Below are 55,073 nucleotides of genomic sequence, written 5' to 3'. Positions count from 1 at the left end.
CACCATCGTCAGGCTCTTGCCGGAGCCTTGGGTGTGCCAGATGATGCCGCCCTCCCTGCGCCTCACATGGTCCTGTGCAGCCTTGACCCCGAAGTACTGGTTCTGCCGGCAGAGCTTCTTGATACCTGCGTCGTACACGATGAAATCGTGGATCAGTTCGAGGAAGCGAGCCTTGTTGCAGACCTGTGTGAGATGGCGATCAAGCAGGTTATCGATCGGACTGCCTTCTTTCCAAGTGAGGTAGTACTTCTCGGGGGTCTCGATGGATCCGTAGCGCAGGCCTTCGGTGTCATTGCCCGCCATGACGAGCTGCATCGTCGAGAAGAAGTGCTGGATGAAGACTTTCTTCTGATTGTCGAGGTTTTGTCGGATGCCCTCCGAGACGGAGACGGTGGAACGCTTCAACTCCAGCACGCCGAGAGCGATGCCGTTCACGTACAGCACGATGTCCGGGCGCTTCGTGTTGGCCTTCGCGTCGGCACCGCTGACGGTGACTTCCTCGGCAATGGCGAAGTCGTTGTTGAGGGGCTGCTTCCAGTCGATCAGCCAGACGGTCTGCACCTGCTCGCCAACTTCAGGCTTGACGTGGACCCCGTAGCGGAGCAGCTCATATACCGCCTTGTTACGGTCGTAGATGCTCTTGCTTTGGTCACCAGCGGCCTTGTCGAGAAGGTGAATGGCACGAACGATGAGGGCCTCGTCATAGCCCTGTCGTTTGAGAAAGCCTTCAAGCAGGCCGTGGTCGACGTTTCGATTGCCGACGCGGTCGATCCAGTTGCCGAGGTACTCGTAACCAAGCGTGTTACGGAACAGCTTGACGACACGCTCCTGCGTCTTCTTCTCGATCTGGCCGACGGTGCTCATACGAGGCGAATCCTCCCGGTCAACAGCTCTTGCATCATGCCTTGCTTGAGGGCACTCGTCTTGTCACGTTTGTGTTCCAGGGCTGCGATTTCGGTGTCCATGTCGGAAAGCACAGAAGCGATGGCGGATTGTTCTTCCACGCAGGGGCAAGAGAATGAAAACTTCTGCATGTCTGAAGCATACAAATGATAGACGGTGATTCCACGCACCAGTTGCAATACCTGATCACGGAGATACCTGATGAGATAGCTCATAAAGATACCGTTCATGGCGGAGCTTCGAACTATCAGGATGTCACCACCTATCACGACCCCATCTTCCATCACGCAACTAGCCTTCGCCAGTCCCGCTGGAGTCACATCCGAAGTCGGCATTAAGACGTCGTTCTTTTGAGACACGACATATTCTTCCAGCGAGTTGGTTGAGCTATAAATAAATCGAATCTCTTCTCTATATTTTGTAAATAACTCACCATAGTGGATACATTTTTTATTTCCACCCGAAATAAGGGAGCTTTTTGGCAAACCCTTCCCTTTGAGAAATCGAGCGATGTCCCCCAGTTTTTTGGGCTGCCACTCCCCACTAAACCCCGGCAAACGTTGCTTACCCGTGAGCAACTGCTGCATCGTGGCCTGCTTGATGTCATGCTTCTTGAGGATGAGTTGGTCTAGCGATGACATCAGGGCGTCGACGTCAGAGAGGGCGGTGGCAATGGCACACTGCTCGTCGAGGGACGGCAAAGCAATTTTGAATTGCTTCAGATTGGCCATTGAAATAGCTGGTTGAGCACCAACAGTCCTCAAAGCCTCCATTCCATCGTTCGAATATAGGCTCCACAAAACTTGCCACACATAATAGGTTGAGTGACGTGTGTTGTCGACCTTGATTCTCAGAGCGTTCCCGGAAAGAATTCCCGTTTGATGGAGCGCCGGCATAATTGCACTGGCACCGCAACGAGCGCCGATCTTCGCCATCACTATGTCACCGGCATTGACCTCGCTGCGTCGCTCTTGCCGAAATTTCTCCGCATCCACATATAGATATTCGCCGGCCATAAAGCGGCCGTTCGTTACATATCCGCTAGTAATAATCGGAACCCCGGATCTCCGATAATGTATCGTCTTTAAATTTGAACCAAATGGGCCGTCGACAATCCCATTTTTCGTGGAGGGAGGGGTAACAGAAAGGACTGAATCAACCGACCATTCCTTTGGAATCACTCCCACCTCGGTCTGTTTGTATCCTGGCTTCAGTTCCACGCGAACCCCATCTTCTTCAGGTGTTCGTCAACACGAGCAGCAAGGGCTTCAACCTCAGTCGTGAGCTTCGGTAAAGGCGTGGCGTAACGGTCGGCCAGTTCCTTGATGCGCCCCGTGAGTGCCTGTGACACACGATCAAGCTCGGTCTGAACATCGGCGGCGAGTGTGGTAAGCCATTTGTCGTCGACAACCAACGTCTTGATCTCGGCCTCGGTCAACTTCCCGTACTGAGCTGAGACCTTTGCGTCCAAAGCCTTCTGGGCGTCTTTCACCTTCTTGTTGGCCGCAGTTTCCTGTTCGATCAGGTCGAGATACTCGTTGAGAACCTTGCGCTCATCGGCCGCGTCGGAGTCTTTCTTGATGTCAGCGAGCCGGGCCTTCACGCTGACCTTTGTCAACTTACCCTTGTCAGTCTTGGCTTCAGCTAGCAAGCCGTCTTCGCCGCCGTGCTCTTCATCCAGCTCTTCCATCTGGCGGGAGACTGCATCACGCTCGGCTTCGAGTTGCTCGATCGCCTTCGCGTCTTCAGCAAAATATCGGGCCACGACAAGCGATGACGGAATAAGATCGATGTTCGGCTTCCCATCGGCCATCGCAATCCAGCCGTCATGTACGAGCATGTACACGTCATCCTGCATGGACTCAGCCCAGTAAGTCATCAGATGCTGGTAGACGTCATAGGCATCGAGAAGCGGCACTGCCTTGAAGATGTCAAGCAGGCTCTCCGAGATGGTCTCGATCAGTGCCTTCGGATGGCCGCCGATACCGATCCCGATCAGTTGTGGTCGATTCTCCGTCTTCCATTTGTCGAAGGTGCCATCAATGGCCTCGTGGAAGACCTTGAATTCGGCATGATCGAAGATCGTTGCCTTGACTTCGCTGGCAGCCGCTTTGAGCTGGCCGTAACCGGGTCGGTCTGCTGGGGCGAACAGCGCCGTGCGCACGCTAGGTAGTACCTGCCAGTATTTGCCTAGATCCTCGATGTCCCGGTTGGGGATGCCCCCTCGCAGATGAGCGTCGATGTCCTGCAGGTCTTCAGGCTCTGTGCTGTCGATGTAGCGGGGAATGTTCAGGTTGAAGTCGTTTTCGGAAATCTCCGAGACAGGCACCAGCCGGGAGAATTTCGGGATTTCGGTCTGCTTGTTGAACGCGTCGACGATCTTGTGAATGTCCTGAGCACGCAGACGGTTCTTGTTGCCATCCTTCACGAAGCCCTTTCTGGCATCGATCATGAAGATTCCCTTCCGAGCAGCGGCGTGTTCCTTGTCGAGCACGATGATGCATGCGGGAATGCCGGTTCCGTAGAACAAGTTGGCCGGAAGGCCGATGATGCCCTTGATGTAGCCTTGCTGGATCACTCGCTTGCGGATCGCCCCTTCGGCACCGCCACGGAACAAGACACCGTGCGGGAGAATGACGGCGCCCTTGCCTGTGCTCTTCAGGGACGTCAGGATGTGCAGCAAGAACGCGTAGTCGCCGTTCTTCTCAGGGGGAGTGCCATACTCGAATCGGCTGAACTCGTCGTTCGCCGGGTCGAAGCCGTTGCTCCACGCCTTTGTTGAGAAAGGAGGATTGGCGACGACGAAGTCAAAGGTCTTCAGGGCACCGCTCGCCTGTTTGAAGTGAGGCGCAGACAGCGAGTTGTCCTTCCAAATCTCGGCCGTTGGGCAGTCGTGCAGGATCATGTTCATCTTCGCCAGTGCTGAAGTGGCGTTGTCCATTTCCTGCCCGTAGATCGTCAGGTCAACCTTGGCTACGCCCTTTGCTTCATCGTGCGCCTTGATCAGCAGCGATCCTGAACCGCACGTCGGATCATAGATCGTCTGATCGGCGCTCTTCGCACTGCCAAGACCGATCACCTTCGCCATGATGCGAGACACTTCAGCCGGCGTGTAGAACTGGCCCTTCGATTTGCCCGACTCGGTAGCAAAGTGCCGCATCAGGTATTCGTATGCGTCACCAAGGATGTCATCGCCCTCGGCCCGGTTGGATCTGAAGTCGAGAGCCTCGTTGTCGAAGATGGAAACGAGGTTGGAGAGGCGGTCGACCATCTCCTTACCTTTGCCGAGCTTCTCAGGGTCGTTGAAGTCGGCAACGTCGATCACGCCTTTGAGGTCGTTCGCTTCGGCAAGCCGGCTGATGATCTTGTTCAGCTTGTCGCCGATTTCCTTGTCGCCTTTGAGGGCAACCATGTCGGAGAAGCTACCGCCAGCCGGGACGTCGAGCAGAGCATCCCGCTGACCAGCATATTTGTCCGAGACGTACTTGACGAACAGCAGGACGAGTACATAGTCCTTGTACTGGGATGCGTCCATGCCGCCCCTGAGTTCGTCGCAGCCTTTCCACAACGAGCTGTAGAGTTCGGATTTCTTGATTGCCATTTACTTGCATTCCACGTAGGAGATGAGGCCGGGGTTCCCACCAGCGGCGGAAACGTGCCTTCTGGAACCCAACCGGTAATGCGCAGAATTCTACAGACTGGCAAGCTGGCTGCGGCCGAGGTTCGGTTGGCTCGACCTGCTGTCCGGCTGGTAGCGACAAGGTGTCGGGAAAGAGACCGGATGAGGAACGAACTTCGCCCACGAAATTTCAAAACTCGTGGGCGACTGAGCGCAAGAAAGCTATGCCGTTGCTGAGGTTCTTGCTGCGAGCATTTCCTAATATATATATAGAGAGAGATGAGATGACGAAGCTGCGGCCGGAGACCGATACAATGCCCAGCCGACCACCCATCCCGTCTCTATGCTGAAGCCCGCTGCAACCCTGCGCATCGAATTGCTCGATGTAAAGCCTCTCGTCTGGCGGCGCTTCGTTGTCCCCGTCGACATCCAACTGCCCAAGCTGCACAAGGTCATCCAGGCGGTGATGGGCTGGGAGGACGAGCATCTGCACCAGTTCGGCTTTGGCGGTACTGCCTACGGTACGCCCAGCGATGAGTTTCCAGACGACCGCACGGTTTCCGAGAAAGGCATACGACTGAGCAAGGCGCTCGGCTCAGGCTCCGACTTTGAGTATGAGTACGACTTCGGAGACAGTTGGCGGCATCGCATCGTCGTGGAGGCGATGGGCAACCCAGACTTGGCTTGGACATTACCTGTCTGCCTTGCAGGCGAGAACGCTTGTCCGCCTGAAGATGTAGGCGGTGTACCAGGCTATGCCGGGTTTCTCGAAGCGTTGGCCGATCCGAAGCACGAACAGCACAACGACTATCGGACCTGGGTTGGCGGAATCTTCGACCCAGCCGGCTTCGACGTGAACGCAGTAAATGCTAGGTTGTGGGCGGTTCGCTGACCAGAGGAATCCAGATGAATTTGGGAGAGAAGCTAGAAGCGGCGATCAGCCAACTGACACAGCCGGTAGGCGGGCAGTACCCTCGTCCCTGGATGACGGATCTTCAAGATCCCATGAAGGCCAAGGTCTTTATAGTCGGCAAGAACCAAGCCAAAGAGTATCTGGTTGCCCGAGTTGGATCACACACCAGACACGTAGATGCACTCTACAACAGGAACGGCCAAAGCTGCCGAGCACTGTATGACGAGATTGCCGATGGCCAACCATCAAAGACTCGCCCCAACATTGACGATTTGACACGGCGTCTCACACTAGCTGGCGTGGAAGGTGTCCTGGAAACGAATGTGATCTGCTATTCGACGTCCATGAGTCGAGATCTTGCTCACCGGGAGCATGCCGCAGGTGCAGTGAAAGGCGATCTGATTTTTCGTACGGTGCTCGCCCATATTCGACCGACCGTTCTTATTGTCCATGGCGTCGGCGCAACTAAGCGGCTCAGCAAGTGCCTGGGAAGCGAACTGCCAATCCCTCCGGAGCGAGCGAACGACATACGGTCGATCAATGTTGATTACAACAGTCACACAACGACGGTTTTCGTCGTTCCTAGCCTAGCCCTTCCAGAATGGAACAAGTGGAAATGGTGGGCTGCCGATCATCTAGATCGTGTGGCCAAGGCTGCGGCAACATGCGTTGCTTGAGAGTCGGAACCTCGGTGCCAAATACCTGGCGGTGACAACCGGTTCGCTGACGGCGTTGCTAGAATCACCCAGACAAGAATAGAACAAGCAGGGGTCACATAATGCAGCCACTGTTGCTGGTGGATTTTGAGAACGTCCAGGCGATCGACGTTGAACTGGTTCCGTCAGACTATCGGATCGCAATTTTCTGTGGCGCAAACCAGAAGAGCGCATCACTCGATCTGACAAGCCGATTGCAGCCCTTGGGGTCACGGGTCCAATGGCATCGGGTCTCGGGTAGCGGCAAGAACGCGTTGGATTTCCACCTGGCATTTCATATGGGCAGGGTTCTTGAGCGACAGGAGGCCGACGAGTTCGTCATCCTGGCTAAGGACACCGGCTACGACCCTTTGGTACACCACATCAGTTCGCTGGGCGTGCCTTGTCGACGCATTGCAGCAGTCGGGGAGCTTCATGGGTTACCGGTGGCTCCGGCCGCACAGGTGCCAAAACCCTCGCCCAAAGCATCGTCTCCGGCCAGCCCCGAGCTCGAACGTGTAAAGATCATCCTCGCCAAAACTCAGAAGAATAAGAGGCCACGGAAACGCTCAACGCTGACCAAACACGTGAGCGCAATGTTGGGGAACAAGTTGCCGGAGGCCAAGTTGACTGCGCTGATCGATAGCATGTTCAAGCGGAAGCTGGTTTCCGAAGCGAACAAAGTGCTGTCTTACCACTTTTGAGACATCCGCATTCCGCCGGAACATCATGATCCACGCAAGCGACATGGAGACCTGTTCCGTCCTCGACCTACTGAAGCTGCACAGCGCTGTATTGGACGAGCTCAAGCGCAGGCAGATAGTACGAACGGGAAATAATCCGACAGGTGACTACACCGAGTGGCTTGTTGCACAGAGACTCGGGCTGGTTCTGAACGGGAACTCTGGGAAGGGCTACGACGCGACGGATACGGCAGGCATGCGGTACCAGATCAAAGGGCGTCGACTCTCGTCAGACACTGCACCAAGCCAACTGGGCACCATCAGGGACTTGGAGCACAAGGAGTTCGACTTCCTGATCGCCGTTGTCTTTCGATCCGACTGGCAGATCAAGTGCGCAGTCAAAGTCCCACATCAGACAGTCGCCGAGCTTGCAGACTATCGGAAGCATGTGAACGGCCATGTTCTGTATGTCCGGCCTTCGCTCCTGGCGCACCCCACAGTTCTGGACGTGACCGAGATGCTCCGTGATGCCGACCTCGCTCAGCATGCGCAAAGCACCACGGATTTAGCCAGTGCCAGCTGACTCGACGATAAAGCTGCTGCGTTCGTAAAGCTCATCGAACGTCAAGATCTCAATGTCGGCGATGCTGTTCCGATAGAGCTCGAATGAGCGTAGCTGTTCTCTGTTGACACCATGCTCCGTCATGAACTCACCGAGTGAGCCGATGACAATGAAGGAGCGGGGTTTGAAATTGTAGACCTCTTCTCCTGTGGGAGAGCCATCCTCGCTTGTCGGGCGAACTAGCTCCGAGAGACTCTTGATTGCAGAGGCCACAGTGCCCTGCACCTGCGCAACGGCGCCAGACAACTCCTTCGATGGTGCCCAGCAGCCGGCTCGGTAGGCCGAGGACTCAAGGAGTTTTGTTTGATGGGTCTTGATCTCCACAAAGCACAGGGAGCTGATGATGCCTCTCGTCTTCATAAGGCTATCGACCCGCTTGCCATGGTGGAGCATGTCGTGACCTGCAACGACTTGCTCCAGCCTCCGATTGTCGAAGCCAGTCACGAAGAAGTAACTGAGGCCGTAGCCAAAGATCCACTGATTGCGCTCAAAAAAGGCCTGCCACAACGCTTCGTCGCCCTTGATCTTCTTGGCGGCCTTCACTTGTTCGAAGTAGTCGGGCTCATTGAGGAGCTTGCCAAACGCGGTGAGCTGGCGCTTCCGATACCCGAGGGCGACGACGTCCTCCTTTGTTATCTCTTGGCGCACCACTTCAGAGAACACGTCTTGGTTGTCCTGAACCAGGCTGGTAGCCTGCTCCTTTGACAAGACAAGCTTTCGGAGCTCTGAGTCCGTGATATTCATTCGCCCGCTGTTCGAGAACTCCACCGAGGAGATGTTCTCAAAGAAGGTGAGCAGCTTCGGGATCTCTTCTCCGACGAACGAGAAATGCGTCTTCTGCGGAGTCCCTTTTTCACCGTTGAACGCCTGAAGAGTTACCACGCTCAGGCCTCTCGTGGACTCAAGGAATTTTGCAATGATCTCGGTTCGCCCCTTCTCCGTTCGCCGAAGGACGATCTCTTTCTTCACCGTTGCATAGTGCAAACCTTCGGAGTCGATTACCTTCGATGCGATACGCAGGGATTCTCCTTCACCCACGTCCACGCGGGAGCTGATATAGGTCTTGCCAGGAAGTTTGTTCCTGTGGATTTTTCCCTCGTCGTCCATCCTCAGTCCTCATCTCAACACGAACGCAACAGCGGCAGTAGCTTCAGGTCTTCCAAGCACGCCTGAACTCGAACAACCAAGCCGATGATCGTGTCAGCCAGTCGCCCATCCGCAAGCTGTTGCCAAGGTTCGACCGAGACATTCCAGTCATACAACGGGGCGTCAAGATTGCGCCACCAAGCCCAATGGTCGGATACCCTGCACCGGCAGTTGAATTCTCGATCAAGGGCCTGACACACATCTGGAAGCAGCGGGGCTTTCGGCTCTTTCTTGATGCCAAAGAAGAACCCCCTAAGCAGGGACTGTTCGAACTGGAAGCGAATTCCATAGCTATCTTGCGGGTTTAGGCGGATCGTGAACCCTTGGTATTGGTCCCACCAGCGTTCGCTTTCAGGTGTTAGCGTCCAGGAAGGAACTTGTTTTGGGATGCGGTCCTGAACCTGTCCCGGTAGCTTGCGAAGCAGCGCTTCTTTGATGGCTGAGCCAGCCATGATGAGCTCCATGGCAGCCTCGATGGAATCGGCATTGCGAGTCGCCTCTTCGATGATGATCTCTTGTTCTGCCATATCTTGAACCCCCAAGAATTTCGCTCGGATGTAGTCTTCGAATTCCTTCAGAAACGCAGCGACTGTTGACGCTTCGCAGACGTGCCGACACGCTGCCAACCACGGGATAAGTTGGCTGAACCCCATGACACGCAAGCGCTGGCCATCAATAGCCTGATCTCGCTCGGCCTTGTCGATGCTTCCCTCGGTTGGGCCTTCGCCTGAACCAGATAGATAGATCAAAACATGCCCACAGGGGTAGCGAACTTGCAGATGTGCCAAGTAGTCAGCGACCTGGCGATCCTGGTCGGCGGCCCACGGCTTGTTTTCAATGGCGATTGCGTACTTACCGTCAATCTCAACCAGCAGGTCTACGCGCCGATCCGCTCGCTCCACACCGTCAGTTAGAACCTCAGTTTCGACTCGTACCCGGCAGGCGTAGTTGGTCCATGCCGGTAAGCTGAAGTGGTTGGCGAAGAGGTTCCAGAACTTGCGTCCTTGGGCGTGTCGTCCCTGCGGATCGAGCAATTCCGCTAGCACCGCAGACAGACGTAGCTCATCGGGAGCCAGAACAGAGAGCGTATTGAATTCCGGGGCTAGGCGACTGGCGTAGGCCTGTCGTGCCCTACGTAAGCCGGCAATCCGGCCCTGAATGGACAGTAGGAAGTCGCGTATTTCCATCGTACTCGTCGGAATCAGTGCCCGCTTGGAAACGATGGCCAGCGGATTGTTATCGTCGATGACTCGGCAAAACATTGTAGGCGAGGCAGCCATGCCTCGGTTCAACATCCGGTCCCATCCTTGGTACAAGAACAGTAGAAAGGCACATCGCCTTGCCACTACTCACTATCAAGGAACCCCTATGTACAAACCACTTTTCAGCCTGCTCCTCGTCGTCCTCGTCGAGGCTATCACCGCAGTCGTCGCCTGCCTGAAAGCCCATCTCATGCGTCATTTGCACCCCGATGGCCGTGACGGGTTCGACGACCACGCTTTCGCCTAACTGCACCCCTTCATAGCCGGGTTCTGTTCCGGCAACGCCTGGCCGTCCTGGCCAGGTTCATTCCCACATCACTCGACGCATCACCGGACACGTCCCGGGGAAGGCGTTCGTCCATCTACAGGAGTTCTCATGCATCTCGTTCGAACCATGGCCTACACTGGCGAAACACCTTGGCACGGTCTCGGCAATCGTCTGGCCCGCAAGCAACCCATTGAAGTCTGGGCACGTCAGGCGGGCATGGACTGGCAGATCGAGGAGACACCGGTCTGCTTCATGTCTGGCCAGGCTGGCGCCCTTGGAACGATCCACTCCTTCCCAGAGCAAAAAGTGCTGTACCGCTCAGACACCAAGGCTCCGCTGTCTGTCGTCAGCAATCGATATCAGGTCGTCCAGCCAGCCGAAATCTTGGAGTTCTACCGGGACCTGACCGAGGCAGGCGGCTTCGAGCTGGAAACGGCCGGCGTCCTGAAGGACGGCAAGAAGCTGTGGGCACTGGCGAAGACCGGGCAACAAACGGTCCTCAAGGGTGGTGACACCGTGAACGGCTACCTGCTTCTGGCAACGGCCTGCGATGGCACGTTGGCAACGACGGCCCAGTTCACATCAGTTCGGGTTGTGTGCAACAACACGCTCGCCATTGCACTCGCTGATGGCACTGGCGCAGTCAAGGTTCCGCACCGGACGCAGTTCAACCCTCAGGCGGTCAAGCAGCAGCTTGGCATTGCCGTGGCGAGCTGGGACAGCTTCATGGTCCGGATGCGAGCGTTGTCTGAGCGGAAGGTCAGGCCAGCAACTGCGCATGACTTCTTCCGCCGACTGTTGGACATGCCAAGCCTCGCCACCATCGAATCGAAGCCTCAGCCTAATGACCGTGCCCTGCGAGCCATCCAAGCCCTGTACGACGGCAAGGGCATGGGGGCGGACTTGCCTTCGGCTGCGGGGACTGCCTGGGGCTTGGTCAATGCGGTCACTCAGTACGCCGACCACGAGCGCAGAGCCCGCAGTGCTGACCACCGCTTGGATTCCGCCTGGTTCGGGGTCGGTGCCAACCTGAAACAGCGAGCGTGGGATGAAGCCTTGAAGCTCGTCGCTTGAAGTCTGTTGTCGTTCTATCTGCCGCCCGGTTGAGGTCCTGCCTCTCCGGGCGTTTTCCATTCTAGGAGGTCCCATGCAACCCGCAATACATCAAGTAGGAAGGCGAGGTCGGCCAGCACTGCGCCTAGTCGAGACTCGCCAGTTGAGCCGAGGTGACTGGCTGGAGGTTCGCAAGCAAGGCATCGGCGGTTCTGATGCTGCCGCAGCAGTCGGCCTGAATCCGTACAAAAGCCAGTTGGAGCTTTGGCTAGAGAAGACCGGCCGAGATGCCGACCTGCCGAAACCCGACCCCACAGACACCACGGAGCCAGTCTATTGGGGAACGCTGCTAGAGCCCATCGTGGCCGCCGCCTACACCCAGAAAACCGGCAATCGGGTCCGCAAGGTCAATGCCGTGCTCCAGCATCCGACCGTGCCGTTCATGCTCGCAAACCTCGACCGAGAGGTCATTGGTGTTCTGGGTGTGCAAATCCTGGAATGCAAGACGGCCGGCGAGTTCGGTGCAAGGCTGTGGCGTGATGGTGTGCCCGAGTACGTTCAGTTGCAGGTGCAGCACCAGTTGGCAGTGACCGGTAAGCATGCCGCCGACGTTGCGGTCTTGCTCTGTGGTCAGCAGTTGGCGGTGCATCGGATCGAACGTGACGACGATCTGATTGCTCGGCTGATCGAGCTGGAAGCACGGTTTTGGCGATACGTCGAGACAGACACGCCGCCACCGGCAGACGGTTCGGACTCGGCTGCGACTGCCTTGCAGTGTCTGTATCCCCGTGACTCCGGGCAGACGGTCGACTTCAGTGAAGACTGCAACCTGTCAGCAGCCTTTGCTGATCTTGTCTCTGTTCGTGCCGAAATCGCTGACCGGGCCAAACTCGAAGTCCAGCTCAAGCAACGCCTGCAGCAAGCAATGGGCGAAGCCACCAAGGCGAAGTTTGAGACGGGTCAGGTCTCGTGGAAGCGCAGCAAAGACGGCCGGGGCCTGGACACCGAGAAGCTCCTGCAAGACCAGCCTGACCTGCTTCAACGCTACCCCCTCACCAAGCCCGGCAGCCGCCGATTCCTGATCCTGTAACCAATCGCCCTAATCCGCTGGGGCTGTGCTGTGCCTGCTCTGGCGGAAATATGGGGCGGGCCTGCGCAATTTTCATGGAGGTACATCTATGCTGAAAAATTTGGCGATAACACCGCCTGTGCTTGGCCGCATCTCGATAGGCCGGGTCGTGGAGAAGAATGGCAAGCGCTTGCCCGAGAAGGATGACCAGTTCACGATCACGACCCAGGTGCAAGGCAAAGATGGCTGGCTCTTGCATCCATACGACGAGGGCCTACGCAAAGCCTGCAACGGAAAGCTCCGGTCGATCCCCGTCACCGTGATGTTCGATGACCCAAATCTGAGCTTGAGGGCGGAGTACAGCCTGTTTGACCGTCAAACGGGTAGGCCAGTCTGCGTTGGCGATGGTGAAACCTGCCGTCGCCACACCGCCAGCGGGCTTCAATCGCTGCCGTGCCCGTCACCGAACGGCTGTGACTTTGCCAACGGTGGATGCAAGCCGTACGGTCGGCTCAACGTGCGCATTGGCGATGAGGACGAATTGGGGTCGTTCATCTTCCGCACAACCGGCTACAACAGCATTCGAGTGCTGACCGCCAGGCTCCGCTATTTCCATGCTGTGTCCGGTGGACTGTTGGCAGCGTTGCCATTGGAGCTACGGTTGCGGGCGAAGTCCACCATGCAAAGCCATCGTGCGCCCATCTACTACGTTGACCTGACGGTTCGGGGCAGCATGACGTTGGAAGAGGCCATTGGCGAGGCACGGGAGGTCGACGCCAAGCGTAAGGCTTCAGGCTTCGATCAAGCTGCGCTGGATGCAGTGGCGAAGGCTGGCTTTGGCGATGGGGCCTTTGAGGATTCAGAGGAGGAGATTCCAGCCATCGTCGAGGAGTTCTACAGCGACGGCGAGGCGGGCGGCTTGGACCCAGCCAACGCTGCAACTAGGCTGAAGGACAAGCTGGACCGCAAGGCTGCTGCCAGTGCCGGGGACGCGTCATGATCTTCCTACGGGCGATTCTGTGGCTCGTCGTCGTTCCGGTTGTCGTGATCGTCGTCGGATTGGTTTGGCTGTGTCTTGGGCACAAGCTGCTAACCCACATGCTCGGGGGCTGATGCTCTCGTTGGCTCTCGCTTGGCGGGGGCTTTTTTTGGTTGTCGGGGGATGGCATGATCGCTTGGTGCAACATGGGCCGGTCGCAGACGTTGGCGAGCGGCTTCGGAAACATCCAATGTCGCCTTCGGCCGATTCTGTTGAAAAGCTAGGCGTCCACGGGTATCGGCAATTGCGTCACCACATACGGATGCCAACAATGATTCCTCTCATGAACAACACGAAATGGAACGAGCTCCGAATCGGCATGTATGAGCTTGGTGCATTGGCACCTCAGTTTCGCGTTTGTAACGTCGACAGTGGATATATTGGCAACTGGGATAGCGAGTGGTTCTATCATTTCCACGGACGCCACGAAGAAGACGAGTGGGTTGAGATAGCCGTGACTTCAGATGCGCAGCGTGAAGCTGTGCTGCGGGTCCTTCGCTCAGTTCACGTACCAGGTGAGATCACGGAAGCCGGCTTCAGGATCTTCGGCTACGTGCCGCTTGGAACAGAGGTTGAGTATCTGTAGCGCCAAGCATCCAAAGTAACAACTGTTCATTGCACGGGACTATAGAATGGGATTCCAACTTCAGGTTGCATCGGACGTCCAGCGGGATGGACTCGGACTTGAACTGCTGGACGATAGCGGACAGGTTGTTGCCGAGGTCTTCCGGTGCGATGCCAGCACCTCGCTGGAGGTCTCCTTGTTCGATAGCTGCTTGCCCTTCGTTGAAGTCGAGCGCCTGTTAAGGATTGCACGGTTCGAACTGGGCAAATTTGAGGATGGAACTCCTCTGCCGGCGCCGCTGGCTTAGCTCAGCACGGTGAATACAAGGCTAGGGCATGAGTGATAGCGACCATCTGCTCTAAGAATGCGCCATTCGACACCATCGTATAGGTCGACCTATACAAGGCCATCCGACAATCTCTGCCTATGCGACCAGAAATAGCTACAGCCCTGGATGCCCCGGACTCGGTGCTCGACGAACAGGAGCGAAGGTTCGTCCAAAGCATCCGGCAGCAGGGATGGTTTCGTACACAGGTTTTTGCAGAACCCAACTATCCCGAGTTCTCTTTCACAACGGGGTTCTGGGTTGGGCACGGGTTCCCAGAGGTCATCGTATTCTCGATGCCATCAAACCTTGCACATGATGTCCTTTGGCACATCTACCGAATGGTCTCCGCTGGGTCTCCGCCGCCCATTGGAGAACTGACGTCGACGATATATGCCAATACGGATGCGCTGCTTCTGCCCGTCGACAAGAAGTACTACCAAGAGCATCTGGGATGGAGTCGATGGTTCTATGGGAACGACGAGTTTCCGTGCCTGCAACTGCTCTGGCCAAGCAAGGAAGGCGTGTTTCCCAGACATCCGGACGCAAGCGAAGCATTGAATCTTGCCCAACCGGATCTGTCTTGTAGCCCGATTCATTGAACTGCGGTGCCGCTCGACCTGGAGAGGGCTGACTGTCCGTCTTGGGGCCAGCCTGTGTGACAGCCGTGACTGTGCCGAGATTGTCCCCGTGACACGACAAAACCAGCGCCGTGACTGGCTTGTGACGCCGTAACGAATGTGACAGCAGCGAATTGAGGGGGGATGGGCTGGCCTCCAGGAATTGCCTTCCTCCTGAGTCAGGGGCAGTGCGCAGTCCGGGCTATAGGTTTTCTTCCGTCACATCCGTTACGGTGTCACAACCCAGTATTGGCAAGGCTTTCCGGTCTTTGACGGTTGTCACGGCCTTGTCACAGCCGTTACAGCATGCGCCCCCTGACTAGCTGGCCCACATTTCGCCGTCGAGCGAGAGCTGTTCCGCCAAGTCCAAGACAAGCTTGCGGCGAACCTCCGGCATGGCCCTGAGCCGCACTATCAGCTCTGCCTCGTCTGCTGCAAGGGAACCCAACTCGCCTGCTTTCGCTTTCTTCTTCCGGGGCTTGCCAGCCGACTCTGGAATCCCGTAGCGGAGCCACTGCAGCGGAACATCTAGCCAACTCGCCAATGTCTCCATCTTGTCGACGGTCGGCATGGTTCGGCCGGTCAGCCACTTATGTGCCGCCTGAGCTGAGACGGGTTCGCTCGGATTTCGAAGGTTGAATTGGAGAGCGAGTTCAGCCGCAGTGTCGATTCTCTTCGAACTGCGGGTCAGCGCCTGCTTGAGGCGTTCGGCAAAGGCTAGTTTTTCTTCCGGGCTGGGCATGCCCGAAAGTGTCAGAGAGCATTGCCAGCGCCAGGAAACCAATCGGTTACAAAAAAACCTAAGTGGTTTATGCTTGGCAACTGACGGACTGTGAGCGGGGATAGATGTGGCTGACTCAGTTGAAGATGACGTGATGGGGAGTGGCGCTGCCCGTGCCTTGGTGCTTGCCGTTGCTGCTGCTTCGACGGCCGTTGGAACCTATTTCTATTCGAAATGGCGCAACGCTCAGCCGGTCGGGACTTGCTCCTGCTGCGAAGGACAAATTCTTGTCCGTGATACGAAACATGGCTTGTCGACGTGCGCCAAGTGCAATACCTCGATTTGCAAGGCTTGCCGGCACGCCAACCCGCTGAGCCGAGCATTCCCTGGTTCTGCTTGGACCCGGACGATGTGCCTGTGCCCGCAATGCTCGGTTGAGGCCAACGAGCTCGTGGCTAAGGCCGAGGCAATGGACGTGTTTTCGGCACGGTACGAAGGCAAGACAGGGCTGGACAGAAGCCGGACCACTGCACCCATTCATTCCGACCTCTTCGATACGCAGGAAGAAGCGGAACTCCATTTGCGGCTCCTTGCTGCCGAGCAGGGTTTCGATCTCGTCGTGCAAAGACAGTACGAGTCCCGACAGGGGCAAGATGGCAACTATGTGTTCAGGGTTTGGCGTGCGTCTGGTGTTGCAGGCCATAAGGCTCACTAATCAACGCTCAGGCAACAAAAGGGGATGGGTGTGCAGGGTCAAACAAAGTCCAATACCGCAATCACGTGCCTGAAGCTCGTGGTCGTCTGGGGCCTCTTTGGGGCACTTCTGACAAAGATCGTTCTGGAGGAAGGCTTCGGCACAGACTCCTATGTTGCTGCACGAGGAGTGCAAGCAGGAGCATTGATTGCGACGCTGCTGTCTCTTGGATGCTACGCCTTGATCCTCGACTGGCGACGTTCAGCGGTGGCTGGCAACCAAGATGCCGATGCCGGACAAAACTTTTTTCATGCTCGGGCCATGTGGTTTGTATGGGGAGCGGTAGGCGTCCTGCTGGCCGTCAGCCTGGTTGTCGGTATAGCCAAGGCGAGAGAATCCAAGTTACCCGATAGCACAGCGATAGCAGCATCCGCAGGCAGCGGCTTGCCTCCCTGCAAGGCAGCAGGAATGTTCGCTAGCGCAATGGCACTGAAGCGAGATCAAGGTGTGCCCAAGAAGGAAATGCTGAGCCGCTATCAAGCCAATGAGATCATGGACCAGCAGACGTGGAAGCGGATGGTGGACATGGTTTACGACCATCCGGAGCGGAGCCCTGAGGCCATCAAACGGGCGTTTACTTCGCACTGCTGACGGCTCACGTGGCCTCATGGCGGGCCACGTAGGCTAGCTTCCATCGTCTTCTTGAGCTTGAACTAAAATAAATTTAGTCAAGCAATTATCAAGAACTTATCAAGAAAATTGTCTTGCGCTGAACAAGAACAAGGGGAAATCAAGCGCATGTTCAAAACACAAAACTCAGTCCGCCTGGCTGTGGAGAAAGTCGGCGGTCCCACCAAGGCTTCAAACGCCTGCGGAGTATCCAACGCCACCATCTTCAACTGGATCAACCATCGGCACGTTCCGAATATCGACAAGGCGAAGCTCTTAGCCCAGCTCGCAAGCGTTGATGTAAATGACCTGAGGGGGACCAGATAATGGCAACTCTCACACCTTCCCAGGAACACGCCCAGAAGAAGCGGGACATTGCTCAGGCACAGCAGGAAATCCAGGCTGCAGTGCAACGAGCGTGGCCTTGCTTCTACGAGAAGCCGATGAAGAAAGAGGTCGGCTCAGACAGTTGCCACAAGCTGAGTCACCTGCAGATCGGCATGGGCGTGCGAGCGTTGGCGCTGGCCTGCAACCTATGGGGTGGCTCCATGGGCGACGTGGACATCTACAGATTGATGCAAGCCTATTTCAGGGACAAGGACGCTAGGCAACGGATCAACGAGATTGTGGAAGCAAGTCTAGCCCCCGCCAAGCACTAAGCTGGGGCCAGCGGTCGCAAAGCGGAATAGCACCTCAAGAGTTAGGTCCGGTGAAGATCTCCACTCTCTCGATCCTTTCGACGGACCCGCCGACCGGGTGGACCGCAGGTAGCGTGGTTGATGGCTGAGGCATTCGATCCAGCTTTTCGATCAGAAGCGTCGTCTGCAGATGGCTGTATCGCTTCAAGCACTGCATCGTCCGATGTCCCGATATCGCAGCCACTTCAATGAGGTTGAAGCCGCCTTCGACCAGAGAACTGATGCGCTCGTGGCGTAGGTCATGGAAGCGAAGATTTCGCAGGAACGGGTCAAGTTCCAGCTCGCTTGGTAGTACGCCATCTGCTCTGCGTTCCTGTTCGTAGGTCTTGCGGGCACGCCTTACCGCACGCTGAAAGGCACCCGATAGGCTGGTCCCATTCTTAGAAAATACCTTGCCGTCAGCCTGTGGCTGGAGGCTTGCGAGAGTTCTCGTGGCTTTTATAGACAATGGTACGGTGCGACTGTCACCGTTCTTGGTCAATGGGAGCCACAGAGCACGCTTTTCCAGATCGACGTGTTGCCATTCCAGGCTAAGGATTTCGGAGCGGCGCATCGCAGTCTCAACGGCAAGAGTAATGATCGCCTGAAGGTCAGGGGCGAAGCGGGCAGCATGAAGAATACGTCCGAGTTCCTGCCCGCTTACACGACGCTCCCTTGGTTTGCCGTTTGCTGGCTTGCGGATTTCCCTCATTGGGTTCGTGTTGACCAGCAGCCAGTCTCTGGAGCAAGCGGTGAGCACGGCTGAGAGGCAATCGAGGTATCGGCGTACGCTGGCGGGCTTGAGGGGGGAGTCCTGAAGTTCGTCTCGTACCATGACCAGATCCTGTCTGGAAATCTCATTTACCTGGCGGTTCCCAAGGGACGAGTTTTGCCAGTACCGTAGCAGGTACTGCTCTGACCGATGCCCTCGTTTGCCGGGGAGAACTTCGGTACTGTACCGATCGATAGCATCGGCCAGCGTGAACTTGACTGGTGGCACTACGGTCTTGCTTCGCTCAGCCACACCATGCTCCAGCAGGATCTTCTGGTGCGCTTCCCAGCGCTGCGCTTCGGCGATGGTGTGAAAGCTTTGTGTGGCGGTATGACCATTGACGGTGACACGAACCTGAAATCGTTTCCCGCGTAGACGGATGCTCATTGCTCTGACCCCTTGGACAGAGCTTGGACAGAGACGAACTAAAACCGTGAGAACCCGCACCAGACAACGCTTCCAGACTGCGTCGAACCGCATCATCAACGAGGTGCGTGGTTTGAGCCGTGTCGTGTATGACGTGTCGGGCAAGCCGCCTGCGACGATCGAGTGGGAGTGAGGTTTTCTCTCAAGATGGACAGAAGCCCGCGTTATGCGGGCTTTTTTCTTTCCAGTGCCTGCACAAGGAGGTGGAGGGTGGCACGCTATGTGATATTTGTTGACACATGAACGGAACACCTGTAGAAACCATCCTCGCAGGATCTTCAAGCAGTTACTCCGATGTTCTGGGTTGTCACACCAAGCGGTGCTTCCTTTGCTCCATGTTTCTTCCTTGATTGTCGTGCCTGATGAGCACAGGCTCATGCAGAACTTTTTAGGATATCCAACATGGAAACCGGCACAGTAAAGTGGTTCAACGACTCCAAGGGCTTCGGCTTCATCACCCCGGACGCAGGCGGCAACGATCTCTTCGCTCACTTCTCTGAAGTTCAGGGCAGCGGGTTCAAGTCCCTCCAAGAGGGCCAGAAGGTTCGCTACGTTGCAGGCGTTGGCCAAAAGGGTCCGGCTGCTACGAAGATTGAAGCGATCTGATCGGTCGCATCTGCCAAGAAAAAACCCCGCACTGCGGGGTTTTTTTTCGCGGCCAAACGCACGCGCTGTCGAGTGCTCCGCAGAGCGCCTATGCCGCCTGCTTGCGGGGCCGCCGTACCGCGCGAATCTTTCCGGTGGTGCCGCCGCCGCAGAAGAACTGATCGGCACCGTTCGATTCCAGCCCCGACACAGTGATGCCCGCCGGCATATCAAGCTGCTCCAGCACTTCGCCGGTTTGCGGATCGATATGCCGCAACTCGCTCGTATCGCCTTCCCAGGTGGCGTGCCAGAGTTCACCGTCGACCCAGGTGACGCCCGTGACGAACCGGTTGGATTCGATGGTGCGCAACACCTTGCCGGTGTCCGGATCGATCTGGCGGATCTTGCGCTCCCGGTAGTGACCAACCCACAGCGTCCCTTCGGCCCAGGCGAGGCCTGAATCTCCGCCCGCGCCTGGCGCGGGAATCGTGGCGAGCACGGTGCCCGTTTGCGGGTCGATCTTCTGGATGCGGTCTTCGGCAATCTGGAACAGGTGCCGCCCGTCGAATGCGGTGCCGGCATGGGCGGGCACGTCGATGGAGCGCTGCGTCTTGCCGCTGTCGGGGTCGAGTTCCTTCAACTGGCCGCCGGCAGCAAACCAGACGTGTTGACCATCGTAGGTCACGCCGCCGACGTTCTCTGCGCCAGGGAAGGGGCCGTATTCGCGCACGACTTCGGCGGTGGATCGTTTCATGTTGGGCTCGCTGGAATCGGTTGTGGAGTCTTCATCCTAGTCACTTGGCAGCGGTGCGGGGAGTAACAAGGTGGTCGCGAATCCAGGTACCGGAGGCGTCACCCATCGGCGCGCGCGGCCGCGTCCGAAAAACTGCACCTTGCCGGCGGCTGCCAATGCGTCGAGCGCGCGCTGTACGGTGCGTTGGCTGGCCCCAAGCGCCAGCGCCAATGCGGAGCTGGACCACGATTCCCCATCGGCCAGACAGGCCAACACGGCGGCGTATTGCTCATCGACGGGTTGCGCGAGCACGACCACACGCTGTGTCGCGTGCGTTTGCAGTGCAAATCCGTGCCGGGTTGCTTTGATCGTGCCCAACGCACCCAGCGCGGTGCGTAAGCGTCCGATCTCTACGCGCAGGCGCACGCGGTGCGATTCGTCTGGATGCCGGGTGCGGAATGCTCGGGCGATCAGGGCGTCTCTGGGCATGTCTTCCGGCCACGCTTCGGCCAGTGCACGTACCAACGTGAACAGCACCGGCCGCTTGGCGAGCGAGACAACCGTATCGGCCTGCCGGATGGCGAGCCGGCACGCATCTACAACGAGTGCGTCTGATGCAAAGAGGGCCTCGACATCTTCAAGGCGCAGAACGCGCTCCTCGCCGCGTGAGACCAGCCGCGCGGCCGGTGCGCTCAGTGCAAGGGCGGCGCGTTCGACTTCGGCGGTGAGCGTCGGGATGCCGGCCTGGCGCGCCGCGAGATCGGCGTCGGCCAGAGCGGCGCGCGCGGATGTCGTCTGCAAGCGCCGGATCGCAATGCCCGCGACGACAAGCGCGTGAGCTGCCCGCAATACCGGCGGAAGATGCACCGGGTTGAGCGTCGCAAGGGCGGCCTCTGCATCGTCCAGGCGCCCGATTAGCAGAAGACGGCGGATGCTGAGATACCGCGCGTGCGCAGCGTTGACGTGATCGCCATGGGCTTCAAGCGTGGCGCGTGCCGTGTCGAGGGTTTTTTCGGGCCAGCCCAGATCGCGCGAGGCGAGGGCGACTTCGGCTTCAGCGACGATGCAGCGAGCGCGTGCCACGGCCTCGCGTGAGCCGAACGCACGGGCTGCGCGACGCAGCAACAGCTTGGCCCGCGCCAGGTCACCGAGCTGTGCCATGGCGATGCCGCGCAGTGCGAGTGCTGGCGCGTCGTCACGCAAGGCGACGCGGTTCAGCGCTCCGAATGGGTCACCGGCAGCGAGTGCGCGCGCTGCAGCCGTGATCAATGAATCCATTCGAATCCCGCCACACTTGTCACTCCCGCCGTTTGAGGTCGGCGCCTAATCTAGCACACGACCACTCACCCAAAAACGGAGGCAAGCATGAGTGCAACACACCCCACAGCAACCCGCGCAACCTGGCTGGCAGAGCGCATTGAACTGCTCAAGGCGGAGAAGGAACTCACCCGCCGCAGCGACGAGTTGGCACGCCGCAGACAGGCGCTGCCCTGGGTGCGCGTCGACAAAACGTATCGCTTTGAAACGGAGAACGGAAGCGCCACGTTGAGCGATCTTTTCGGCGGGCGATCGCAACTGCTGGTCTATCACTTCATGTTCGGGCCGGACTACAAGGCGGGCTGCCCCTCGTGCTCGATGATTGCCGATGGCTTTGACGGCTTTGTCACGCATCTGGCGAACCACGACGTGACGTTGATGGCGGTGTCGCGCGGGCCGCTGGCCAAGTTGATCGAGTATCGCGAGCGAATGGGCTGGAGCTTTCCATGGGCGTCATCAGTCGGCAGCGATTTCAACTACGACTTCAACGTCTCGATCACGGAAGACCAGCAGCGCGCAGGCAGTGCCGACTACAACTACGTGCGCGGCAGCCACGTGATGGATGCATCGGACTTGCCCGAACCCGTGCAGCAGTTCGCCAGCATGTGCGGCACCGATGCGCCCACCTATGTACGCGACCGGCCCGGCATGAGCGCCTTCGTGCTGGAAGATGGCGTCGTGTACCACACGTATTCCACCTACGCGCGTGGGCTCGACGGTTTGTGGGGTGCATACCAGTGGCTGGACCGCGCACCGCTCGGCCGCAACGAAACCGGTGTCTGGTGGCGTCGCCATGACGAGTACGCTCAGCAGCGTTGAGGTGTCGCGCGAGCAGGCAGTGTCCGAGCGCGGCTTCCTGGCCGTCTCGGCACTGCTGTTCATCGCCAGCACAACGGCGACGGTGGTGTGGTGCAACGCCATGCCTGCCATGACGGAGATGCCGATGGCGTGGATGCCGACGTGCGGTCAGACGTGGCAGAGCTTTGCCGCGTCGTTCATCGGCATGTGGACGGTGATGATGACGGCGATGATGCTGCCGTCATTGCTGCCGATGCTGCGGCGGTATCGCGTTGCGCTTCATGTGGCGGGCAATCCGAATGTTGATGCGCACACCGCGTTGGCAGGCACGGCGTACTTTGCCGTGTGGGGGCTGATCGGCGCGATGGTCTTTGCGCTGAGTGCAGCGTTGGCCCAGCTCGAAATGACATGGCCTGTGCTGGCACGTGTGGCGCCGGTTGCAAGCGGCGCGGTGGTTTTGGCAGCCGGCACATTGCAGTTCAGCGCATGGAAGGCGCGGCAGCTCGCGATGTGCCGCGCACGGCCAGCGCCTGGGGGCGATGCGTGGCGATTTGGCTTGCGCCTCGGCCTGCGCTGCGCCGCGTCGTGCGCTGGCCTGACTGCAATTCTGTTGGTGACCGGCGTCATGGATCTGCGTGCAATGGCGGTCGTGTCAGCGGCGATCACGCTTGAGCGCCTGGTATCTGCGGGACAGCGTATGGCCCGCTGCATTGGCGTCGTTGCGATCGGGGCAGGATTGCTGTTGATGCTGCGTGCCGCATTGCCTTGAGGCGTGCCGAGTACACGCCTTACATCACCGCGCCAAGCTGCCACGGCACGAACTCGTTGTCGCCAAGACCATTGAGTTCGCTCTTGGAGCGGCTGCCGGATGCGGTAGTGAGCATCAGTTCGAACAGCGCCTGGCCGGCTTGTGCAATGCTGAGGCGGCCATCGACGATGCCGCCGCAGTCGTAGTCCATGTCGAGTTCCATGTGCCGATAGAGTGTGCTGTTGGTGGCAAGCTTCAAGGAGGGCACCGGTTTGCAGCCGTAGGTGGAGCCCCGGCCCGTTGTGAAGCAGATCAGGTTGGCACCGCCAGCGACCTGGCCCGTGGCCGAGACCGGGTCGTAGCCGGGCGTGTCCATAAAGACGAGGCCGTGCGCCTGCACTGGCTGCGCGTATTCATACACGGCCATCAGGCCGCTGCTGCCGCCCTTGGCGACCGCGCCGAGCGATTTTTCCAGGATGGTCGTGACGCCGCCGGCCTTGTTGCCGGGCGAAGGGTTGTTGTTCATGTCGGCGCCCAGCGTGCTGGTGTAGTGCTCCCACCAGGCCAGCCGGTCCATCAGCGCGTCGGCCACCGCAGGCGAGGCGGCGCGTGCGGTCAACAGGTGTTCTGCGCCATAGATCTCGGGCGTTTCGGATAGCACTGCGGTGCCCCCGTGTCGCACCAGCAGATCCACCGCTGCGCCCAGTGCGGGGTTGGCGCTGATGCCCGAGTAGCCGTCTGACCCACCGCATTGCAGGCCCACCGTGAGGTGGCTTGCCGGGACGGTGCTGCGTTGTGCCTGATTCGCGATCGGCAGCATGTCGCGCAGCATGGACAGGCCGGCCGCAATCGCCTCACGCGTGCCGCCTTCTTCCTGGATCGTGAGCGACGCGAACAGGCCCGGCGTACGGGCGCCCAGCATCTGGACGAGCGGTGCAACCTGGTTGACTTCGCAACCGAGGCCAACGATCAGCACGCCGGCAAAGTTGGGGTGGTCGGCGTAGCCGCGCAGCGTGCGCTGCAGCAGTTCCAACCCCTCGCCATTGCCGGCCATGCCGCAGCCGCTGCCGTGTGTGATGGCAACAACGCCGTCCACATTGGGAAACGCGGCCGCCTCTGCCTGCGCCGCTTGCACGATATGCCGGCACACGGTGGCCGAGCAGTTCACGCTGGAGATGACGCCAATGAAATTGCGCGTGCCGACGCGGCCATCCGCCCGCACGTAGCCTTCGAACGTGGCAGGTGTGTCGACGGGGATGGTGGCGCGATACGCGTGGCCCACGGCGTGCTCGGCGGCGGAGTTGGCCATGCCGATGTTGTGCACATGCACGTGCTCACCCGCGCGTATGGGCGCAGTGGTTACACCGATGACCTGCCCATACTTGTGCACCGGCTGGCCCACTGCGATGTCGCGCAATGCGACCTTGTGGCCGGCGGGAATGGCGTCGCGGGTGGTCAACCCGGCGTTGAGTGCCGCGCCGGGCGCGAGCGCCACACGCGCGACGGCTACGTCGTCGTCGGGGGCAAGAAGAATGAGGGATGCGTCGGACATGGTGCTTTGCAGGTTCAATTCGGATTGGCCAGCGCGGCGTTCAGGCGCGGCTGGGCGAGGTGCAAGCCCAACTGCTGCGCGAGCGCGACGATGGGCGCCAGGCGCCGCTGCTTCTTCTGCGCGTGGTTCTGCGCGATGTCGGCCAGGCGGTGGGCAAGGTAGGGGTTCAATAGCCGTTCGCGCAGCGAGACGAGATAGGCCTCGGCCGCCTCGCGCTTGCCCAGGGCTGTGAAGACGGGAACGATCTCGTCGCGCCACAGCGCTTCCAGCGCCGGGCGCAGGTGCGGGTCTTCCATGGCCTGCACGACGGTCATATCGGCGGGATGCGCATCTTCGCGCCAACGCTCGGCCAGAAAGGTGTGGCCTGCGTTGAGCAGAAAGAGCTTGAGGCGCTCGTGGTGGTCCAGTTCGTCCGTCAGCACGATGGCCGGGTGCGTGCAGGGCAGCACCAGTCCAGGGCGGCGTTCGATGGCCCACAGCGCGTACGGCTCCGCCACGGCGCCCACGGGGAGCAATGCCTCCGAGACGATGCGGTCTACGAGCGAGTTGGCCCACACGCAATGCGTGTGCAGCCAATCGATGAAAGCGGCGGGCAGCGCCCACTGTTGCGCCAGCGCGCAGACCGTCGCGCACAGCGTGTCGCCATTGCGCTCGATCAGTTCGCACGGAAACAGTGAGAGCGGTGCCTTCGGCTGTCGCAGCCAGCGGCCGAGCAGCAGCGCCACCAGTTTCGCGGGGAAGCTGCGCGGCACGCGCGATGGCTGCTGTATCAAGCTGGCGTCATCGCGTGGGTCCAACTGGTAGCCCTGGTCGGCGGTGTTGGACACCACGACCCGCACCTCCGTTGCCATGAGGTCACGCAGTTGTTCCCAGTCGGCCTCGGCCTGCAGGGCGCGCCGCACGGCACGGCAGGTGACGGTCTGGTCAACGGGTGTGCCGTCTCGCAGCCCGCGAATGCGCACCGGATAGCCCGCGCCGCCTGCCAGTGCCGCCACACGTGCAGCGCTGGCCGGGCTGGACGTGGTCTGTACGACCGTGATGCCGCCCAGCGCGTGGCCTGCATCGAGCGCTTCCGACACGAACAAGTCGACGTGCGCCTGCAGGAAGCGGCTCGTGCCGAACTGGAGGATCGGCTCGGTCATGCGCTCAGCACTCCACGATGGCTTTCACCACGCCGGCGGCGGGGTCGAGCAGCGTCTTGAAGTGCTCGGGCACGTCCGCCAGCGCCATGCGGTGGGTGTTCAGCGCGGCCGGAATCTTGCCCGCGCGCATGGCGTCGAGCACGGTCTCAAAATCTTCCGTGGTGGCGTTGCGGCTGGCGAGCAGCGTGGTCTCGCGCTTGTGGAATTCGGGATCGGAGAACGAGATGTTGGCCGCCACCACCGAGATCAGCACATAGGTGCCGGCATGCGCGACAAAGCGCAAGCCACGCTCCATGGCTTTCGGATTGCCCGTGGCATCGAACACGACGTCATAAAACTCATTGCCGGTGAGCGCGGCGAGTTGCGCTTCGTCGGTCTCGCCCAACGCAACGCTGGCATCCACGCCGAGTTGCTCCTTCGCAAAGGCAAGGCGATCCGCACGCGAGTCCAGCGCCGTGACCGCCGCGCCGCGCAGTTTGGCAAAGATCATGGCGGCCATGCCGATCGGGCCGGCGCCGACCACCAGCACGCGCTGCCCGGCGCGCACCTGCGCCCGGCGCACGGCATGCGCGCCAATGGCCAGGAATTCCACCATCGCGGCCTGATCCAGGCTGACGCCGTCCGCCTTGTGCACGAAGGCTTGCGGCACGCTGAGGTATTCCGTGAACGCCCCGTCGCGATGCACGCCCAGCACCTGGATGTTGACGCAGCAGTTTGTCCGGCCCTGGCGGCACGCGACGCAGTGTCCGCATGACAGGTAAGGCATCACGTACACCACGTCGCCCTTGGCCAGCGCGCTGCCGGCCGGTGCCTGCTCGACGATTCCCGACAGCTCATGCCCCATTACGCGCGGGTAGTTCAGGTAAGGCTGATTGCCGGTGAAGATGTGCAGGTCGGTGCCGCACACGCCGACGCGTTTGACGCGCAGCAGCACTTCGCCTTCGGCGGGGCTTGGGACTGGCCGGTCCAGGGCCAGCAGCGTGCCCGGTGTTTCGCAAACGACGGTCAGCATGATGCGGCTCCAGCCGGAGAAGCGCCGCGGATCTCGGCTCGATGGGGTCGTTGAAGCGTGTGTGTATGGGCGCGTGGCAATGGCAAACGGTAGGTCACCTTCCGGTCTCCTTGGGTGGAAGAGGTGAGGTCGGATTGCGCGCGCGTACTGCGCCAAGTTGGAGGAAGCGGACTCCGTCTCCGGCAACTGGTCATGCCAAACAGGCCTCACCTATTGGTCAGACCAATTTAACATCTTGAGAGAAAATCCTTGATGGGGGAAACCCTGATGCAAAAAATCCCTTGTTTTCAAGGGGTCAAGGCGAGGTGGTCTGAAATTTGGTCAGGCCGCATTGGGGTGGGAGCGGCGTGGGTGGCGGGGAGGAGTTGCGCGGCCGCGAGCGGACCGCGCATGGGGTGAGTGCGGCTACTGCGCGCTGTCTTGCTGAATGGCGCCCGCGATCCAGCGTTCTTCCGACGCCCGTAAGTGCGCCCGCATGGCGGTTTGCGCGGCGATGGGGTCGCCGGCCTGCAGCGCTCTGAGAATCTCTTCGTGTTCGTGCACGGCCGCATGCCAGCTTGATTCGCCCTCCGCATGGTCGCGGATGGCCATGGCGAGCGGGTCATGGCGGCTGTCGAACAGCTCCGCCACGAATCGGCTCAGGACCGAATTGCCGGCGGTCTCCGCAATCAGCATGTGGAACTGACGGTCGGCGTCGGTGGGCGACTTTCCACCCAATGCGAGCTTCTTCATGCGGTCGATGGTGCGCTGGAGCTTATCGAGCGTGGCCGCCGTCAGCCGCCCCGTGGCGAGCGTGATCACGTCGCCCTCAAGCACGGCCCGGGCCTGCATCAGTTCGGAGGGACTTTCGCCCAGCGACGGAATGGCCGCACTCTCGCTCGCCGCGCTCGCGTCTTGCACGTACACGCCAGAGCCCATGCGGATCTCAACCTGGCCGCCAATCTCCAGGGCGATCAACGCCTCGCGCAACGACGGGCGCGATACGCCCAGCGTCTGCGCCAGTTCGCGCTCCGGAGGTAAGCGTGTGCCCGGTCCGAGCTTTTCCTGTTGGATCAGCGCAAGAATTTGCGCGGCTACAGATTGGTAAAGCCGCTTTGGCTCTGTCTGCTTCATTGTGGTGTGGTTTTTGGCGCGCGCGTTGCCGCGCATGGGTGTGTTTCGAGTCTAGCATGGGCACCGCCAGCCGTTGTCTAGACTGGTGTCAGCAACACTTCAGGGTTTGCACTAGTGGTCAGGCAGGTGTGTTGTAAGTGATATTGGCTTGACCAAAAAATGCTTGGGCTGATCGAATCGCTCCGAACTGGACTTACCAGTGCGTCGAGCGGAAGATCAGAGCCTCGCAACACAACGGAGACCACGATGAGCAGTGCTGATGCCGTGCCTACGCACGTAAGCAGCTCCAGATCGTCGATGCCGCAAGAGATCCTGTGCTTGCAACGCATCGGCAAACGCTTTCCCGGCGTCGTTGCGCTGGATGGTGTGGATCTGGATCTGCGCGTGGGCGAAGTCCATGCCGTCTGCGGCGAAAACGGTGCCGGCAAATCCACCCTGATGAAGATTATCAGTGGCCAGTACACCGCAGACGATGGCGCGATCTCGTACCGGGGCGAAACGGTGCGGTTCACGTCGACATCCGAGGCGCAGGCGGCAGGCATTGCGATCATCCATCAGGAGTTGAATCTCGTGCCGCACTTGTCGGTGGCAGAGAACATCTTCCTGGCGCGCGAGCCCAAGCGCGGCCCGTTCATTGATTACCGCAAGCTCAACACCAACGCACGCAGCTATCTGCAGCGGATCGGTCTGGCTGTCGAGCCGACCACGCTGGTCAGCGCGCTGTCGATTGCGCAGCAGCAGATGGTGGAGATTGCCAAGGCGCTGTCGCTCAACGCGCGCGTGCTGATCATGGACGAGCCCACGTCTTCGCTCACGGAATCGGAAACCGTCCAGCTGTTTCGCATCATCAAGGAGTTGCGCGCCGATGGCGTGGCGATTCTGTACATCTCGCACCGGCTCGACGAGATGGCCGAGATTGTCGATCGCGTGACGGTGCTGCGTGACGGCCGCCATATCGCCACGAGCGATTTTGCTTCCACCAGTGTCAACGAGATCGTCGCGCGGATGGTTGGCCGCTCGCTGGACGATGTATTTCCCGCGCGCAAGTCGGTACCGACCGACGAGGTGTTGTTGCGTGTGAACGCACTGAGCCGCGCTGGCGTCTTCGGCCCGGTGTCGTTCGAGTTGCGCAAGGGCGAGATTCTCGGTTTTGCCGGCTTGATGGGCGCGGGGCGCACGGAGGTGGCACGGGCCATTTTCGGTGCGGAGCGGCTCGACTCCGGGTCGATCACGCTGGGCGACACGCCGGTCACGATCCGTTCGCCGCGCGAGGCCATCCGGCAGGGCATTGCCTACCTGTCTGAAGACAGAAAAAAGGATGGTCTGGCGCTGTCGATGCCGGTGGCCGTGAACATCACGCTGGCCAATGTCCGGGCGATCTCCTCGCACGGCTTCCTGCGCTTTTCCGAAGAGACCGCTGTGGCACAGCGCTACGTGCGCGAGCTGAACATCCGCACCCCGTCGGTCGGGCAGACCGTGCGCAACCTCTCAGGCGGCAATCAACAGAAGATCGTGATCGGCAAATGGCTGTATCGCGGTTCGCGCATCCTGTTTTTCGATGAGCCCACGCGGGGCATCGACGTTGGCGCCAAGTACGCGATCTATGGGCTGATGGACGAACTCGCCGCGGACGGTGTCGGTGTCGTGCTGATCAGCTCGGAGTTGCCGGAACTGCTGGGCATGACAGATCGAATTGCCGTCTTTCACGAAGGCCGCATCACCGCAGTCCTGGAAACACGGAAGACCAACCAGGAAGAAATTCTGCATTACGCATCAGGACGAACACATGCTTGAAATGACATCAGATCAGCCGCAGGCCGTGAAAACGCAGCGCAAGCAACACCATCGGGACTTGATCCAGAAGTTTGCCGCGCTCGGCAGCCTCGTGGCGCTTGTGATCGCGTTTTCCGCCACCAGCGCAGCGTTCTTTTCGGTCGGCAACTTCATGACCGTCGCACTGCAAGTCACATCGATTGCCTACCTGGGCGTAGCCGCCACGTGCGTGATCATCACCGGCGGCATCGACTTGTCGGTGGGCTCGGTGCTGGCGCTCTCCGGCGTGGTGGCCGCGCTGCTCGTGAAGATGGGCGTACCGGTGCCGTTTGCCATGCTGGCCGGCGTGGTGGTCGGCGCCATGTGCGGATGGGTCAACGGTATCTGCATCACGCGGATGGGCCTGCCACCATTCATTGCCACGCTGGGCATGATGCTGGTCGCGCGCGGCTTGGCGCTGCAGATCACGGGTGCCCGTCCAGTCTCGGGCCTGGGTGACGCCTTTGGCGAACTCGGCAACGGCGCACTGTTTCGCATCTCGCACATCGGCGCAGACGGCTTTCCGGACACGGTCTTCCCCGGCATTCCTTACCCGGTGGTGATCATGCTTGCGCTGTTCGTCGCCGTGTCGGTGCTGCTGTCGCGCACGTCATTGGGTCGCCACATCTACGCAGTCGGCTCGAACGCCGAGGCGGCACGCCTGTCCGGCGTGAACGTGCAGGGCGTGAAGCTGTTCACGTATGTGCTGTCGGGCCTGCTGGCAGGGATGACGGGGTGCGTGTTGATGTCGCGCCTCGTGACCGCACAACCGAACGAAGGCGTGATGTACGAACTTGACGCGATTGCCAGCGCCGTGATCGGCGGGACGTCGCTAATGGGCGGTGTCGGAACGGTCTCGGGCACGGCCATTGGCGCGTTCGTGATCGGCGTGTTGCGCAACGGGCTCAACATGAACGGCGTATCGAGTTTTATCCAGCAGATCATCATCGGCGTGGTCATCCTTGGCACCGTCTGGATCGATCAGCTCAGAAACCGCAAGTTGTAAGAGCCGCTAACAAAATTGTCCTGGCTAGGCGTGCCGACGCAGACAGTACATGTAGTACCGAATGTTCGTCACATCGGGAGGCGCAACGACGCCAGGGCGGTTTTGTTGGCGGCTCTAAGTCGAGAAGTTCAAACCAAAACCAAGGAGTGAGACATGAAGAAGTTTTCCGTACTGGCGGTGGTTGCAGCAACGTGTGCACTGTTCTCTGCCTATGCACAGGCGGCAGGCGGTGAAATTGCCGTGATCGTGAAATCGGCAAATTCCAACTACTGGCAGAACGTTCAGAAGGGCGCGACGGCCGCCATGGGCAAAGCGAAGGGCTACACGATGACCTTCCAGGGCCCCGCAGCAGAATCGGCCATTGCCGACGAAGTGAACATGGTCGAGAACGCTGTGAACCGGCATGTCGCGGGCATCGTGCTGGCGCCGTCCGACCCGGACGCGCTGGTGCCGGCGATGAAGAAGGCATGGGAGGCGCACATCCCCGTGGTGCTGATCGACTCGATGGTGTCCGACTCCGGCAAGCAGTACTACCAATCGTTCCTGTCCACGGACAACGCGAAGGCGGGCGAGTTGTGCGCGAAGGCGATGATCGACGCTGTCGGCCAGACCGGCAAGATCGCGATCATGTCGTACGTGCCGGGCGCTGGGTCTGAAATCGGCCGTGTGGGCGGCTTCAAGAAATACATCGAGGCGCACTCGAAGCTGCAGATCGTTGGGCCGTTCTACTCGCAATCGCAAATGGCAACGGCGCTGAACCAGACGACCGACGTGCTGGCCGCCAACCCCGATCTGAAGGGCATCTTCGGTGCAAACGAGCCGACGGCAGTCGGCATGGGACGCGCGCTGCAGCAGTCGGGCAAGAGCGGCAAGGTGGCCGCCATCGGCTTTGACGGCAACCAGGATCTGCAGGGCTTCGTGCGCGACGGCACGATCCGCGCCATCGCCGTTCAAAGCTCGTACCAGATGGGCTACAAGGGCATCGAAACGGTCGTCAGCGTGATCGAGAAGAAGCCCGTGCAGAAGCAGGTCGACACGGGCGTGATGATGGTCAACAAGCAGAACCTGGATTCGCCCGAGGCCAAGAACGTCCTGTACTGACGAATCATCGCAACAAGGGGCGTGGCGGAGCGTCGTTCGCCGCCATGCCGGCTGAATCCCTTTCCTGAACGGCGCAGTGTTTTAACTCCATTGCCGGAATGGGCCATCGCCAACGTGGCCCGCGCCGGAACGCAGACGCAATGAGACTCCAAGGAAAACGCATCCTCGTGACGGCGGCTGGGCAGGGTATTGGCCGGGCCAGCGCGATGATGTTTGCAAAAGAAGGCGCGCAGGTGCTCGCCACCGACATCAACGCACAGGCGCTGGCCACGCTGGCAGAGACTGCCGGCATTCGCACCTTGCGCCTGGACGTGACGGACGCCAACGCCGTTGCCGTCCTGGCACGCGAAGAAGCCGCCTTCGATGCGCTGTTCAACTGCGCGGGCTTCGTGCACGCCGGCAGCATCCTCGAATGTTCGGAAGACGACTGGGCGTTCTCTTGGCAGCTCAACGTGACGTCGATGTACCGCCTGACGCGTGCGCTGCTGCCGAAGATGCTCGACAACGGCGGGGCGTCGATCATCAACATGGCGTCCGCCGCGTCCAGCGTGAAGGGCGTGCCGAACCGCTTCGTGTATGGCACGACCAAGGCCGCCGTCATCGGCATGACCAAGGCGATTGCCGCTGACTTTGTGGCGCGGGGCATCCGCTGCAACGCCATCTGCCCGGGCACGGTGGAGTCTCCGTCGCTTGAGCAGCGCATTGCGGCGCAGGCGCAGGAACAGAACGTGCCAATCGACACCATCCGTGCGGCCTTCGTTGCACGCCAACCGATGGGCCGTGTCGGCACGGCAGACGAGATCGCCGCGCTGGCCACGTACCTGGCTTCGGATGAGTCCCGTTTCACGACCGGCACTTGCTGCGTGATCGACGGCGGCTGGTCCAACTGATTTGGCTTGATTGATTGCAGTTCACAACGACAACACGATGAAACTCCTCCGCTACGGCCCCAAGGGCCAGGAAAAGCCCGGCCTGCTCGATGCGCAAGGTCAAGTGCGCGACCTGTCCGGCGTGATTGACGACATTGCCGGCGCTGCGCTGCTGCCCGAGAGCCTCGCTCGACTGCGCACGCTCGACATCAGCCGCCTGCCCATCGTCGATGGCACGCCGCAAGCGGGCCTGCGCCTGGGCGCCTGCGTGGGCAACGTCGGCAAGTTCATCTGCATCGGCCTGAACTACTCCGATCACGCTGCCGAGACAGGAGCCGAAGTGCCGGCCGAGCCGGTCGTCTTCGGCAAATGGACCAGCGCCATCTGCGGCCCCAACGACGACGTTGAAATCCCGCGCGGCTCGGTCAAGACCGATTGGGAAGTCGAGCTTGGCGTGGTGATCGGCAAGGGCGGCCGCTACATCAGCGAGGCCGATGCGCTCGCGCATGTGGCCGGCTACTGCGTCATCAACGATGTGTCGGAGCGCGAATACCAGCTCGAGTGCGGCGGCACGTGGGACAAGGGCAAGGGCTGCGACACCTTCGGCCCCATCGGCCCGTGGCTCGTCACCGCCGACGATGTGCCCAATCCGCAGGCGCTGCATCTGTGGCTGGAGGTGGATGGGCATCGTTACCAGAATGGATCGACGTCGACCATGGTGTTTGGCGTGGCGCATCTCGTCAGCTACCTGAGCCGCTTCATGAGCCTGCAGCCGGGCGATGTGATTTCCACCGGCACGCCGCCGGGCGTGGGGCTGGGGCAGAAGCCGCCGGTCTATCTGCGCGCGGGCCAGACCATGCGCCTGGGCATCGAGGGCCTGGGCGAGCAGCGCCAGCGCACGGTGGACGCACAAGGCTGAAGGGCCGGCATTCCGCAATCCCGAACACGATACTCATGACCATCATCCGATCCCTGCGCGTGCTGGACGTGCGCTTTCCGACCTCGCAGCATCTCGACGGCTCCGACGCGATGAACCCGGACCCGGACTACTCCGCGGCCTACGTGATCCTGGAGACTGACCAGCCGGGCCTGGAAGGCCACGGCCTGACCTTCACCATCGGGCGCGGCAACGAGGTCTGCTGCGCGGCCATCACGGCGATGCGCCATCTGGTGGAAGGGTTGGATCTCGACTGGATTCGTGAAGACATGGGCCGCTTCTGGCGTCATGTCACGTCCGACAGCCAGTTGCGCTGGATCGGCCCGGACAAGGGCGCCATCCACCTGGCCACCGGCGCGGTCGTCAATGCGGCGTGGGATCTGTGGGCCAAGGCCGAAGGCAAGCCGCTGTGGCGCCTGGTGGCCGATCTCACGCCGGAAGAACTCGTGCGCTGCATCGATTTCCGCTACATCACCGACGGCATCACGCCCGAAGAAGCACTGGACCTGCTGCGCAAGCAGGCGCCGGGCAAGGCCGAGCGGATCCGCACGCTGGAGCGGGAAGGCTACCCGTGCTACACCACGTCCGCCGGCTGGCTCGGCTATGACGACGACAAGCTGCGCCGCCTCTGCCGCGATGCCGTCGACAGCGGCTTCCGCCACGTCAAGCTCAAGGTCGGGCGCGATCTGAAGGACGACATTCGCCGCGTCTCCATCGCCCGCGAAGTGCTTGGGCCGGACCGCGAACTGATGATCGATGCCAACCAGGTCTGGGAGGTCAAGGAAGCCATCGACTGGGTGCGCGAACTCGGTTTCGCCAAGCCGTGGTTCATTGAAGAGCCGACCAGCCCGGACGATGTGGAAGGGCACCGCAAGGTGCGCGAAGCCGTTGCCCCCGTCAAGGTCGCCACCGGCGAGATGTGCCAGAACCGCATTCTCTTCAAGCAGTTCATCATGCGCGGCGCGATTGACGTTGTGCAGATCGACGCGTGTCGCCTGGGCGGCGTGAACGAAATCCTGGCTGTGTTGCTGCTGGCCGCCAAGTACGGCCTGCCGGTGTGCCCGCATGCCGGCGGCGTGGGCCTGTGCGAGTACGTGCAGCATCTGTCGATGATCGACTACATCTGCGTGTCGGGCACGCGCGAGGGCCGCGTCGTCGAGTACGTCGACCATCTGCACGAGCACTTTGTCGACCCTTGTGTGGTGCGCAACGCCGCCTATCTGCCGCCGCAGGCACCGGGTTTCTCCATCACGATGAAACCGGCATCGCTTGAGCAGTACCGCTTCCGGGGCTGATGCGATGACGGACCCCGCGCTGCCCGTGCCCCGAATCGACGCGCACCAGCATTTCTGGCGCTATCAACCCGAGGCGTATTCCTGGATCGGCCCCGGCATGGAAGCCCTGGCCAGAGACCATCTGCCTGCCGACCTGCTGCCCCAACTGCGCGCGCAACGCCTGGACGCGGCGATTGCCGTGCAGGCGCGCGGCGTGCGTGAGGAAACGGATTTCCTGCTCGACCTTGCCGCTGCGCATGACTGGATTGTCGGCGTGGTCGGTTGGGAAGACTTGCATGCCACCGATCTTGAGTCGCGCCTCGAGGCAAGGAGCGGTGAGCACAAGCTCGTCGGCTTCCGGCACACCGTGCAGGACGAACCGGACGTCGCGGCGTTCTTGTCGGACCCCGCATTCGAACACGGCGTCGCGCTGCTGCAGCTCTGGGGCTATACGTACGACGTGCTGGTGTTTGGCCACCAACTCGCGCCCGCCGTGGATTTCTGCGGCCGGCACGATCATCACTGGCTGGTGTTGGATCACTTGGGCAAGCCGCCGCTTGAAGCGTTCGAGCGTGACGCACAGGCCCTGGCGCGCTGGCGGGCCGCGCTGGCACCGCTCAAGGACATGCCGCACGTCGCCTGCAAGCTTTCCGGCTTGCTGACCGAAGCCGATTGGCGAAAGGGTGTGACCGTGCGCGACGTTCAGCACGCGCGTGAATGCCTTGACGTGGCACTGGACGTGTTCGGCCCCACCCGCGTGATGTTTGGGTCGGATTGGCCTGTGTGCCAGCTCGCGGCGTCGTACGGCACGGTGTACGACGTGCTGCACGTCTGGGCCGAAGAGCGGCTCAGCGCCACGGAACGCGTCGATCTCTGGGGTGGCAACGCCACCCGCTGCTACAACCTGCAACTCAAGGCTTGAACCATGGATTTGCATCTGCAAGACAAAGTCATCATCGTCACGGGCGGCGCGGCCGGCATTGGCGCGGCCATCTCGCTGCAACTGGCGGCCGAAGGGGCGATTCCCGTCGTCTGTGGCAAGAGCCCGATGGCCCCGGCGTTTGAAGCCGAGCTGATGCGTCGGCAGCCGAAAGCCCGCTTCTTCCAGTTCGACCTGGAAGATGAGGTCGATTGCCGCGGCATGGTGGAAGAAACCGTGCGCGAGTTCGGGCACATCGATGGCCTTGTCAACAATGCCGGCATCAACGACAGCGTGGGATTGGACGCCGGCCGGGACGCCTTCGTTCGGTCGCTCGAAAAGAACCTCATCCATTACTACGTCATGGCACATCTGTGTGTGCCACACCTGAAAGCGAGCCGAGGGGCCATCGTCAATATCTCGTCGAAAACGGCGCTGACGGGGCAAGGCAATACGAGCGGGTACACCGCCGCGAAGGGTGCACAGCTGTCGCTCACGCGGGAATGGGCGGCATCGCTGGCGCCGGATGGTGTGCGCGTCAATGCGGTCATTCCGGCGGAGGTGCTCACGCCGCTGTATGAACGCTGGATCGCCACGTTCGACAACCCCGATGCCAAGCTCGCAGCGATTACATCGAAGATCCCGCTCGGCCAACGCATGACCACCGCCGACGAGATTGCGAGCACCACGGTCTTCCTGCTCTCTGCACAGGCCTCGCACACGACGGGCCAGTGGGTGTTTGTCGACGGTGGCTACACGCACCTCGACCGTGCGTTGACGTGAGGCTGCCATGCGCTACTGCCTCGCTCTGGATCTGAAAGACGACGCGGCGCTCATCGCCACGTACGAAGCCCACCATCAACGCATCTGGCCCGAAGTTGCGCGGCACCTGCGCGTGCATGGCGTGACCGGCATGGAGATCTATCGCCTTGGCACCCGCATGGTGATGCTCATGGAGACCGACGACGCCATCTACGACGCCGAGCGCATGGCGCTTGCCACCGACACGGACCCGAAGATCCGGGAATGGGAAGCGTTGATGTGGCAGTTTCAGGCGCCCACCCCATGGACGCCCGCCGGGCAGAAGTGGACACCGATGCGCCGAATCTTCGATTTGCAACAGCAACCGCAGTAGAAGCAATTCCGGCCGTGGCCGGCATGACACCAGAGAGAGGAGATGACAATGAAAAAACGAGTAACTGGCCCGCTGTGCGCGGCAATCGTGTGCGCGGCCGCTGGCGCCGCGCATGCACAAACCAACGTCACGCTGTACGGCCGCGTCGCCAGCGGCATCGACTACCAGAACAACGTCGCCCCCACCGCGACCTCGCCGGGCGGCAGCCTCTGGCGCGCCGCCGACAACCAGTGGGGGACCAGCATGTTCGGGTTCATGGGCAAGGAGGATCTCGGCGGTGGCCTGCAGGCACTCTTCCGGCTCGAGTCCGGTTTTGGTGCGGCCCAGGGCCGGACCAACGGCGACGCGCTCTTCAACCGCCGTTCGTACGTCGGCCTGTCGAGCCCGACCTGGGGCACGTTGACGGCCGGCAAGAACCTCTTCATCAGCAACGACGTCTGGTTCCTCGACCCGACCGGCCAGCAGTTCATCGGCTCGGCCACGCTGGTGCGCGGGCGCAACTGGCCGGGCGCCAACAACGTCGTCGAATACCAGAGCCCGACCTGGGGCGGCTTCCAGATCGGCCTGCAGACCGGCCTGGGCGAACAACCCGGCTCCTTCACCAACAGCCGCCGCGATGGCGTATCGGCCGTCTACAAGACGGGCCCGCTGGAAGTGCGCGCGATCTACGACGTGATCCGGGATGGCAACGGCAAGTTCAGCGACATCTTCAACTTCTCGAAGGAAGCGACGATCGGCGGTACGTACACCATCGGCAAGGCCAAGCTGTTTGCGGCGTATGAAAACCTGTCGGCGCCGGATGCCGCGGCGGGCGCCCCGACCAAGGCCAACCACTACTGGCTGGGCATCAACTACGAAGTCACGCCGGCGCTGACGCTGATCGGCGCGGCCTACCGTGTCAACGTGAACCATGGCGGCGGCAACGCCAACCTCTTCATGGCCGGCGCGAATTACAACCTGTCCAAGCGCACGATGCTGTACGCGAGCGTCGGTACCGTGCAGAACAGCGCCACCGCCAACTTCTCGGTGGAGGCGACCAACAACAACCCGGCCCCGGGCAAGAACCAGCTGGGTGCTTACACCGGTATCGTCCATTCGTTCTGACTTCTGGCTTCTGACTGAGCGTGACCTCCTGATCGCTCGGCTCCTTGTCGGCCCGCACTTGTGCGGGCTTTTTTTCTTCTGGGGAAGCCACTCGCGTGCGGGGAGATGCGGCGGCGCGAGCACTGGCGCAGGCGCATTCCTCGTCACCGCGCACGGAAACAAGCCGACCACAAAGCCAAGCCAGTGCAGGCTCCGCGGGGAGTCAGCGCGCATGGGCGAGGCGGTCCGTGCTCGGGCAACCTTTGTGCGACTGGCGTAAGATGCCGGCTCGATTTCGATCGCAGCTTGCGACACAAACGCCATGAATCTCCCGCTCTTACTCAATATCGCGACTTTCGTCGTCCTGCTGATCGCTCTGGGTCGCGTGAACGCGAACTGGAGTCTGGCCAAACGTGTGCTGCTGGGCATGGTGCTGGGCATCGTGTTCGGGCTGGCGCTGCACCTGATCTATGGCGACGACAGCGCGACGCTCAAGCCGTCGATCTCCTGGTTCAGCATCGTTGGCGGTGGCTATATCCAACTGCTGCAGATGATCGTCATGCCGCTGGTGCTGGTGTCGGTGCTGAACTCGGTGGCCAAGCTCAACAGCACGGCGTCGCTGGGCAAGATCAGCGTGCTGACAATCGGCACGCTGCTGCTCACGACGCTGATCTCCGCCCTGGTCGGGGTGTTCGTCACCCATCTGTTTGGCCTGACGGCGCAGGGGCTGGTGCAAGGCGCGCAGGAAACCGCACGGCTGACCGCCATCCAGGACAACTATGTCGGCAAGGTGGCCGACCTGTCTGTGCCGCAGCTGGTGCAGTCCTTCATTCCGAAGAACCCGTTTGCCGAGCTGACCGGCGCCAAGCCGACATCCATCATCGGCGTGGTGATCTTTGCCGCGTTCCTGGGCGTGGCGGCGTTGAACCTGCTCAAGGATGATGCGGTGAAGGGCCAGCGCGTGCTGACCGCCATCGACACCGCGCAGGCCTGGGTGATGAAGCTCGTGCGGCTCGTCATCCGCCTGACCCCTTACGGTGTGCTGGCGCTCATGACCAACGTGGTGGCCGTGTCCAACGTGCAGGACATCATCAAGCTTGGCGGTTTCGTGGTGGCCTCTTACCTTGGCCTGGCGATCATGTTTGGCGTGCATGCCGTGCTGCTCATGCTCAACGGCATCAATCCGCTTCGCTTCTTCCGCAAGGTCTGGCCGGCGCTGTCGTTCGCGTTCACGAGCCGATCGAGTGCCGCCACCATTCCGCTGAGCATCGAGGCGCAGACGCGGCGCATCGGCGTGCCGGAGTCGATCGCCAGCTTCGCCGCATCGTTTGGCACGACGATTGGCCAGAACGGCTGCGCAGGCCTGTATCCCGCCATGCTGGCAGTGATGGTGGCGCCCACCGTGGGCATCAACCCGTTCGATCCTGTGTGGATTGCAACGCTCGTGGCGGTGGTCACGCTCAGCTCGGTCGGCGTGGCGGGTGTGGGCGGCGGCGCCACGTTTGCAGCGTTGATCGTGCTGCCGGCGATGGGCTTGCCGGTGACGCTCGTCGCACTGCTGATCTCCATCGAACCGCTGATCGACATGGGCCGTACCGCGCTCAACGTCAACGGCTCGATGACCGCTGGGACGATCACCAGCCAGTTGCTGGGGCAGACCGATCGCAGTGTCTTCGATGCTGCCGATGACGTGGAGATGGCACACCGCTGATCTGCGCGTCGAAATAAAAAATGCCGGCCATGGGGTCGGCATTTTTTTTTGAGCGCAGGGCGGCTCAGCCGGGCGTCTGCGCCAGCTCGGTCAGCAGTTCCATGAACGCGCTGGCCAGTTCGCTGGGCGTCGCGGCGCTTCTGCGCAGCAGGCCGACGGGCTCCTTGGTGCCCGACGTGACGATGTCCAGACGGGCGAGTTGACCATGCGCCAGGTCGTCGCCCGCCGCGCGCTCAGGGGTGATCCACACCGCATCGGATCGGCACGCCAGCAACCGTGCGACGGACACCGAAAGCGTTTCCGTCACGCCCGCCGGCAAGCGCAGCCCGTGCGTCTGGAACAGCGCTTCGGTATGATGGCGCGGCACCGTGCCCGGCGTGGCGATCACCAGCGGGTAATCCAGCACAGCCTGCAACGAGGCTGACGCGCCGGGCTGTGTCAGCAGCGGATGCCCGGGCCGCACGATCAGCGCCAGCGGCTCTGCATACAGCAACTCGAACGACAGCCCCTGCATGCGGTCGGGCTCGGCCATGCGCCCGACGATGAAATCGAGTTCGCCGGCCTTGAGGGCGGTCAGCAACTCGACATTGGTGCCAGTGCGCAACCGCACGCCGGCATGTGGGCGCTGCGCGTGCAAATGGGCAATCGCCTGGGGCAGCAGGCTGCTGGCCACCGTGGGCAGCGCGCCCACCTGCACGACCGGCGCGGATGCGTCCGTCGATCCCATCAGCGCGGCGGTGGCTGATTCGAGCGCCTGCGTTACGCCCACCGCATGCCGCAGGAATTGCTCACCGGCCGCAGTGAGCCGTGCGCCTTGCCGGCCACGCTCGACGAGCTGCACGCCGGCCAACGCCTCCAGCTCACCGAGCGTTTTCGACACCGCCGGCTGGCTCAGATGCAACCGCTCGGCGGCGCGCCGCAGGTTGCGTTCCTGCGCGATGGCGACAAAGCAGCTCAGATGGCGAAACCGGATGCGGGACGGCAAGTCGGCCGAAAAGACGTTTTCCATAACTTGGAGTTATCGATTTTTCGATAAGAAGTCAATTTACTTCACTTTTTGTCGGCGATACAGTCTCTGCACGATTTCAACAGGAGACGCCCCATGACCCTGCCGCTTTCCGGCACCGGCGAATTCGCCCAGCGCGACACCGCGCAGCATCCGCCCGCACTGACCCCCGGCTACAAGACCAGCGTGCTGCGCTCGCCGCGCAATGCGCTCATCTCCACCCTGAATACGCTGTCGGAAACCACCGCACCGGTGTTCCGCGCCGACGACCTGGGCGCGCTCGACAACGACCTGATCCTCAACTACGCCAAGGAAGGCCTGCCGATCGGCGAGCGCATCATCGTCCACGGCTACGTGCGCGACGAGTTCGGCCGCCCGGTGCCGAACGCGCTGGTGGAGGTGTGGCAGGCCAACGCCGGCGGCCGCTACCGCCACAAGAAAGACCAGTACATCGCGCCGATCGACCCGAACTTTGGCGGCTGCGGCCGCATGCTCACGGATGCCAACGGCTACTACGTCTATCGCACCATCAAGCCGGGCCCATATCCATGGCGCAATCGCATCAACGACTGGCGCCCGTCGCACATCCATTACTCGCTCTCGGGCGATGGCTGGGCCCAGCGCCTCATCACGCAGATGTACTTCGAGGGCGATCCGATGATCGCGCAGTGTCCGATCATCAAGACCATCCCGAGCGAAGAGCAGGTGCGCGGTCTGATCGCGCTGCACGACACGGCGAACCACGTGCCGCTCGACAGCCGCTGCTACCGCTTCGACATCACGCTGCGCGGCCGCCGTGCCACGCATTTCGAAAACGCCGTGCCCGCCCTGCAAGGAGCCAAGTGATGACCACGACCACACTGCGCGAATCGCTCGAGCGTGCCCAGGCAACGGCCATGACGACAACGCCGCCATTCGCGCATTTCAACGAAACCGCCTCCCAGACGGGCGGCCCGTACGTGCACATCGGCCTTGCGCCGCGCCAGGCCGGCTTTGACATCTACGACAAGGAATTCGGCAGCACGCTGACGACACCCGCCACGCGCGGCGAACGCATCGCGCTGGAAGGGCGTGTCTACGATGGCTCCGGCTCGCTCGTGCGCGATGTGCTGATCGAGATCTGGCAGGCCAACGCCGATGGCAAATATGCGCATCCCGCTGATCGGCAAGACAAGCCTGTCGACCCGGCATTCCGTGGCTGGGGCCGCGCGGGAGCGGATTTCGATACGGGCGTCTATCGCTTCGACACCATCAAGCCGGGCGCTGTGGCGGGCCGCAGTGGTACCACGCAGGCACCGCACATCTGCATGATCCTGTTTGCGCGCGGCATCAACCTCGGCCTGCACACACGCGTGTACTTCAGCGACGAGGTCGCGGCCAACGGCACGGACCCGGTGCTGAACGGCATCGAGTGGGAAGTGCGCCGCAAGACGCTGATTGCCCAGCGCAGCGAGCGTAACGGCGAGGTGGTCTACACCTTTGACGTGCGCTTGCAAGACACGCCGGATGGCGGCGCGGAGACGGTGTTCTTCGATATCTGATCGTCGCATCACATCCAAAAGACGACGCCCGGCAGGTTCACACTGCCGGGCGTTGTTTTTGATGCGGGCAACAGGACTTTCAGCGGGACGTCATGCGGGCGTCGATAATGGGTGGATCGCCAGCCCGGCGTTTGACGACCCTGCCGTGACCCAGCTCACTCTTCCCGGATTCGAAGCCACCCCGCAGTTGCCCGCGCATCGCTTGTTTCTGGCGGTCAAGCCCGACGCCGAGACCGCAGGGCGCATAGCGCGCCTGATCGAACAATTGCGGCCCGTAGTGGGTTTCAAAGGCAAGGCGCTGCGTACGGAGCGCCTGCATGTCACGCTGCATCATCTGGGCGATTTCGTTCATCTGCCGCCTGACGATATCGTGGCGCGCGTGCGCGCAGCGGCGGACAGCCTGGCCTTGCCGGCATTCGATGCCACGTTCAACCAAGTGGTGAGCTTTCATGGCCGACGTGATCACCGGCCGTTTGTTCTCTTGGGCGATGAAGGTGTGGTCGGTTTGACGGCGTTTCAGGCGGCGCTGGGCGAGGCGCTCCAACATGCCGCCGTGCCCGTGCCGCACGGGACGTTCAAACCGCACATCACGCTGCTGTATGACCGCGGAGGCTTTGCGCCGAAGGCAATCGAACCCATCACGTGGAGGGTGCGCGAGTTCGTTCTCATCCATAGCTGGCTGGGCAAGACGCGTTACGACGAACTTGCCCGCTGGCCGCTCAAAAGCTGAGCGCCACCTCGTTACGCGCAGCCGTCCGGCCCGCAGACGGAGCCGTCGGCTTCGCTGGCCGGGGCGGGCGCGCCGATGTGCTGGGTCAGCGCCTGTGCCCAGTGCTCCGGATTGCCAAGCCACGGGCCCATGTCGATGATGCCGAGTTGGCCATCGGCATCCTCCAGCGCAAATGTCGGAAACCCCTGACCGCCCACACGATCGAGCCACTGCCGGCTTTGCGTGATGTGCTGCTGCGTGAGCGCACCGGTTTGTCGCGCATATTCCGCATCGAAGGCATCGGGCGACAGGCCGATCTCCGCTGCCAGCTCGCGCAGTACGGGCACATCTGCAATGCGCCGGCCTTCTTCGTAATGCGCGCGTTGGACGCGATGGATCATGTCGAGCCCGCGGCCGCCCAGCGCTTGCGCAGCAAGTACTGCGGTGATGGGTGGCTCCGAATCCATCGTGGCAGTGGTGTCGCGCAACAGGCCTTCAAAGTAGGCCTCGCCAAAGGGCTGGCCGGTCAATTCTGCAATGCGGTGGTCGTGCGGCATTACGTAGTCGCGCCACTGGGGCGTCACCGCGCGGCGGTTCGTGCCAGCAAGCATGCCGCCGCCGTGGAAGGCGATCGTCAGGCCCGGCACCGTGCGCGCCGCTTCCACCAGCGGTGCGGCGCCGTAGCACCAGCCGCACAGCGGGTCGTAGATGTAATGCAACGTCGTCATGTTGTTTCCCCGGTGATTGGCCAGCTTACTGCGGCCACTTCATTTCGCCCTTGATGACCTTGGCGCTCAACTCCAGCGATGCGTCGCCGGCCAGCGTCGGGTACGCGGCCTTCATTGCCTTGATCAGCTCCGCCGAGTTGTTGGCCTTGGCGGCCTGCACCTCGAATGTCTTGAGGTAATCGGCTGTAAAGCGGACCGCCTCCAGCCCCTTGGGCATCGCCCCGGTGAAGTGGCCCGGCACCACCGTCGTCGGCTTGAGCGCCGTGATGTTGTCCAGCGTCTGCAACCAGCCCAGGCGGGATTCGCGCGTTTGCGTGTCGGCTACCCAAACGTGGTCACCGCTGTTGACGACCACGCCGCCGGCCACGGTCTTGATGGACGGAATCCACAGATAGGTGCGTGCCGCGTCCGGGCCGTTCAGCCCCTTGATCTCGATGGTGCGGCCTTCCAGCGTGAGGTGGTCGGCGTGCAGCACGTCGGGCAGCACGAGCGTCTTGGGCGCATTGTCCTTCAGGATCGGACCCCAGTAGGCGAGCTTGCCGTTCATTGATGTCTTGATGGCCGCCACGGTCTGCGGCGTGGCGACGATCTTTGCTTTCGGGAATGCCGCGCGTATGACATCCAGCCCGAAGTAATAATCCGGATCGCTCTGGCTGATATAGACCGTAGTGAGCGTCTTGCCGCTGGCCTTGAGTTTCTGCACGAGCGCTTGCGCGTCGCTGCGCTGGAATTGCGCGTCGACCAGGACCGCCTCGTGCGCGCCGGTGATGATTTCCGACGACACCGGGAAGACGCCCTTGTCGCCGGGGTTGTAGACCTCGAGGTGCAACGGCGCCGGTGCGGCAGCGTGGGAAACAACGCCGACGCTGACAAGGGCTGCGGCAAGCAGGGCGCGGAGCAGGGACATCGGGTTTCTCCAGTTGGATGTGGTGAGTACGATGCCGCTACTGTAGGTTGCTTGATCCGATCGAAAAACCGCCTAATATGCGCATATTTGTTTTGCCAATCGATCAAATATGGATCGCATCACGTCAGCCGAAGTGTTCGTGGCGATTGTCGAGCGCGGCAGCCTGAGTGCCGCCGCTGAAGGGCTCGACATGTCGCGCGCGATGGTCACGCGTTATCTGGCAGAGATGGAGGCGTGGTCCGGGGCGCGCCTGCTGCACCGGACCACGCGCCGCATCGGCCTGACACCGGCCGGTGAAGTGACGCTCGCGCGCTGCCGCCAGATGCTGGAAATCGCGTCACAGATGGCCGTGGCGGATGGTCTCGAAGCCGATACGCCGCGCGGTCTGCTGCGCATTGCCTGCGCGCAGTCCCTGGCGCAGCAGACGTTGAGCGTGGCGGTGACGGCCTACCTGCGGCGCTATCCGCAAACGGCGGTCGATCTGGTGGTCGACAACCGCACCATCAACCTCGTGGAGGAGCGCATCGACCTGGCCGTGCGCATTACCAATGACCTCGACCCGAACCTGATTGCGCGGCCGCTGGGCACGTGTGAGTCCGTCGTTGTTGCGGCGCCGTCGTACCTGGCCGCGCATGGCACACCGCGCCGCGTGGAGGATCTGGCTATTCACAACTGCCTGACGTATTCGTACTTTGGCAAAAGCCTGTGGAAGTTCACGGATGCGAAGACGGGTGCCCCGTCGGACGTGCCGGTGGGCGGCAATCTGAGTGCGAATGAGTCGATGGTGTTATTGACAGCGGCGCGGGAGGGCGCAGGCATTGCGCTGCAGCCGGTGTTTGCTGCCGCGCCGCTGATCGCAAGCGGGCAACTCGTGCGCCTGCTGCCCGACCACGTGCCGCAGGCGCTGGGCATTCACGGCGTGTACAGCTCGCGCAGGCAGATGCCGGCGGCGCTGCGGGCCATGCTGGATTTTCTGGTGGACTGGTTCAAGGCGCAGCCGAACGTCATGGGAGTCAAGTGATCGGCCCGGAAGATTTCCCGCGTATCGCCAGCAGCCCCAACGCCAGCACACAGAACACCGCACCCGCGTGGAACGTTGCGGCTGCGCCCAGCTTGTCCCACAGCAGCCCGGCCAGAACGCTGGCGCCCAACATGGCCAGCCCGCTTACCAGGTTGAACATGCCGTAAGCGGTGCCGCGCAAGTCGGCCGGTGCGGTATCGGCGATCATGGTTGCCAGCAAGCCCTGCGTGATGCCCATATGCACGCCCCACAACGCCACGCCCGCGATCACCACGCTCCAGTGGGCAGACAGGCCAAGCACCACATCCGCGGCAATCAGCACCACCAGCCCGAGCGCCAGCAGCTTCGTATGGCTCATGCGGTCTGAGAGCTTGCCGAACGGATACGCGGCCAGCGCATAGACGACGTTCATCGCCACCATGACCAGGGGCACCAGTGCCACGGGAATGCCGCCTTGCTGTGCACGCAGGACCAGAAAGGCCTCGGAAAAACGTGCAAGTGTGAAGACTGCGCCGATCATCACCACCCACCAGTACGCGCCGTTCAGCCGCTGGAGGTTGTCGCGGCGGATGGGGTTGGTGCGGCGCGCGCCGTCGTGGGTCTCGGGCTCGCGCAGGCCAAACATCAGCAGCGCTACGGACAACAGTGCCGGCACCACGGCCACCCAGAACACGGCGCGAAAATCATCGGCCCACAGCAGCATCAGCCCGACGGCCAGAAGCGGCCCCAGAAATGCGCCCACGGTATCGAGCGCCTGCCGTAGCCCGAAGGCCGCGCCGCGCAGCGCAGGCGGGGCAATGTCGGCGACCAGCGCATCGCGCGGTGCACCGCGGATGCCTTTGCCGAGGCGGTCCACCAGGCGCGCCGTCAGCACAACGCCGGCCGTGGGCGCCATGGCGAACAGCGGCTTGGACAGCGCGCCCAGCGCATAGCCGAACGCCGCCAGGCCCTTGCGCTTGCCAAGGTAGTCGCTCAGCGTGCCGGAGAAAATCTTGACGATGAGCGCAGTCGATTCGCCCAGCCCCTCGATCAGGCCGACCGACAAGGCACTTGCTCCCAGCACTGACACCATGAACAGCGGCAGCAAGCTGTGGATCATCTCGGAGGCGATGTCCATCAGCAGGCTGACGCAGCCCAGCACCCAGATGCCGGTGGGAATCTGGCGCAGGCCGCCGGGCGGCTTTACATCGGTTGGGGAGGATGTCATGGCGAGTTGCTTTGGCTTGGTCGCGCGCGTCAGGCGAACGGCGCAAAGAGGCTGTTGAGCTTGGCCCCGCTGGCGGCATCGCGTGCAAAGTTGAACGTGCCGGCGGTGCGCAGTTCTTCCGCTGCACGCTGGAACGCGCCCATGGCCACGCGCGCCAGCGTGGCGCCCACGCTGATGCGCTTGACGCCCAGTTCGGTCAACTTGGCCACGCTCAGGTTGCCGTCGGCAAAGCCCATCAGCACATTGAGCGGGCGATCGATCTCGCGCAGGACGGTGGCGATCTCGTCGCGCGTTTTCAGGCCTGGGGCGTAGAGCACGTCGGCGCCGGCGTCCTGGAAGGCCTGCAGGCGGCGGATCGTATCGGCCAGATCGTCGCGGCCGTGCAGGTGGTTCTCGGCGCGCGCGGTGAGCGTGAACGGAAACGGCAGCGAGCGCGCGGCCTCCACCGCGGCGCGAATGCGTTCAACCGAAGCTTCCAGCGAATAGATGGGCGCATCTGCGCGGCCCGTGGCGTCTTCAATCGAGCCGCCGACGATGCCGGTGGCGCCTGCCAGGCGGATCGTCTCAGCCACGGTTTCCGGCGTATCGCCAAAGCCGTTCTCCAGGTCGGCAGCCATCGGTACGTCCGTGGCGGCAGCGAGGTCCGCCACATGCGCGAGGATGGTGTCGCGGCCGACGCCATAGTCGGGCAGCCCGCGCGAGAACGCGAAGCCCGCGCTGGTGCTGGTCAACGCTTCGAAGCCGAGCGATGCCAGCAGCCGGGCCGAGCCCGGGTCCCACGGGTTGGGGATCACGAAGGTGCCGCTGCGCTCGTGCAGCGTGCGGAAGGCGTGAGCTTTTTCGATCTGGGTCGGCATGGGCTATCCGGTGTGAAGTGGATAAGGGTTGGACTGCAATGCTGCGGCACAGGCGAGCGCATCGTCCAGGCGGTCATTGCCCCAGAACATCGCGTCGCCGACAAAGAACATGGGAGCGCCAAAGATGCCACGAATCTGCGCGGCGTGCGTTTGCTCGCGCAGGTGGGGCTTGCTGGCGTCGGACTGGGCCTGGGCGAGGATGGCGTCGGCCGGCAATCCGAGTGCCGTCAGTTCTTCGGCCACTGCGTCGGGCGTATGGATGTCGCGGTCCTGCGCGAAATTGCGCAGCATGATCCGCTGGCAGAAGGCGCCGATCCACGGCGTGTCTGCACCGAGCACCGCAACGCGCAGCGGCAGGACGGAGGCGCGCGGAAACGTGCTCGGCTGCGTCCACGGCAAACCGTGCTTGGTGCATTCGCGCGCCATGTCCTGCCAGACGTAATGGCCTTTGGCCTGCTGCAGCACGAACGGCGAACTCGCCCAGCCGAGCGACTGGAAGATCGGCCCCAGCAGGAACGGTTTCCACACCACGCGCACGCCGAGTTGTGCCGCAGCGGCCTCGATGCGCATCACGCTCAGATAGCTGTAATTGCTCGCGAAGTCGAACCAGAACTCGACGGCGGGCGCGGGGACGAGCGCTTCCCATGTGGCGTTGTAAGCGGCGGGCTCGGGTGCTGCGGTCTGCGGTCGGGCGAGGGCGTCCATGCGGCCTCCAGCGTGATGTCGTTGGCCGCATTACACGTGGGGCGCGGTGTGCGTTCAAACGCCTTTCATGCAAGTTCGGATGCGCCAGACGCATGCGTGGCCTGGGTGGCCGCTTCTGAACAGATCCAGGCGGCCACATCGCGCACGTCGCGGCGCGGGTTCGGCTCGGACTGGATCAGCCAGTACGCATGCGTGTTACGCACGCCGGGGGCGATGGTCGGTACGGTGACCAGACGGCCGTCGGCCAGCAGCGGCGCGATCAACTCCAGACGCCCGAGCGCGATGCCCTGGCCGGCCACCGCTGCATGGATGATCTGGTCGTGCTGGTTGAAGCGCAGCACGGTGCGCGGCTTGGCGTGGCTCCAGCCGGCGGCGGCCAGCCAGTCTGTCCACTGCAGCCAGGGGCGGCGCAGGTCGCGGTCGTCAAAGTCGAGCAGCGTCAGGCCCGCAAGCGCCTCGGCGGAATCCAGCGAGCGCAGCCCCAGCGACGGATGCGCGACCGGCGCAACGGTCTCCCCAAACAGCCGGATTGCGCCGGGCGGTGCATCGGTCGGTGGGCAATACCGGATGGCAAGCTCGATCCCTTCGTTCTTCAGGTCGACGAGCCGGTTGTTGGTGGCCACGCGCACGTCGATGTCGGGGTATTGCAGCTGGAAGCGCGCCAGGCGCGGCAGCAGCCACAGGCCGGTCACGCCGATGCTGGCGGTGATCGTCACCGGCCGCCGTTCGGCCGCCACGCGAATGGCGCCGATGGCGTCCTGCAACTGCTGCACGGCACTGTCGGCGCTACGGAACAGGCGTTCACCTTCGGGCGTGAACGCGATCGAGCGGTGCCCGCGCACCAGCAGCTTCACACCCAGCGCGTCCTCCAGCGCAGACACCTGCCGGCTCACGGCCGATTGCGTCAGACACAGATCATCGGCGGCGAGCGTGATACTCATGCGCCGGCCTACCGCGACGAAGCCGCGCAACAAGTCCAGGGAGGCCAACCGAACCAGGGGAGTCGACATGCGTTTTCCTCATGCAAGGCGTTCTCAAAGATCAGTTGAGAAGCCGGATAGGGCGAAGTTTAATAAGCCATCGGACGACATTCCAGCCAAATACGCATTCGGCACGCTTGCAAAGCAGGAATGTCAGTCACATCGGAGAAAAACGCTCATGACCTCGAAATCTCTTACGCAATCGCCTTGGTTGCCGGTCTTGGCCGGCGGGGCGGTGATCGGCGTGGCGTTGGGCATTCGGCACGTGCAAGGTCTCTTCCTCGTGCCCGTCACGATGGACCATGGCTGGACACGCGAAACCTTTGGCCTGGCGATCGCGTTGCAAAACCTCATCTGGGGCGCGGCACAGCCTTTTGCAGGCATGCTGGCAGACCGCTACGGGGCGGCCAAGGTGGTGGTTGCCGGCATCGTCGTCTACGCGCTTGGTTTGCTGCTGATGGCACATGCGGGCACGCCGCTGGGCTTCACGCTCTCGGCCGGCGGGCTGATCGGGCTGGGGCTGTCAGGCACGTCGTTCGGCGTCGTGTATGGCGCAATCAGCCGATTGACGCCGCCCGAGCGGCGTAGCTGGGCGCTGGGCGTGGCGGGCGCCGTGGGCGGAGTCGGCCAGTTCGTGATGGTGCCGACCGCACAGGGTTTGCTGAGCACGGTGGGCTGGGTGACGGCGTTGGTCGTCATGGCGGTGATCATGGCGATGTTCGTGCCGCTGGCCACGCCGCTGCGCGAAAAGGCATCGACTGCCGCCGCGCAGGAGGCGCATCAAAGCATGGGCGCGGCCATCCGCGAGGCCTTTGCCCACCGCGGTTTCTGGCTGCTGAATCTTGGGTTCCTGACGTGCGGATTCCAGCTCGCCTTTATCGGTGCGCACATGCCGGCGTATCTGCTCGACAAGGGGCTCACCGGCCGGCACGGCATGATCGCCCTGGCGCTGATTGCCGCCGCCAACATCGTCGGCACGTATTACTGCGGTGCGTTGGGCGGGCTGTTCCGGCGCAAGTATCTGCTGTCGTTGCTGTACCTGATTCGCACGGCGGCGATTGCGCTGTTCATCCTGCTGCCGCTGTCGCCGGCAACGTTGTATGCGTTTGCCATCGTGATGGGCCTGCTGTGGCTCGGCACGGTACCGCTGACGAACGGGCTGCTGTCGCAGGTGTTTGGCGTGCGCTACATCGGCACGCTGTTCGGCTTCGTGTTCCTCGGCCACCAGATCGGCGCGTTCCTGGGCGTTTGGCTGGGCGGCGTGGTGTACGACCACCTGCATTCCTACGATGCGATCTGGTTTGGCGCGATGGTGCTCGGCGTGGTGGCTGCGCTGCTGCACTGGCCGATCGACGATCGCCAACTTGCGCGCACGCCGGTGGCGCAACCGGCATGAAGGCGCGCCTGACGCGATGGACGGCATGGGCGCTGGCGGCGGCCGGCGCCGCCTTCATTTTTGCGGCATGGCTGACCCCAGAGGGCGCATTTTCCTTTGTGACGTTGGCGTCCTTCTGCGGGTAGCGCGACGCGATGGCCCGATTTATGAAACAATATCTGGTTAATCACTAGTGGGCACTGGTACGGTTTGCGCGGGAATTACGTCGCTTTTGCGCCGTTCTCCTGTGAATGCCACCGTTCAGACATGACTTACGCCGTCAAGGAAATTTTCTACACGCTGCAAGGCGAGGGTGCCAACACCGGCCGCGCAGCCGTCTTCTGCCGCTTTGCCGGCTGCAATCTCTGGAGTGGGCGCGAAGCCGATCGCGCCACCGCCGTCTGCCAGTTCTGTGACACCGACTTCGTCGGCACGGACGGCACGCAAGGCGGCAAATACCCCACCGCCGACGCACTTGCCGATACCGTTGCAGCCGAATGGCCGGCCGACGCCACGGGCGGCAAACCGCTCGTCATCTGCACCGGCGGCGAGCCGCTGCTGCAACTCGACACGCCGCTGATCGACGCGTTGCACGCACGCAGCTTCGAAATCGCCATCGAAACCAACGGCACCATCGCCGTGCCGGAAGGCATCGACTGGGTGTGCGTGAGCCCCAAGATGGGCTCCGAACTCGTCGTCACGCGTGGCGACGAGCTGAAGGTGGTGATCCCGCAAGACGGGCAGAATCTCGACGCATACGAACGGCTGGATTTCCAGCATTTCTTCCTGCAGGCCATGGACGGCCCGCTTGCCCGGCAGAATACGGCGGCAGCCGTTGCGCTGTGCCAGCGCCGGCCGCGCTGGCGCCTGTCGCTGCAAACCCATAAGATGCTGGGCATCCGCTAAGGCGGGCGCAGCACTTTGTCCCCGGTTTTCTGCCGGTTCCAGCCGTTTCGCGGCGCCCGCTGCCGCCACCTTGCTCCATGACCAAGACCGTTTCCATCACGCGCCGGCTCGAATTTGATGCCGGCCACCGCATCCCTGGCCATGCTGGCCAGTGCCGCAACCTGCACGGCCATCGCTATCAGCTCGAACTCACGCTCGAAGGCGTTGTCCTGCACAACGACAAGGCTGCCGACGACGGCATGATTCTCGACTTCGGCGACGTCAAGCAGCTCGCCAACAAGCACCTCGTCGACCTCTGGGATCACGCCTTCCTCGTCTATCGCGGCGATACCAAGCTTGTTGAATTCCTGAACGATATGGAAGGCGGTCACAAGACCGTCGTGCTGAATGACGTGCCCACCGTCGAGAACCTCGCGCAGATTGCGTTCGACATTCTCGAGCCAGTGTTTCGCAACACGTTTGGGCACCATCTGCGTCTGTCCAAGCTGGTGCTGTACGAAACCCCGAACTGCTGGGCCGACGTGAAGCTCGCGCGCCCGCACGAGCAGGATTGATTCGATAACACCGGATCGCATGACCACACCGCACGTCCTCACCCCACCTGCCGACATGTCCGCCCACGAGCGCGACGGCTACTGGATGCAGCAGGCGCTCGTGCAGGCCAAGTTCGCATGGGGGCAGGGCGAGGTGCCGGTGGGTGCGGTGGTCGTGCGCGGTAACGAGATCGTCGGCGTCGGCTACAACGCGCCGATCGGCACGCATGATCCATCCGCGCATGCCGAAATGCGCGCCCTGCGCCAGGCCGCCGAAAATCTCGGCAACTACCGCCTGCCTGATTGTGAGGTCTTCGTGACACTGGAGCCGTGCGTGATGTGCGCCGGCGCCATGCTGCATGCCCGCGTGGCGCGCGTCGTGTATGGCGCGCCCGACCCCAAAACGGGTGCAGCCGGCAGCATCCTCGACCTGTTTGCAGAAACGCGTCTGAACCACCAGACCGCCATCGCCGGCAGTGTGCTCGCGCAGGAATGCGGCGACATGCTGCGCGCCTTCTTCGCCGAGCGCCGCGCGAGCCAGAAGGCCGCACGCCTGGCGTCCACCGAACCCGACGAATCCGCCACATGACCACTGTCCGCCTGATTGCGCCTTCCGGTTATCCGAACGATGCGGCCATTGCCGAGCGCGGCGTGGCGGCGTTGGAAGCGCAGGGCTGCACGGTCGTCAACCTTGAATGCTTGAGCCGGCAGCATCAGCGTTTTGCGGGTGGCGAACTTGCGCGATTGGCTGACCTGCACCAGATCGGCACGGGTCCTGGCCAGGAAATCGCCATGGCAATCCGCGGGGGGTACGGCCTCACGCGCTTGCTGGACCATATCGACTTCATTGACATCGGTCGTCGCGCGCAGGCGACGGACGCCATCATCGTGGGGCACAGCGATTTCACCGTGTTCTCGCTGGCGTACCTGGCGGCTACGGGCGGCGTGACGTTTGCCGGCCCGCACGTGTGTTCGGACTTCGGGCTGGAAAACATCGACCCATTCATGGTCGAGCACTTCTGGGGCATTTTGCGCAACCCGACCTATGCATTGCGCGTGGATGTGCCGCAACCGAATGGTTGCGCGCGGCCTGGCCGCTACGCTGGCACGCTCTGGGGCGGCAACCTGGCCATGCTGTGCAGCCTCATCGGCACGCCGTATCTGCCGGATATCCGCGACGGCGTCCTGTTTGTTGAAGACATCAACGAGCATCCGTACCGCGTGGAACGCATGCTGCTGCAGTTACAGCAAGCCGGCGTGCTGGAGACGCAGCAGGCGCTGGTGCTGGGTGACTTCTCGGGCTATCGCACCACGCCTTACGACGCCGGCTACGATTTCGACGCCATGCGCGATTACTTGGCCGAACGCCTGTCGATTCCGGTCGTTACAGGTTTGCCGTTCGGCCATTGCCCGACCAAGGCGACGCTGCCGATTGGCGCACAGGCCGAGCTGGATGTCGACGCCACGGGCTTTACGCTGCACTTGTCGGGGTATCCGACACTGAAGGCATAAGCCCCCGGCCATCCGGGTCACGTCCGGGTGGTAAAATGTCAGGTTCCCCAAATGGCGACGGCCAAGTGCTTGCCGCGTCAGATCACCGCTTTCCAAATCAAGGTTTCAACGTGCTTTCCACCGCCAACATCACCATGCAGTTCGGGCCCAAGCCCTTGTTCGAGAACATCTCGGTCAAGTTTGGCGAGGGCAATCGCTATGGCCTGATCGGCGCCAACGGCTGCGGCAAGTCGACCTTCATGAAGATCCTGGGCGGCGATCTGGAGCCCAGCTCCGGCAACGTGATCCTGGAGCCAGGCGTGCGCCTGGGCAAGCTGCGTCAGGACCAGTTCGCCTACGAAGACATGCGCGTGCTGGATGTTGTGATGATGGGCCACACCGAAATGTGGGCCGCCGCGCAGGAGCGCGATGCCATCTACGCGAACCCGGAAGCGACCGACGACGACTACATGAAGGCCGCCGACCTGGAGGCCAAGTACGCCGAATACGACGGCTACACCGCCGAAGCGCGTGCCGGTGAACTGCTGATGGGCGTGGGCATTCCGACCGACCAGCACAACGGCACGATGAGCAACGTCGCGCCCGGCTGGAAGCTGCGCGTGCTGCTGGCACAGGCGCTGTTCTCGAACCCGGACGTGCTGCTGCTGGACGAGCCGACCAACAACCTCGACATCAACACGATCCGCTGGCTGGAATCGGTGCTCAACGAGCGCAACTCCACCATGATCATCATCTCCCACGATCGCCACTTCCTGAACTCGGTCTGCACGCACATGGCCGACATGGACTACGGCACGCTCAAGGTCTACCCGGGCAATTACGACGACTACATGGAAGCCTCCCTGCAGGCGCGCGAACGCCTGCAGGCTGCTAACGCGCGGGCCAAGGAGCGCATCTCCGACCTGCAGGACTTCGTGCGCCGCTTCTCGGCCAACAAGTCCAAGGCACGCCAGGCTACGTCGCGCCTGAAGATGATCGACAAGATCAAGGTGGAAGACATCAAACCGTCGTCGCGCCAGAACCCCTTCGTCCGTTTCGAGATGGAGAAGAAGCTGCACAACCTAGCGGTGGAAACCGAGAACGCACGCAAGACATACGACCGCAAGATTTTCGATGGCCTGACCATGGCCGTGCGTGCGGGCGAGCGGATTGCCATCATCGGTGAGAACGGCGCGGGTAAGACCACGCTGCTGCGCTGCCTGCTGAACGGCGCCGTGAAGACCGGCGTGCAGCGCGGCATCGAGATCGACGGTGGCACCGTCAAGTGGGCCGAGAACGCCAATGTCGGCTACATGCCGCAGGACACCTACGAAGAATTCCCCGAAGACCGCGACCTGATGGACTGGATGAGCCAGTGGACGCAGGCCGGTGACGATGACCAATCGCTGCGCGGCACGATGGGCCGCCTGCTGTTCTCGGCCGACGACATCAAGAAGAGCGTGAAGGTGCTTTCCGGTGGCGAGAAGGGCCGCATGATCTGGGGCAAGCTGATGCTGGG

General features: G+C 61.8%; 59 protein-coding genes (2 of these 59 cut by a window edge). 39 read left to right on the top strand and 20 right to left on the bottom strand.

Annotated features, from left to right (window positions below; translation table 11 throughout):
- The 3 genes in view from ACTJK6_RS02400 to ACTJK6_RS02390 are tightly spaced (each overlapping or abutting the next) and all read right to left on the bottom strand, a layout consistent with a single transcriptional unit that may run on beyond the window.
- On the bottom strand, nt 1-864 hold the 5' portion of the coding sequence (locus tag ACTJK6_RS02400; RefSeq protein ID WP_440838271.1) for a type I restriction endonuclease subunit R. 2,193 nt of this gene lie to the left of the window's left edge; 864 of the gene's 3,057 nt are visible here — the first part of the coding sequence; it begins with the start codon at nt 862-864; the stop codon falls past the left edge of the window.
- The gene (locus ACTJK6_RS02395) at nt 861-2,123 is read right to left on the bottom strand and encodes a restriction endonuclease subunit S (RefSeq protein WP_440838270.1); all 1,263 of its coding nucleotides are present in this window, start codon (nt 2,121-2,123) and stop codon (nt 861-863) included. Before ACTJK6_RS02395 ends, ACTJK6_RS02400 begins: the two co-directional genes overlap by 4 nt.
- Nucleotides 2,114-4,504, bottom strand: coding sequence for a type I restriction-modification system subunit M (locus tag ACTJK6_RS02390; RefSeq protein ID WP_440838269.1), 2,391 nt, complete (start codon nt 4,502-4,504; stop codon nt 2,114-2,116). Before ACTJK6_RS02390 ends, ACTJK6_RS02395 begins: the two co-directional genes overlap by 10 nt.
- 361 nt (nt 4,505-4,865) lie before the next feature.
- On the opposite strand from ACTJK6_RS02390, the gene ACTJK6_RS02385 reads away from it, so the two are divergent.
- The 4 genes from ACTJK6_RS02385 (at nt 4,866) to ACTJK6_RS02370 (ending at nt 7,396) form a co-directional block, all read left to right on the top strand.
- On the top strand, nt 4,866-5,414 hold the full coding sequence (locus ACTJK6_RS02385; RefSeq protein WP_440838268.1) for a plasmid pRiA4b ORF-3 family protein: 549 nt from the start codon (nt 4,866-4,868) through the stop codon (nt 5,412-5,414).
- Nucleotides 5,415-5,428: 14 nt separating this feature from the next.
- Nucleotides 5,429-6,112 (top strand): hypothetical protein, encoded by a 684-nt coding sequence (locus ACTJK6_RS02380; protein ID WP_440838267.1) that lies wholly within the window; start codon nt 5,429-5,431, stop codon nt 6,110-6,112.
- Between the two features lie 101 nt (nt 6,113-6,213).
- Nucleotides 6,214-6,834 carry a PIN domain-containing protein gene (locus ACTJK6_RS02375; protein WP_440838266.1) on the top strand — a complete coding sequence of 207 codons (621 nt, stop codon included), beginning with the start codon at nt 6,214-6,216 and terminating at the stop codon, nt 6,832-6,834.
- A gap of 25 nt (nt 6,835-6,859) precedes the next feature.
- A complete protein-coding gene (locus ACTJK6_RS02370; protein ID WP_440838265.1) occupies nt 6,860-7,396 on the top strand; it encodes a hypothetical protein in 537 nt (178 codons plus the stop codon).
- On the opposite strand, the gene ACTJK6_RS02365 is transcribed toward ACTJK6_RS02370, so the two are convergent.
- Nucleotides 7,379-8,542 (bottom strand): Shedu immune nuclease family protein, encoded by a 1,164-nt coding sequence (locus ACTJK6_RS02365; RefSeq protein WP_440838264.1) that lies wholly within the window; start codon nt 8,540-8,542, stop codon nt 7,379-7,381. The genes ACTJK6_RS02370 and ACTJK6_RS02365 overlap by 18 nt on opposite strands.
- 14 nt (nt 8,543-8,556) lie before the next feature.
- Nucleotides 8,557-9,861 (bottom strand): PD-(D/E)XK nuclease family protein, encoded by a 1,305-nt coding sequence (locus ACTJK6_RS02360; protein ID WP_440838263.1) that lies wholly within the window; start codon nt 9,859-9,861, stop codon nt 8,557-8,559.
- Between the two features lie 88 nt (nt 9,862-9,949).
- Here ACTJK6_RS02360 and ACTJK6_RS02355 point away from each other — a divergent pair, with 88 nt between their 5' ends.
- The 7 genes from ACTJK6_RS02355 to ACTJK6_RS02325 all read left to right on the top strand — a co-directional run bounded on the left by ACTJK6_RS02355 (nt 9,950) and on the right by ACTJK6_RS02325 (nt 14,764).
- Nucleotides 9,950-10,090, top strand: coding sequence for a hypothetical protein (locus ACTJK6_RS02355; protein ID WP_440838262.1), 141 nt, complete (start codon nt 9,950-9,952; stop codon nt 10,088-10,090).
- Nucleotides 10,091-10,219: 129 nt separating this feature from the next.
- Entirely contained in the window at nt 10,220-11,185 is a 966-nt protein-coding gene (locus tag ACTJK6_RS02350) for a DUF932 domain-containing protein (protein WP_440838261.1), read from the top strand.
- A 73-nt stretch (nt 11,186-11,258) separates the two neighbouring features.
- Nucleotides 11,259-12,254 carry a YqaJ viral recombinase family protein gene (locus ACTJK6_RS02345; protein WP_440838260.1) on the top strand — a complete coding sequence of 332 codons (996 nt, stop codon included), beginning with the start codon at nt 11,259-11,261 and terminating at the stop codon, nt 12,252-12,254.
- A gap of 88 nt (nt 12,255-12,342) precedes the next feature.
- On the top strand, nt 12,343-13,233 hold the full coding sequence (locus ACTJK6_RS02340) for a recombination directionality factor (protein ID WP_440838259.1): 891 nt from the start codon (nt 12,343-12,345) through the stop codon (nt 13,231-13,233).
- 112 nt (nt 13,234-13,345) lie between these two features.
- On the top strand, nt 13,346-13,858 hold the full coding sequence (locus ACTJK6_RS02335) for a DUF6678 family protein (RefSeq protein WP_440838258.1): 513 nt from the start codon (nt 13,346-13,348) through the stop codon (nt 13,856-13,858).
- Between the two features lie 46 nt (nt 13,859-13,904).
- Entirely contained in the window at nt 13,905-14,144 is a 240-nt protein-coding gene (locus tag ACTJK6_RS02330; RefSeq protein WP_440838257.1) for a hypothetical protein, read from the top strand.
- Nucleotides 14,145-14,263: 119 nt separating this feature from the next.
- Nucleotides 14,264-14,764: a DUF4262 domain-containing protein gene (locus tag ACTJK6_RS02325; RefSeq protein WP_440838256.1), complete on the top strand. Its 501-nt coding sequence runs from the start codon at nt 14,264-14,266 to the stop codon at nt 14,762-14,764.
- Nucleotides 14,765-15,101: 337 nt separating this feature from the next.
- On the opposite strand, the gene ACTJK6_RS02320 is transcribed toward ACTJK6_RS02325, so the two are convergent.
- Entirely contained in the window at nt 15,102-15,524 is a 423-nt protein-coding gene (locus ACTJK6_RS02320) for a transcriptional regulator (RefSeq protein ID WP_440838255.1), read from the bottom strand.
- A gap of 106 nt (nt 15,525-15,630) precedes the next feature.
- Here ACTJK6_RS02320 and ACTJK6_RS02315 point away from each other — a divergent pair, with 106 nt between their 5' ends.
- The 3 genes from ACTJK6_RS02315 to ACTJK6_RS02305 all read left to right on the top strand — a co-directional run bounded on the left by ACTJK6_RS02315 (nt 15,631) and on the right by ACTJK6_RS02305 (nt 17,525).
- Nucleotides 15,631-16,218 carry a hypothetical protein gene (locus ACTJK6_RS02315; protein WP_440838254.1) on the top strand — a complete coding sequence of 196 codons (588 nt, stop codon included), beginning with the start codon at nt 15,631-15,633 and terminating at the stop codon, nt 16,216-16,218.
- Between the two features lie 24 nt (nt 16,219-16,242).
- Nucleotides 16,243-16,848 carry a hypothetical protein gene (locus ACTJK6_RS02310; protein ID WP_440838253.1) on the top strand — a complete coding sequence of 202 codons (606 nt, stop codon included), beginning with the start codon at nt 16,243-16,245 and terminating at the stop codon, nt 16,846-16,848.
- 344 nt (nt 16,849-17,192) lie between these two features.
- Entirely contained in the window at nt 17,193-17,525 is a 333-nt protein-coding gene (locus ACTJK6_RS02305) for a hypothetical protein (RefSeq protein ID WP_440838252.1), read from the top strand.
- Between the two features lie 34 nt (nt 17,526-17,559).
- Here the strand turns inward: ACTJK6_RS02305 and ACTJK6_RS02300 are convergent, their stop codons facing one another.
- Nucleotides 17,560-18,702: a tyrosine-type recombinase/integrase gene (locus tag ACTJK6_RS02300; protein ID WP_440838251.1), complete on the bottom strand. Its 1,143-nt coding sequence runs from the start codon at nt 18,700-18,702 to the stop codon at nt 17,560-17,562.
- Here ACTJK6_RS02300 and ACTJK6_RS02295 point away from each other — a divergent pair.
- Both ACTJK6_RS02295 and ACTJK6_RS02290 read left to right on the top strand, forming a co-directional pair.
- Complete coding sequence (locus ACTJK6_RS02295; protein ID WP_440838250.1) at nt 18,695-18,874, top strand: GMP synthase (glutamine-hydrolyzing); 180 nt, start codon at nt 18,695-18,697, stop codon at nt 18,872-18,874. The two genes, ACTJK6_RS02300 and ACTJK6_RS02295, sit on opposite strands and share 8 nt — an antisense overlap.
- A gap of 269 nt (nt 18,875-19,143) precedes the next feature.
- Nucleotides 19,144-19,347: a cold-shock protein gene (locus ACTJK6_RS02290; protein WP_027677448.1), complete on the top strand. Its 204-nt coding sequence runs from the start codon at nt 19,144-19,146 to the stop codon at nt 19,345-19,347.
- A gap of 88 nt (nt 19,348-19,435) precedes the next feature.
- Here the strand turns inward: ACTJK6_RS02290 and ACTJK6_RS02285 are convergent, their stop codons facing one another.
- Both ACTJK6_RS02285 and ACTJK6_RS02280 read right to left on the bottom strand, forming a co-directional pair.
- Nucleotides 19,436-20,080: a Vgb family protein gene (locus tag ACTJK6_RS02285; protein WP_232042743.1), complete on the bottom strand. Its 645-nt coding sequence runs from the start codon at nt 20,078-20,080 to the stop codon at nt 19,436-19,438.
- A gap of 36 nt (nt 20,081-20,116) precedes the next feature.
- Nucleotides 20,117-21,337, bottom strand: coding sequence for a helix-turn-helix domain-containing protein (locus tag ACTJK6_RS02280; RefSeq protein WP_440838249.1), 1,221 nt, complete (start codon nt 21,335-21,337; stop codon nt 20,117-20,119).
- An 87-nt stretch (nt 21,338-21,424) separates the two neighbouring features.
- Here ACTJK6_RS02280 and ACTJK6_RS02275 point away from each other — a divergent pair, with 87 nt between their 5' ends.
- Nucleotides 21,425-22,195, top strand: coding sequence for a DUF899 domain-containing protein (locus ACTJK6_RS02275; protein ID WP_414560604.1), 771 nt, complete (start codon nt 21,425-21,427; stop codon nt 22,193-22,195).
- Nucleotides 22,170-22,943, top strand: a complete 774-nt coding sequence (locus tag ACTJK6_RS02270) for a DUF2182 domain-containing protein (RefSeq protein WP_440838248.1) — start codon at nt 22,170-22,172, stop codon at nt 22,941-22,943. Before ACTJK6_RS02275 ends, ACTJK6_RS02270 begins: the two co-directional genes overlap by 26 nt.
- A 19-nt stretch (nt 22,944-22,962) precedes the next feature.
- On the opposite strand, the gene ACTJK6_RS02265 is transcribed toward ACTJK6_RS02270, so the two are convergent.
- The 4 genes from ACTJK6_RS02265 to ACTJK6_RS02250 form a co-directional block, all read right to left on the bottom strand.
- A complete protein-coding gene (locus tag ACTJK6_RS02265) occupies nt 22,963-24,474 on the bottom strand; it encodes a UxaA family hydrolase (protein ID WP_440838247.1) in 1,512 nt (503 codons plus the stop codon).
- Nucleotides 24,475-24,488: 14 nt separating this feature from the next.
- Entirely contained in the window at nt 24,489-25,616 is a 1,128-nt protein-coding gene (locus ACTJK6_RS02260) for a mannitol dehydrogenase family protein (RefSeq protein WP_440838246.1), read from the bottom strand.
- A gap of 4 nt (nt 25,617-25,620) precedes the next feature.
- A complete protein-coding gene (locus tag ACTJK6_RS02255; RefSeq protein ID WP_440838245.1) occupies nt 25,621-26,628 on the bottom strand; it encodes a zinc-binding alcohol dehydrogenase family protein in 1,008 nt (335 codons plus the stop codon).
- 405 nt (nt 26,629-27,033) lie between these two features.
- Nucleotides 27,034-27,741: a FadR/GntR family transcriptional regulator gene (locus ACTJK6_RS02250; RefSeq protein WP_232042750.1), complete on the bottom strand. Its 708-nt coding sequence runs from the start codon at nt 27,739-27,741 to the stop codon at nt 27,034-27,036.
- Between the two features lie 297 nt (nt 27,742-28,038).
- Here ACTJK6_RS02250 and ACTJK6_RS02245 point away from each other — a divergent pair, with 297 nt between their 5' ends.
- From ACTJK6_RS02245 to ACTJK6_RS02195, 11 genes are all read left to right on the top strand, one after another.
- Nucleotides 28,039-29,535, top strand: coding sequence for a sugar ABC transporter ATP-binding protein (locus tag ACTJK6_RS02245; protein ID WP_440838769.1), 1,497 nt, complete (start codon nt 28,039-28,041; stop codon nt 29,533-29,535).
- Nucleotides 29,528-30,559 carry an ABC transporter permease gene (locus ACTJK6_RS02240; protein ID WP_440838244.1) on the top strand — a complete coding sequence of 344 codons (1,032 nt, stop codon included), beginning with the start codon at nt 29,528-29,530 and terminating at the stop codon, nt 30,557-30,559. The genes ACTJK6_RS02245 and ACTJK6_RS02240 overlap by 8 nt, the downstream gene beginning before the upstream one ends.
- A gap of 153 nt (nt 30,560-30,712) precedes the next feature.
- Nucleotides 30,713-31,660 carry an ABC transporter substrate-binding protein gene (locus ACTJK6_RS02235; RefSeq protein ID WP_232042752.1) on the top strand — a complete coding sequence of 316 codons (948 nt, stop codon included), beginning with the start codon at nt 30,713-30,715 and terminating at the stop codon, nt 31,658-31,660.
- 140 nt (nt 31,661-31,800) lie between these two features.
- Nucleotides 31,801-32,550, top strand: a complete 750-nt coding sequence (locus tag ACTJK6_RS02230; RefSeq protein WP_414560610.1) for an SDR family oxidoreductase — start codon at nt 31,801-31,803, stop codon at nt 32,548-32,550.
- 37 nt (nt 32,551-32,587) lie between these two features.
- Nucleotides 32,588-33,448 (top strand): fumarylacetoacetate hydrolase family protein, encoded by an 861-nt coding sequence (locus ACTJK6_RS02225; protein WP_440838243.1) that lies wholly within the window; start codon nt 32,588-32,590, stop codon nt 33,446-33,448.
- Nucleotides 33,449-33,483: 35 nt separating this feature from the next.
- Entirely contained in the window at nt 33,484-34,761 is a 1,278-nt protein-coding gene (locus ACTJK6_RS02220) for an L-fuconate dehydratase (protein WP_440838242.1), read from the top strand.
- A 19-nt stretch (nt 34,762-34,780) separates the two neighbouring features.
- Complete coding sequence (locus ACTJK6_RS02215; RefSeq protein WP_440838768.1) at nt 34,781-35,662, top strand: amidohydrolase family protein; 882 nt, start codon at nt 34,781-34,783, stop codon at nt 35,660-35,662.
- A 3-nt stretch (nt 35,663-35,665) separates the two neighbouring features.
- Nucleotides 35,666-36,442, top strand: coding sequence for an SDR family oxidoreductase (locus ACTJK6_RS02210; RefSeq protein ID WP_260802522.1), 777 nt, complete (start codon nt 35,666-35,668; stop codon nt 36,440-36,442).
- 7 nt (nt 36,443-36,449) lie between these two features.
- Nucleotides 36,450-36,794, top strand: coding sequence for an L-rhamnose mutarotase (locus ACTJK6_RS02205; protein WP_440838241.1), 345 nt, complete (start codon nt 36,450-36,452; stop codon nt 36,792-36,794).
- A gap of 48 nt (nt 36,795-36,842) precedes the next feature.
- Nucleotides 36,843-37,898: a porin gene (locus ACTJK6_RS02200; protein ID WP_232042758.1), complete on the top strand. Its 1,056-nt coding sequence runs from the start codon at nt 36,843-36,845 to the stop codon at nt 37,896-37,898.
- 301 nt (nt 37,899-38,199) lie between these two features.
- Entirely contained in the window at nt 38,200-39,588 is a 1,389-nt protein-coding gene (locus tag ACTJK6_RS02195) for an L-cystine transporter (RefSeq protein WP_440838240.1), read from the top strand.
- Nucleotides 39,589-39,652: 64 nt separating this feature from the next.
- Here the strand turns inward: ACTJK6_RS02195 and pcaQ are convergent, their stop codons facing one another.
- Nucleotides 39,653-40,597, bottom strand: a complete 945-nt coding sequence (gene pcaQ / locus ACTJK6_RS02190) for a pca operon transcription factor PcaQ (protein ID WP_440838239.1) — start codon at nt 40,595-40,597, stop codon at nt 39,653-39,655.
- 93 nt (nt 40,598-40,690) lie between these two features.
- Here pcaQ and pcaH point away from each other — a divergent pair, with 93 nt between their 5' ends.
- The 3 genes from pcaH to thpR all read left to right on the top strand — a co-directional run bounded on the left by pcaH (nt 40,691) and on the right by thpR (nt 42,865).
- A complete protein-coding gene (gene pcaH, locus ACTJK6_RS02185; protein ID WP_009238204.1) occupies nt 40,691-41,440 on the top strand; it encodes a protocatechuate 3,4-dioxygenase subunit beta in 750 nt (249 codons plus the stop codon).
- Entirely contained in the window at nt 41,440-42,135 is a 696-nt protein-coding gene (gene pcaG / locus ACTJK6_RS02180) for a protocatechuate 3,4-dioxygenase subunit alpha (RefSeq protein ID WP_232042761.1), read from the top strand. Before pcaH ends, pcaG begins: the two co-directional genes overlap by 1 nt.
- A gap of 61 nt (nt 42,136-42,196) precedes the next feature.
- A complete protein-coding gene (thpR, locus tag ACTJK6_RS02175; RefSeq protein ID WP_440838238.1) occupies nt 42,197-42,865 on the top strand; it encodes an RNA 2',3'-cyclic phosphodiesterase in 669 nt (222 codons plus the stop codon).
- A gap of 11 nt (nt 42,866-42,876) precedes the next feature.
- Here the strand turns inward: thpR and ACTJK6_RS02170 are convergent, their stop codons facing one another.
- Together ACTJK6_RS02170 and ACTJK6_RS02165 are read right to left on the bottom strand one after the other, a co-directional pair.
- Nucleotides 42,877-43,572 (bottom strand): DsbA family protein, encoded by a 696-nt coding sequence (locus ACTJK6_RS02170; RefSeq protein WP_440838237.1) that lies wholly within the window; start codon nt 43,570-43,572, stop codon nt 42,877-42,879.
- 25 nt (nt 43,573-43,597) lie between these two features.
- Nucleotides 43,598-44,479 (bottom strand): MBL fold metallo-hydrolase, encoded by an 882-nt coding sequence (locus ACTJK6_RS02165; RefSeq protein WP_440818562.1) that lies wholly within the window; start codon nt 44,477-44,479, stop codon nt 43,598-43,600.
- Nucleotides 44,480-44,588: 109 nt separating this feature from the next.
- Between ACTJK6_RS02165 and ACTJK6_RS02160 the strand changes: the two genes are divergently transcribed.
- Nucleotides 44,589-45,500: a LysR family transcriptional regulator gene (locus ACTJK6_RS02160; RefSeq protein WP_232042765.1), complete on the top strand. Its 912-nt coding sequence runs from the start codon at nt 44,589-44,591 to the stop codon at nt 45,498-45,500.
- Here ACTJK6_RS02160 and ACTJK6_RS02155 read toward each other — a convergent pair.
- The 4 genes from ACTJK6_RS02155 to ACTJK6_RS02140 all read right to left on the bottom strand — a co-directional run bounded on the left by ACTJK6_RS02155 (nt 45,493) and on the right by ACTJK6_RS02140 (nt 49,279).
- Entirely contained in the window at nt 45,493-46,707 is a 1,215-nt protein-coding gene (locus ACTJK6_RS02155) for an MFS transporter (protein ID WP_232042766.1), read from the bottom strand. The genes ACTJK6_RS02160 and ACTJK6_RS02155 overlap by 8 nt on opposite strands.
- Before the next feature lie 29 nt (nt 46,708-46,736).
- A complete protein-coding gene (locus ACTJK6_RS02150) occupies nt 46,737-47,564 on the bottom strand; it encodes an isocitrate lyase/PEP mutase family protein (protein ID WP_440838236.1) in 828 nt (275 codons plus the stop codon).
- 3 nt (nt 47,565-47,567) lie between these two features.
- Nucleotides 47,568-48,269 (bottom strand): 2-hydroxychromene-2-carboxylate isomerase, encoded by a 702-nt coding sequence (locus tag ACTJK6_RS02145; protein WP_440838235.1) that lies wholly within the window; start codon nt 48,267-48,269, stop codon nt 47,568-47,570.
- A 65-nt stretch (nt 48,270-48,334) separates the two neighbouring features.
- The gene (locus ACTJK6_RS02140) at nt 48,335-49,279 is read right to left on the bottom strand and encodes a LysR substrate-binding domain-containing protein (protein ID WP_433867290.1); all 945 of its coding nucleotides are present in this window, start codon (nt 49,277-49,279) and stop codon (nt 48,335-48,337) included.
- Nucleotides 49,280-49,427: 148 nt separating this feature from the next.
- Here ACTJK6_RS02140 and ACTJK6_RS02135 point away from each other — a divergent pair, with 148 nt between their 5' ends.
- From ACTJK6_RS02135 to ACTJK6_RS02110, 6 genes are all read left to right on the top strand, one after another.
- Nucleotides 49,428-50,645, top strand: coding sequence for an MFS transporter (locus tag ACTJK6_RS02135; protein ID WP_343617942.1), 1,218 nt, complete (start codon nt 49,428-49,430; stop codon nt 50,643-50,645).
- Between the two features lie 246 nt (nt 50,646-50,891).
- Nucleotides 50,892-51,530 carry a 7-carboxy-7-deazaguanine synthase gene (gene queE / locus ACTJK6_RS02130; protein WP_232042771.1) on the top strand — a complete coding sequence of 213 codons (639 nt, stop codon included), beginning with the start codon at nt 50,892-50,894 and terminating at the stop codon, nt 51,528-51,530.
- Between the two features lie 77 nt (nt 51,531-51,607).
- Complete coding sequence (gene queD, locus ACTJK6_RS02125; RefSeq protein WP_232042772.1) at nt 51,608-52,084, top strand: 6-carboxytetrahydropterin synthase QueD; 477 nt, start codon at nt 51,608-51,610, stop codon at nt 52,082-52,084.
- Nucleotides 52,085-52,103: 19 nt separating this feature from the next.
- Entirely contained in the window at nt 52,104-52,652 is a 549-nt protein-coding gene (gene tadA, locus ACTJK6_RS02120; RefSeq protein WP_232042773.1) for a tRNA adenosine(34) deaminase TadA, read from the top strand.
- Nucleotides 52,649-53,575, top strand: a complete 927-nt coding sequence (gene ldcA, locus ACTJK6_RS02115; protein ID WP_232042774.1) for a muramoyltetrapeptide carboxypeptidase — start codon at nt 52,649-52,651, stop codon at nt 53,573-53,575. The genes tadA and ldcA overlap by 4 nt, the downstream gene beginning before the upstream one ends.
- Nucleotides 53,576-53,685: 110 nt before the next feature.
- Nucleotides 53,686-55,073 carry the 5' portion of an ABC-F family ATPase gene (locus tag ACTJK6_RS02110; protein ID WP_440838234.1) on the top strand. 235 nt of this gene lie beyond the right edge of the window, so the window shows 1,388 of its 1,623 coding nt (coding positions 1-1,388); the start codon lies at nt 53,686-53,688; its stop codon lies beyond the right edge, outside the window.

The organism is Ralstonia sp. 22086, from assembly GCF_052045975.1.
GTDB classification, from domain to species: Bacteria; Pseudomonadota; Gammaproteobacteria; order Burkholderiales; family Burkholderiaceae; genus Ralstonia; species Ralstonia wenshanensis.
This window is presented reverse-complemented; position numbering and strand designations above follow the sequence as displayed.

Coding starts and splice junctions, on each gene's coding strand:
- ACTJK6_RS02245 (WP_440838769.1), top strand. CDS start 28,039: ATGCCGCAAGAGATCCTGTGCTTGCAACGCATCGGCAAACGCTTTCCC.
- ACTJK6_RS02355 (WP_440838262.1), top strand. CDS start 9,950: ATGTACAAACCACTTTTCAGCCTGCTCCTCGTCGTCCTCGTCGAGGCT.
- ACTJK6_RS02275 (WP_414560604.1), top strand. CDS start 21,425: ATGAGTGCAACACACCCCACAGCAACCCGCGCAACCTGGCTGGCAGAG.
- ACTJK6_RS02155 (WP_232042766.1), bottom strand. CDS start 46,707: ATGACATCCTCCCCAACCGATGTAAAGCCGCCCGGCGGCCTGCGCCAG.
- pcaQ (WP_440838239.1), bottom strand. CDS start 40,597: ATGGAAAACGTCTTTTCGGCCGACTTGCCGTCCCGCATCCGGTTTCGC.
- ACTJK6_RS02340 (WP_440838259.1), top strand. CDS start 12,343: ATGCTGAAAAATTTGGCGATAACACCGCCTGTGCTTGGCCGCATCTCG.
- ACTJK6_RS02150 (WP_440838236.1), bottom strand. CDS start 47,564: ATGCCGACCCAGATCGAAAAAGCTCACGCCTTCCGCACGCTGCACGAG.
- ACTJK6_RS02145 (WP_440838235.1), bottom strand. CDS start 48,269: ATGGACGCCCTCGCCCGACCGCAGACCGCAGCACCCGAGCCCGCCGCT.
- pcaH (WP_009238204.1), top strand. CDS start 40,691: ATGACCCTGCCGCTTTCCGGCACCGGCGAATTCGCCCAGCGCGACACC.
- ACTJK6_RS02390 (WP_440838269.1), bottom strand. CDS start 4,504: ATGGCAATCAAGAAATCCGAACTCTACAGCTCGTTGTGGAAAGGCTGC.
- ACTJK6_RS02230 (WP_414560610.1), top strand. CDS start 31,801: ATGAGACTCCAAGGAAAACGCATCCTCGTGACGGCGGCTGGGCAGGGT.
- queD (WP_232042772.1), top strand. CDS start 51,608: ATGACCAAGACCGTTTCCATCACGCGCCGGCTCGAATTTGATGCCGGC.
- ACTJK6_RS02290 (WP_027677448.1), top strand. CDS start 19,144: ATGGAAACCGGCACAGTAAAGTGGTTCAACGACTCCAAGGGCTTCGGC.
- ACTJK6_RS02240 (WP_440838244.1), top strand. CDS start 29,528: ATGCTTGAAATGACATCAGATCAGCCGCAGGCCGTGAAAACGCAGCGC.
- ACTJK6_RS02385 (WP_440838268.1), top strand. CDS start 4,866: ATGCTGAAGCCCGCTGCAACCCTGCGCATCGAATTGCTCGATGTAAAG.
- ACTJK6_RS02225 (WP_440838243.1), top strand. CDS start 32,588: ATGAAACTCCTCCGCTACGGCCCCAAGGGCCAGGAAAAGCCCGGCCTG.
- ACTJK6_RS02265 (WP_440838247.1), bottom strand. CDS start 24,474: ATGTCCGACGCATCCCTCATTCTTCTTGCCCCCGACGACGACGTAGCC.
- ACTJK6_RS02170 (WP_440838237.1), bottom strand. CDS start 43,572: ATGACGACGTTGCATTACATCTACGACCCGCTGTGCGGCTGGTGCTAC.
- ACTJK6_RS02365 (WP_440838264.1), bottom strand. CDS start 8,542: ATGGACGACGAGGGAAAAATCCACAGGAACAAACTTCCTGGCAAGACC.
- ACTJK6_RS02210 (WP_260802522.1), top strand. CDS start 35,666: ATGGATTTGCATCTGCAAGACAAAGTCATCATCGTCACGGGCGGCGCG.
- thpR (WP_440838238.1), top strand. CDS start 42,197: ATGCGGGCAACAGGACTTTCAGCGGGACGTCATGCGGGCGTCGATAAT.
- ACTJK6_RS02360 (WP_440838263.1), bottom strand. CDS start 9,861: ATGGCTGCCTCGCCTACAATGTTTTGCCGAGTCATCGACGATAACAAT.
- ACTJK6_RS02140 (WP_433867290.1), bottom strand. CDS start 49,279: ATGTCGACTCCCCTGGTTCGGTTGGCCTCCCTGGACTTGTTGCGCGGC.
- ACTJK6_RS02305 (WP_440838252.1), top strand. CDS start 17,193: ATGGCAACTCTCACACCTTCCCAGGAACACGCCCAGAAGAAGCGGGAC.
- ACTJK6_RS02370 (WP_440838265.1), top strand. CDS start 6,860: ATGATCCACGCAAGCGACATGGAGACCTGTTCCGTCCTCGACCTACTG.
- ACTJK6_RS02160 (WP_232042765.1), top strand. CDS start 44,589: ATGGATCGCATCACGTCAGCCGAAGTGTTCGTGGCGATTGTCGAGCGC.
- ACTJK6_RS02260 (WP_440838246.1), bottom strand. CDS start 25,616: ATGACCGAGCCGATCCTCCAGTTCGGCACGAGCCGCTTCCTGCAGGCG.
- queE (WP_232042771.1), top strand. CDS start 50,892: ATGACTTACGCCGTCAAGGAAATTTTCTACACGCTGCAAGGCGAGGGT.
- ACTJK6_RS02235 (WP_232042752.1), top strand. CDS start 30,713: ATGAAGAAGTTTTCCGTACTGGCGGTGGTTGCAGCAACGTGTGCACTG.
- ACTJK6_RS02205 (WP_440838241.1), top strand. CDS start 36,450: ATGCGCTACTGCCTCGCTCTGGATCTGAAAGACGACGCGGCGCTCATC.
- ACTJK6_RS02255 (WP_440838245.1), bottom strand. CDS start 26,628: ATGCTGACCGTCGTTTGCGAAACACCGGGCACGCTGCTGGCCCTGGAC.
- ACTJK6_RS02320 (WP_440838255.1), bottom strand. CDS start 15,524: ATGCCCAGCCCGGAAGAAAAACTAGCCTTTGCCGAACGCCTCAAGCAG.
- ACTJK6_RS02195 (WP_440838240.1), top strand. CDS start 38,200: ATGAATCTCCCGCTCTTACTCAATATCGCGACTTTCGTCGTCCTGCTG.
- tadA (WP_232042773.1), top strand. CDS start 52,104: ATGACCACACCGCACGTCCTCACCCCACCTGCCGACATGTCCGCCCAC.
- ACTJK6_RS02280 (WP_440838249.1), bottom strand. CDS start 21,337: ATGGATTCATTGATCACGGCTGCAGCGCGCGCACTCGCTGCCGGTGAC.
- pcaG (WP_232042761.1), top strand. CDS start 41,440: ATGACCACGACCACACTGCGCGAATCGCTCGAGCGTGCCCAGGCAACG.
- ldcA (WP_232042774.1), top strand. CDS start 52,649: ATGACCACTGTCCGCCTGATTGCGCCTTCCGGTTATCCGAACGATGCG.
- ACTJK6_RS02295 (WP_440838250.1), top strand. CDS start 18,695: ATGCTCATTGCTCTGACCCCTTGGACAGAGCTTGGACAGAGACGAACT.
- ACTJK6_RS02310 (WP_440838253.1), top strand. CDS start 16,243: ATGGGTGTGCAGGGTCAAACAAAGTCCAATACCGCAATCACGTGCCTG.
- ACTJK6_RS02325 (WP_440838256.1), top strand. CDS start 14,264: ATGCGACCAGAAATAGCTACAGCCCTGGATGCCCCGGACTCGGTGCTC.
- ACTJK6_RS02285 (WP_232042743.1), bottom strand. CDS start 20,080: ATGAAACGATCCACCGCCGAAGTCGTGCGCGAATACGGCCCCTTCCCT.
- ACTJK6_RS02375 (WP_440838266.1), top strand. CDS start 6,214: ATGCAGCCACTGTTGCTGGTGGATTTTGAGAACGTCCAGGCGATCGAC.
- ACTJK6_RS02270 (WP_440838248.1), top strand. CDS start 22,170: ATGACGAGTACGCTCAGCAGCGTTGAGGTGTCGCGCGAGCAGGCAGTG.
- ACTJK6_RS02345 (WP_440838260.1), top strand. CDS start 11,259: ATGCAACCCGCAATACATCAAGTAGGAAGGCGAGGTCGGCCAGCACTG.
- ACTJK6_RS02250 (WP_232042750.1), bottom strand. CDS start 27,741: ATGAAGCAGACAGAGCCAAAGCGGCTTTACCAATCTGTAGCCGCGCAA.
- ACTJK6_RS02135 (WP_343617942.1), top strand. CDS start 49,428: ATGACCTCGAAATCTCTTACGCAATCGCCTTGGTTGCCGGTCTTGGCC.
- ACTJK6_RS02300 (WP_440838251.1), bottom strand. CDS start 18,702: ATGAGCATCCGTCTACGCGGGAAACGATTTCAGGTTCGTGTCACCGTC.
- ACTJK6_RS02330 (WP_440838257.1), top strand. CDS start 13,905: ATGGGATTCCAACTTCAGGTTGCATCGGACGTCCAGCGGGATGGACTC.
- ACTJK6_RS02165 (WP_440818562.1), bottom strand. CDS start 44,479: ATGTCCCTGCTCCGCGCCCTGCTTGCCGCAGCCCTTGTCAGCGTCGGC.
- ACTJK6_RS02200 (WP_232042758.1), top strand. CDS start 36,843: ATGAAAAAACGAGTAACTGGCCCGCTGTGCGCGGCAATCGTGTGCGCG.
- ACTJK6_RS02380 (WP_440838267.1), top strand. CDS start 5,429: ATGAATTTGGGAGAGAAGCTAGAAGCGGCGATCAGCCAACTGACACAG.
- ACTJK6_RS02220 (WP_440838242.1), top strand. CDS start 33,484: ATGACCATCATCCGATCCCTGCGCGTGCTGGACGTGCGCTTTCCGACC.
- ACTJK6_RS02350 (WP_440838261.1), top strand. CDS start 10,220: ATGCATCTCGTTCGAACCATGGCCTACACTGGCGAAACACCTTGGCAC.
- ACTJK6_RS02335 (WP_440838258.1), top strand. CDS start 13,346: ATGCTCTCGTTGGCTCTCGCTTGGCGGGGGCTTTTTTTGGTTGTCGGG.